The organism is Thauera phenylacetica B4P (assembly GCF_000310225.1).
Lineage (GTDB): Bacteria > Pseudomonadota > Gammaproteobacteria > Burkholderiales > Rhodocyclaceae > Thauera > Thauera phenylacetica.
Window position 1 is genome coordinate 1 of the sequence record NZ_AMXF01000009.1, and the last position, 44,547, is coordinate 44,547.

47 protein-coding genes and 1 pseudogene are annotated in these 44,547 nt (G+C 63.0%); 39 read left to right on the plus strand and 9 right to left on the minus strand.

From position 1 onward, the window contains the following. Positions 1-368: 368 nt before the first annotated feature. The 11 genes from cobC to C667_RS02995 all read left to right on the plus strand — a co-directional run bounded on the left by cobC (position 369) and on the right by C667_RS02995 (position 9,439). Positions 369-965 carry an alpha-ribazole phosphatase family protein gene (cobC, locus tag C667_RS02945; RefSeq protein ID WP_004356758.1) on the plus strand — a complete coding sequence of 199 codons (597 nt, stop codon included), beginning with the start codon at positions 369-371 and terminating at the stop codon, positions 963-965. 147 nt (positions 966-1,112) lie between these two features. After that, positions 1,113-2,228 carry an ATP-binding protein gene (locus C667_RS02950; RefSeq protein WP_245538416.1) on the plus strand — a complete coding sequence of 372 codons (1,116 nt, stop codon included), beginning with the start codon at positions 1,113-1,115 and terminating at the stop codon, positions 2,226-2,228. 14 nt (positions 2,229-2,242) lie between these two features. Further along, complete coding sequence (locus C667_RS02955; protein WP_004356762.1) at positions 2,243-3,145, plus strand: mitochondrial fission ELM1 family protein; 903 nt, start codon at positions 2,243-2,245, stop codon at positions 3,143-3,145. 213 nt (positions 3,146-3,358) lie between these two features. Beyond that, positions 3,359-3,952: a Uma2 family endonuclease gene (locus C667_RS02960; RefSeq protein ID WP_004356764.1), complete on the plus strand. Its 594-nt coding sequence runs from the start codon at positions 3,359-3,361 to the stop codon at positions 3,950-3,952. Positions 3,953-4,039: 87 nt separating this feature from the next. Continuing rightward, positions 4,040-4,312 carry a type II toxin-antitoxin system RelB/DinJ family antitoxin gene (locus C667_RS02965; RefSeq protein WP_157302147.1) on the plus strand — a complete coding sequence of 91 codons (273 nt, stop codon included), beginning with the start codon at positions 4,040-4,042 and terminating at the stop codon, positions 4,310-4,312. Next, positions 4,290-4,610, plus strand: a complete 321-nt coding sequence (locus C667_RS02970; protein WP_004356768.1) for a type II toxin-antitoxin system YafQ family toxin — start codon at positions 4,290-4,292, stop codon at positions 4,608-4,610. Before C667_RS02965 ends, C667_RS02970 begins: the two co-directional genes overlap by 23 nt. Before the next feature lie 7 nt (positions 4,611-4,617). Further along, positions 4,618-5,742, plus strand: a complete 1,125-nt coding sequence (locus tag C667_RS02975) for a glycosyltransferase family 4 protein (RefSeq protein ID WP_004356770.1) — start codon at positions 4,618-4,620, stop codon at positions 5,740-5,742. Then, positions 5,739-6,563, plus strand: coding sequence for a polysaccharide deacetylase family protein (locus tag C667_RS02980; RefSeq protein WP_004356771.1), 825 nt, complete (start codon positions 5,739-5,741; stop codon positions 6,561-6,563). The genes C667_RS02975 and C667_RS02980 overlap by 4 nt, the downstream gene beginning before the upstream one ends. Continuing rightward, a complete protein-coding gene (locus C667_RS02985) occupies positions 6,551-7,549 on the plus strand; it encodes an ELM1/GtrOC1 family putative glycosyltransferase (RefSeq protein WP_157302149.1) in 999 nt (332 codons plus the stop codon). Before C667_RS02980 ends, C667_RS02985 begins: the two co-directional genes overlap by 13 nt. Then, positions 7,546-8,622, plus strand: coding sequence for a glycosyltransferase (locus C667_RS02990; protein WP_004356775.1), 1,077 nt, complete (start codon positions 7,546-7,548; stop codon positions 8,620-8,622). Before C667_RS02985 ends, C667_RS02990 begins: the two co-directional genes overlap by 4 nt. Positions 8,623-8,638: 16 nt before the next feature. After that, a complete protein-coding gene (locus C667_RS02995) occupies positions 8,639-9,439 on the plus strand; it encodes a glycosyltransferase family 2 protein (RefSeq protein WP_004356777.1) in 801 nt (266 codons plus the stop codon). On the opposite strand, the gene C667_RS03000 is transcribed toward C667_RS02995, so the two are convergent. The 5 genes from C667_RS03000 to C667_RS24280 form a co-directional block, all read right to left on the minus strand. Then, complete coding sequence (locus C667_RS03000; RefSeq protein WP_004356779.1) at positions 9,368-10,609, minus strand: O-antigen ligase family protein; 1,242 nt, start codon at positions 10,607-10,609, stop codon at positions 9,368-9,370. The two genes, C667_RS02995 and C667_RS03000, sit on opposite strands and share 72 nt — an antisense overlap. A 14-nt stretch (positions 10,610-10,623) precedes the next feature. After that, positions 10,624-11,682: a glycosyltransferase family 4 protein gene (locus tag C667_RS03005; RefSeq protein ID WP_004356780.1), complete on the minus strand. Its 1,059-nt coding sequence runs from the start codon at positions 11,680-11,682 to the stop codon at positions 10,624-10,626. After that, positions 11,679-12,749 (minus strand): glycosyltransferase family 4 protein, encoded by a 1,071-nt coding sequence (locus C667_RS03010; protein WP_157302151.1) that lies wholly within the window; start codon positions 12,747-12,749, stop codon positions 11,679-11,681. Before C667_RS03010 ends, C667_RS03005 begins: the two co-directional genes overlap by 4 nt. Before the next feature lie 270 nt (positions 12,750-13,019). After that, positions 13,020-13,397, minus strand: coding sequence for a hypothetical protein (locus tag C667_RS24275; RefSeq protein WP_157302153.1), 378 nt, complete (start codon positions 13,395-13,397; stop codon positions 13,020-13,022). Positions 13,398-13,406: 9 nt separating this feature from the next. Next, positions 13,407-13,757, minus strand: coding sequence for a glycosyltransferase family 2 protein (locus C667_RS24280; RefSeq protein WP_004356786.1), 351 nt, complete (start codon positions 13,755-13,757; stop codon positions 13,407-13,409). Between the two features lie 193 nt (positions 13,758-13,950). Between C667_RS24280 and C667_RS03020 the strand changes: the two genes are divergently transcribed. The 3 genes from C667_RS03020 to C667_RS03030 all read left to right on the plus strand — a co-directional run bounded on the left by C667_RS03020 (position 13,951) and on the right by C667_RS03030 (position 15,642). Continuing rightward, the gene (locus C667_RS03020; RefSeq protein WP_004356788.1) at positions 13,951-14,202 is read left to right on the plus strand and encodes an antitoxin; all 252 of its coding nucleotides are present in this window, start codon (positions 13,951-13,953) and stop codon (positions 14,200-14,202) included. A 17-nt stretch (positions 14,203-14,219) separates the two neighbouring features. Then, positions 14,220-14,627 carry a type II toxin-antitoxin system VapC family toxin gene (locus tag C667_RS03025; RefSeq protein ID WP_004356789.1) on the plus strand — a complete coding sequence of 136 codons (408 nt, stop codon included), beginning with the start codon at positions 14,220-14,222 and terminating at the stop codon, positions 14,625-14,627. Positions 14,628-14,697: 70 nt separating this feature from the next. Next, the gene (locus C667_RS03030; RefSeq protein WP_157302155.1) at positions 14,698-15,642 is read left to right on the plus strand and encodes a type II toxin-antitoxin system HipA family toxin; all 945 of its coding nucleotides are present in this window, start codon (positions 14,698-14,700) and stop codon (positions 15,640-15,642) included. A gap of 38 nt (positions 15,643-15,680) precedes the next feature. Here C667_RS03030 and C667_RS03035 read toward each other — a convergent pair whose 3' ends face one another. From C667_RS03035 to C667_RS03045, 3 genes are all read right to left on the minus strand, one after another. After that, complete coding sequence (locus C667_RS03035; protein ID WP_004356796.1) at positions 15,681-16,187, minus strand: GNAT family N-acetyltransferase; 507 nt, start codon at positions 16,185-16,187, stop codon at positions 15,681-15,683. Then, positions 16,184-16,462 (minus strand): type II toxin-antitoxin system TacA family antitoxin, encoded by a 279-nt coding sequence (locus C667_RS03040; RefSeq protein WP_004356799.1) that lies wholly within the window; start codon positions 16,460-16,462, stop codon positions 16,184-16,186. The genes C667_RS03035 and C667_RS03040 overlap by 4 nt, the downstream gene beginning before the upstream one ends. 140 nt (positions 16,463-16,602) lie before the next feature. Continuing rightward, positions 16,603-17,796: an ATP-binding protein gene (locus C667_RS03045; protein ID WP_004356801.1), complete on the minus strand. Its 1,194-nt coding sequence runs from the start codon at positions 17,794-17,796 to the stop codon at positions 16,603-16,605. 285 nt (positions 17,797-18,081) lie between these two features. On the opposite strand from C667_RS03045, the gene C667_RS03050 reads away from it, so the two are divergent. The 21 genes and pseudogenes from C667_RS03050 to C667_RS03110 all read left to right on the plus strand — a co-directional run bounded on the left by C667_RS03050 (position 18,082) and on the right by C667_RS03110 (position 39,100). Further along, entirely contained in the window at positions 18,082-19,272 is a 1,191-nt protein-coding gene (locus C667_RS03050; RefSeq protein ID WP_004356803.1) for a Wzz/FepE/Etk N-terminal domain-containing protein, read from the plus strand. A 200-nt stretch (positions 19,273-19,472) separates the two neighbouring features. Then, the gene (locus tag C667_RS03055) at positions 19,473-20,960 is read left to right on the plus strand and encodes an AlbA family DNA-binding domain-containing protein (RefSeq protein ID WP_004356808.1); all 1,488 of its coding nucleotides are present in this window, start codon (positions 19,473-19,475) and stop codon (positions 20,958-20,960) included. Positions 20,961-21,033: 73 nt separating this feature from the next. Then, positions 21,034-22,368 (plus strand): annotated as a pseudogene (gene glmS, locus C667_RS03060) (glutamine--fructose-6-phosphate transaminase (isomerizing)); the annotation flags it as partial. Between the two features lie 106 nt (positions 22,369-22,474). Beyond that, positions 22,475-23,746: an oligosaccharide flippase family protein gene (locus C667_RS24680; protein WP_004356813.1), complete on the plus strand. Its 1,272-nt coding sequence runs from the start codon at positions 22,475-22,477 to the stop codon at positions 23,744-23,746. A 51-nt stretch (positions 23,747-23,797) separates the two neighbouring features. Further along, complete coding sequence (locus C667_RS24685; RefSeq protein ID WP_083881260.1) at positions 23,798-24,658, plus strand: glycosyltransferase family 2 protein; 861 nt, start codon at positions 23,798-23,800, stop codon at positions 24,656-24,658. 24 nt (positions 24,659-24,682) lie between these two features. Then, positions 24,683-26,092, plus strand: a complete 1,410-nt coding sequence (locus C667_RS24690; protein ID WP_083881261.1) for an O-antigen polymerase — start codon at positions 24,683-24,685, stop codon at positions 26,090-26,092. Beyond that, on the plus strand, positions 26,079-27,095 hold the full coding sequence (locus C667_RS24695; RefSeq protein WP_004356817.1) for a glycosyltransferase family 4 protein: 1,017 nt from the start codon (positions 26,079-26,081) through the stop codon (positions 27,093-27,095). The genes C667_RS24690 and C667_RS24695 overlap by 14 nt, the downstream gene beginning before the upstream one ends. Next, the gene (gmd, locus tag C667_RS03065; protein ID WP_004356818.1) at positions 27,092-28,210 is read left to right on the plus strand and encodes a GDP-mannose 4,6-dehydratase; all 1,119 of its coding nucleotides are present in this window, start codon (positions 27,092-27,094) and stop codon (positions 28,208-28,210) included. The genes C667_RS24695 and gmd overlap by 4 nt, the downstream gene beginning before the upstream one ends. Before the next feature lie 5 nt (positions 28,211-28,215). Continuing rightward, positions 28,216-29,187, plus strand: coding sequence for a GDP-L-fucose synthase (fcl, locus tag C667_RS03070; protein ID WP_004356821.1), 972 nt, complete (start codon positions 28,216-28,218; stop codon positions 29,185-29,187). 18 nt (positions 29,188-29,205) lie between these two features. Next, complete coding sequence (locus C667_RS03075; RefSeq protein WP_004356823.1) at positions 29,206-30,615, plus strand: mannose-1-phosphate guanylyltransferase/mannose-6-phosphate isomerase; 1,410 nt, start codon at positions 29,206-29,208, stop codon at positions 30,613-30,615. Between the two features lie 13 nt (positions 30,616-30,628). Then, on the plus strand, positions 30,629-32,077 hold the full coding sequence (locus C667_RS03080) for a phosphomannomutase (RefSeq protein ID WP_245538417.1): 1,449 nt from the start codon (positions 30,629-30,631) through the stop codon (positions 32,075-32,077). A gap of 55 nt (positions 32,078-32,132) precedes the next feature. Further along, positions 32,133-32,381: an NUDIX domain-containing protein gene (locus tag C667_RS26795; protein ID WP_370701703.1), complete on the plus strand. Its 249-nt coding sequence runs from the start codon at positions 32,133-32,135 to the stop codon at positions 32,379-32,381. A gap of 270 nt (positions 32,382-32,651) precedes the next feature. Continuing rightward, on the plus strand, positions 32,652-33,398 hold the full coding sequence (locus tag C667_RS24705) for a glycosyltransferase family 2 protein (RefSeq protein WP_004356827.1): 747 nt from the start codon (positions 32,652-32,654) through the stop codon (positions 33,396-33,398). A gap of 36 nt (positions 33,399-33,434) precedes the next feature. Beyond that, positions 33,435-34,376 carry a UDP-glucose 4-epimerase family protein gene (locus C667_RS24710; protein WP_004356830.1) on the plus strand — a complete coding sequence of 314 codons (942 nt, stop codon included), beginning with the start codon at positions 33,435-33,437 and terminating at the stop codon, positions 34,374-34,376. 104 nt (positions 34,377-34,480) lie between these two features. Further along, positions 34,481-35,416: an MraY family glycosyltransferase gene (locus tag C667_RS03085; protein WP_245538418.1), complete on the plus strand. Its 936-nt coding sequence runs from the start codon at positions 34,481-34,483 to the stop codon at positions 35,414-35,416. Then, positions 35,413-35,988: a PglD-related sugar-binding protein gene (locus tag C667_RS03090; RefSeq protein WP_004356834.1), complete on the plus strand. Its 576-nt coding sequence runs from the start codon at positions 35,413-35,415 to the stop codon at positions 35,986-35,988. Before C667_RS03085 ends, C667_RS03090 begins: the two co-directional genes overlap by 4 nt. Positions 35,989-36,043: 55 nt before the next feature. Next, positions 36,044-37,879 carry a polysaccharide biosynthesis protein gene (locus C667_RS03095; RefSeq protein WP_039920665.1) on the plus strand — a complete coding sequence of 612 codons (1,836 nt, stop codon included), beginning with the start codon at positions 36,044-36,046 and terminating at the stop codon, positions 37,877-37,879. Between the two features lie 156 nt (positions 37,880-38,035). Next, positions 38,036-38,194 (plus strand): DUF4160 domain-containing protein, encoded by a 159-nt coding sequence (locus C667_RS26800; protein ID WP_211207654.1) that lies wholly within the window; start codon positions 38,036-38,038, stop codon positions 38,192-38,194. Next, positions 38,175-38,429, plus strand: coding sequence for a DUF2442 domain-containing protein (locus C667_RS03100; protein ID WP_004356838.1), 255 nt, complete (start codon positions 38,175-38,177; stop codon positions 38,427-38,429). Before C667_RS26800 ends, C667_RS03100 begins: the two co-directional genes overlap by 20 nt. 138 nt (positions 38,430-38,567) lie before the next feature. Continuing rightward, entirely contained in the window at positions 38,568-38,822 is a 255-nt protein-coding gene (locus tag C667_RS03105; protein WP_004356840.1) for a type II toxin-antitoxin system CcdA family antitoxin, read from the plus strand. Then, a complete protein-coding gene (locus tag C667_RS03110; RefSeq protein WP_039920666.1) occupies positions 38,810-39,100 on the plus strand; it encodes a CcdB family protein in 291 nt (96 codons plus the stop codon). Before C667_RS03105 ends, C667_RS03110 begins: the two co-directional genes overlap by 13 nt. 125 nt (positions 39,101-39,225) lie before the next feature. On the opposite strand, the gene C667_RS03115 is transcribed toward C667_RS03110, so the two are convergent. Next, positions 39,226-39,795: a Uma2 family endonuclease gene (locus C667_RS03115; protein ID WP_004356845.1), complete on the minus strand. Its 570-nt coding sequence runs from the start codon at positions 39,793-39,795 to the stop codon at positions 39,226-39,228. A gap of 183 nt (positions 39,796-39,978) precedes the next feature. Here C667_RS03115 and C667_RS03120 point away from each other — a divergent pair, with 183 nt between their 5' ends. The 4 genes from C667_RS03120 to rfbC all read left to right on the plus strand — a co-directional run bounded on the left by C667_RS03120 (position 39,979) and on the right by rfbC (position 44,095). After that, a complete protein-coding gene (locus tag C667_RS03120; RefSeq protein ID WP_004356847.1) occupies positions 39,979-40,542 on the plus strand; it encodes a Uma2 family endonuclease in 564 nt (187 codons plus the stop codon). Positions 40,543-40,954: 412 nt separating this feature from the next. Beyond that, a complete protein-coding gene (locus tag C667_RS03125) occupies positions 40,955-42,379 on the plus strand; it encodes a phosphomannomutase (RefSeq protein WP_004356849.1) in 1,425 nt (474 codons plus the stop codon). Between the two features lie 304 nt (positions 42,380-42,683). Continuing rightward, positions 42,684-43,562, plus strand: coding sequence for a glucose-1-phosphate thymidylyltransferase RfbA (rfbA, locus tag C667_RS03130; RefSeq protein ID WP_004356851.1), 879 nt, complete (start codon positions 42,684-42,686; stop codon positions 43,560-43,562). Further along, positions 43,559-44,095, plus strand: coding sequence for a dTDP-4-dehydrorhamnose 3,5-epimerase (gene rfbC / locus C667_RS03135; protein WP_004356853.1), 537 nt, complete (start codon positions 43,559-43,561; stop codon positions 44,093-44,095). The genes rfbA and rfbC overlap by 4 nt, the downstream gene beginning before the upstream one ends. Positions 44,096-44,547 lie beyond the last annotated feature (452 nt).

Below are 44,547 nucleotides of genomic sequence, written 5' to 3' on the forward strand. Positions count from 1 at the left end.
CGAACACGGCGGCGCGGCGTTCGGCGCATTGGCACGATCCGACGGCTGCATTCGCGCCTGCCGGCGCTCCTACACAAACCGCCACGCACCCGCAGCCCCTTTAGCAACGGCGGCAGCCGCGAACACGGCGGCGCGGCGTTCGGCGCATTGGCACGATCCGACGGCTGCATTCGCGCCTGCCGGCGCTCCTACACAAACCGCCAAGCACCCGCAGCCCCTGTAGGAGCGGCGGCAGCCGCGAACACGGCGGCGCGGCGTTCGGCGCATTGGCACGATCCGACGGCTGCATTCGCGCCTGCGGTACGCCAGGTCGCGGCGTGGCATCATCGGGGCACGGCCTGATCTCTCCGCCTGCTGCCTTCAAAGCCATGGAACTGCACCTCATCCGCCACCCCCGTCCCGACGTCGCGCCCGGCATCTGCTACGGCCAGACGGACGTCGGCCTGGCCGAATGCCCCGCCACGGTGGCAGACCGCCTGCGGCCGCTGCTGCCGGAATCGTTCGCCCTGCACGCCAGCCCTCTCTCGCGCGCGCGCCTGCTCGCCGAGGCACTGGGCAAGCCGCGCCTCGACGACAGACTCAAGGAGATCCACTTCGGCGACTGGGAGGGGCGCAGCTTCGACGACATCGGCGCCGCCATCGACGACTGGGCTGCCGATCCGCTGGGGTTCCGGGCGCCGGGCGGCGAATCGCCGCGCGAGATGGCGGCACGCGTGCTGGCGTGGCTCGCGGAGCAGGGAAATAGGGGACAGACCCCGATTTCATCTGAAATTGGGGTCTGTCCCCTATTTCGCCACCCGGAGCACCTCGTCGTCGTCGCCCACGGCGGCCCGCTGCGCGCCATCGCCGGCCACCTCCTCGGCATGCCGCCGGAGCGCTGGCTGGGGCTGGACTTCGGCTGCGGGCAGGTGACGCGGATCGACGTGGAGAGCTGGGGGGTGGTGCTGAAGTGGTTCAACCGCTGAAGCGTCGCTCGCAGCGAGGCGGCACTTCCAGCTTGCGACATTCGCACACAACACCTATCTTACAAATCTAAACTTTAACTTTAAATTTGCAAGATGATCCCACGATCGGCGCTCTCGACCCTGCAACGCCTGGCCCGTGGCTTCCCCGTGATCGCCATTACCGGCCCACGGCAGGCCGGCAAGACCACGCTCGCCCAGCAAACCTTTGCCGACAAAGCTTATGTCTCGCTCGAGAACCCCGAAGAACGTGAATTCGCCGAATCCGACCCCAGGCGCTTTCTCGCTCGCTTCGAGGACGGCGCCATTCTCGATGAGGTCCAGCGCTCCCCCCAGCTCTTGTCGTGGCTGCAGGGCATCGTCGACGCACGCAAGCGCATGGGCGACTTCGTGCTCACCGGCTCACAGCAATTCGAACGGGTCTCGGGCATGACACAATCGCTCGCGGGCCGGGTGGGCCGGGTCGAGTTGCTCGCGCTCTCCACGCAGGAGCTGGCTGCGGCAGATCGTATGCCCGCGCGCCTCGACGACATGTTGTTCCAGGGGGGCTACCCCGCCCTGTACGACCGAGACCGGAACCCGGAGGACTGGTTCGCCAACTACGTCGCCACCTATCTTGAGCGCGACGTCCGCCAACTGATCGCGGTGCGAGATCTCACCCAGTTCCAGCGCTTCGTCCGCATGTGTGCCGCGCGCTCCGGCCAGCTGCTGAATCTGAGCGCGCTCGGCGCCGACTGCGGCATCACTTCGGTCACTGCCCGCGAGTGGCTGTCCGTGCTCGAGGCCAGCTATCTCGTGGTCCGCATCCCGCCCTATTTCGAGAACTTCGGCAAACGCCTGGTCAAGACACCCAAGCTCTACTTCCTCGACGTCGGCCTGATGTGCTGGCTGCTCGGCATCCGCGACGCCGAGACGATCGCCACCCACGCCATGCGCGGCGCGCTGTTCGAGACATGGGTCGTCTCCGAATTCGTCAAGCAACAGCTCAATGCTGGCCGCCCCGCCGACCTCTATTTCTGGCGCGACAACGTGGGGCATGAGGTCGACCTTCTGCTCGAGACGCGCGATGGCTTGCAGGCGGTCGAGATCAAGTCGGGCCACACCTTCGCCAGCGACTGGCCGGCTTCCGCCTTGAAGTGGCAGAAGCTGAGCGGCAGCCCGCTGGCACCGTGGATCATCTACGGGGGCGAGGGGGAATATGAACGCCAGGCCTGTCTCGCCCTCGGCTGGCAGGCATTCGCTGGCCGACCGGCACCCAACCGATGACAGGCGCCTCGCCCATGACCACCCTCTGGCTCATCACCGACAACAAGCCCGGCCACCGCAGCCAGCTGCAGGGGCTGGCGCAGGCGCTGGCAGCGCGCACGACGGTCGAGACGCACTGGATCGACACGCCGGCCGGCCTGGCGGCCTTCGGGCACTGGCTTACTGGCCGCTTCCCGCCCGGCGCCGCGCTGCCGGATCCGGACCTGATCCTCGTCGCCGGCCATCGCACCCATCTGGCTGGCCTCGCCACACGACGCGCGCGCGGCGGCAAGCTCATCGCGCTGATGCGGCCCAGCCTGCCGCTGGGCTGGTTCGACCTGTGCGTGATCCCGCAGCACGACAATCCACCCGTCCGACCAAACGTCGTCGCCACCCGCGGCGTGCTCAACACCGCCCGCCCCAGCGCCGAGCGCGAGGCCGGCAAGGGCCTGTTCCTGATCGGCGGCCCATCGAAGCACCACGGCTGGGACAGGCCCGCCCTGCTCGCCCAGATCGACGCCATCCTCACCGCCACGCCCGCGATGCGATGGACGCTGACCACCTCGCGCCGCACCCCGGCCGACACCGAATCGGCGCTGCTGGCCCTGCGCGAACGCGGCGTCGACGTGCGCCCGGTACGCGACACCGCGCCCGGCTGGGCGATGGAACAGGTGGCGCGCAGTGCGCAGGCCTGGGTGACCGAGGACAGCGTGTCGATGGTCTACGAGAGCCTCACCGCCGGCGCCGCCACCGGCCTGCTCGCCGTGCCGCGCCTGGGCGAGACGCGCATCACCGCCGGCGTGGCCGAGCTGCAGCGCGAGGGCTTCGTCACCCCGTTCGCCGATTGGCAGCGCACCGGCCGCCTGAGCACGCCCCCCGAGCGCCTGGCCGAAGCCGACCGCGTGGCCGAGGCGGTGCTGGCGCAGTTCGGAGCGTGAGCACAATTTCGAGTCCCATGCACCGCGACGGTTTCCTGTAGGAGCGCCGGCAGGCGCGAAAGCCGCCTTGCGGTGCACGGCGCGGGGGAAGAAGCCCGACTGCCGCATTCGCGCCTGCCGGCGCTCCTACAGAAACCCATCGCCTCTCCAGGGCTCCGGGCCCGCCGCCGACCTACAATACCGCCATCCCCCGAACCGGATCGGAGCACCGCCATGGGTGTCGCACTGCGCAAGGAAAAGCACTACACCTACGCCGACTATCTGACTTGGCCGGACGACGCGCGCTACGAGCTGATCGACGGCGAAGCCTTTCTCATGCCACCGGCGCCGCTGGTCGAGCATCAGGAGGTCGCCGGCGAGGTGTTTCGCCAGCTCGCCGACCAGCTCGACGGCCAGCCCTGCCGCCCCTACATCGCGCCGGTCGACGTCCGCCTGCCGCGCACGGACGAAGCCGACGCCGCCATCGACACCGTGGTCCAGCCCGATGTCCTCGTGGTATGCGACCCCGGCAAGGTCGACCGCCGCGGCGTGCGCGGCGCGCCCGACTGGGTGCTCGAGGTGCTCTCGCCCAGCACCGCCGCCCACGACCAGATCGCCAAGCGCCGCACCTACGAGCGCGCCGGGGTGCGCGAGTACTGGCTGGTGCATCCTGGCGACCGCACGCTTACGGTCTACGTGCTCGAAAACGGCCAGTACGGTCGCCCGGAGATCTACGAACTGAAGGACGAAACCCCGATCGGCGTGCTGCCAGGCGTGTCGATCGCCTGGGACGCGCTCGTGACTCGTCTGCCGAAGCCGGAGTACTGATCCAGCGCAGCCTCCCGGTACGGAACCCTGCGGCTTGATCGCATCTCATATGCGATACATAATCCGCGCTCAGCAAGCGAGGAAGCCATGGCACAGAGTTCAATGCTCCACATCCGCGTCGACGACGAAACCAAGACCCAGGCCACCGAGGCGCTGGCCGCCATGGGCCTGTCGATGTCGGACGCCGTGCGCATCTTCCTCAAGCGCGTCGTCAACGACCAGGCCTTCCCGCTCGAGCTCAAGGTCCCCAACGCCGAAACGCGCGCCGCCATGGAAGAGGCGCGCGCCATGATGAAGGCGCGCCAGGCACGCTTCGAATCGGCCGACGCCCTGCTCGATGCGCTCGAAAAAACCCGCTGAGGCCAAGCGGGCAGCGCTGCCGCGCGCCGCGGATTTCAGCAAGGGCTTCCACAAGGACTGGGAACGCCTGAGCCGTTCCGGCCGCTTCGACCTGAAGCGGCTCAAGGAAGTCATGCTGCTGCTCATCGCCAACGACGCCCCGCTCGGCCCGGAGTGGTTCGACCACGCGCTCAAGGGCGAGTGGGCCGATCACCGCGAATGCCACGTCGGCGGCGATTTTCTGCTCATCTACAGCGCCGACGACCGACAGATTACCTTCGTCCGGGCGGGCACCCATGCGGATCTCTTCGAGGGATGAGGCACGAATGAAAGCCCTCAAGGTCCTGCAACTCCTCCCCGCGCTAGACGGCGGCGGCGTCGAGCGCGGCACGCTCGAGATCGCGCGCGCGCTGGTCGCGGCCGGGCACGAATCGGTGGTGCTGTCCAAGGGCGGGCGCATGGTCGAGCAGTTGCAGCACGAAGGCTCGCGCCACCTCGCGCGCGACCTCGGACGCAAGTCGCCGACCACCTTCCTGCAATATCGCGCGCTGCGCACGCTCTTCGAGGCCGAGCGCTTCGATATCATCCATGCCCGCTCCCGACTGCCCGCCTGGGTGGCCTGGCTCGCCTGGCGCGGCATGCCGGCCCACGCCCGGCCGCACTTCGTCACCACCGTGCACGGCATGCACTCGGTGAGCCGCTACAGCGCCATCATGTGCGCCGGCGAGCGCGTGATCGCGGTCAGCGACACGGTGCGCGACTACCTCCGCACGCACTACCCGCCGGGGCGCTGGCCGCACCTGGCGGACGAGCGCATCACGGTGATCCCGCGCGGCATCGACCCGGCGGAGTTTCCGCGCGACTATCAACCGTCGGATGAGTGGCTGGCGCGCTTCCATGCCGAGTTTCCGCAGATCGCCGAGCGCAAGGTGCTGACGCTGCCGGGGCGGCTGACGCGGCTCAAGGGGCATCACGACTTCATCAGCCTCGTTGCCCGGCTGGTTGGCGAAGGGCTGGACGTGGCGGGGCTGATCGTCGGCGGCGAAGACCCCAAGCGGCCGGGCTACGCGAAGGAGATCCGTGAGCGCGTGCAGGCGGAAGGGCTGGGCGAGCGCATCGTGTTTACCGGGCATCGCAGTGACGTGCGCGAGATCTATGCGGTGTCGGATTGCGTGCTGAGCCTGTCGAGCACGCCGGAGTCGTTCGGGCGTACCGTGCTGGAACCGCTGGCGATGGGGCGGCCGGTGGTGGGGTATGCGCACGGGGGGGTGGCGGAGATTCTGGGGGAGCTGTTTCCGCATGGGGCGGTGGGGAAGGGGGATGTCGCAGCGGCCACGGAGCGGGCGCAGGACGTGATCGCCGGGCGGACGCCTGTGGTGGAGTTCAACACGCGCTTCCTGCTCGAACGCATGCAGGCGCAGACGCTGGCGGTGTACGGAGTGCTCGCATGACCCTGTGGCTCGTCCTCGGCGCAGTGCTCATCGCCGGCTGGTTCTCCAACCGCTACGCCTGGTGGCGGCGGCAGGTCGACCCGCGCCATCCGCGCGTGCTGATGTACCACATGGTCAGTCCGCACCGCCCGGGCGCGAAGTTCAACGGCCTGCGCGTGACGCCCGAACATTTCGAAGCCCAACTCGCCTGGCTGCAGCGGGAGGGCTGGCAGTTCTTCACCGTCAGCGAGCTGTGGGAGCAGTGGGACACCCTGCCCGCGAAGAGCGTCGCCCTCACCTTCGACGACGGCTACGCCGACAACCTGCACAACGCCCTGCCGCTGCTGGAGAAATACGACGCCAGGGCCACGATCTACATGGTCGTCGACCGCCACGAGCGCGACTGGTCCACCGCCAAGAAGGCGCATCACAACACCGGGGAGCTTGCACGCGAACCCAAGCTCAGCGATGAGGAACTGCAGCGCCTGGTCGCCAGCGGCCGCATCGAGATCGGCTCGCACACGCTCACCCACATCAACCTGCGCACCACGGCCACGGACGACAAGCGCCGCGAGTTGGCCGAATCCCGCCGCCTGCTGCAGGCGCAGACCGGGCAGGCGGTGACGAGCTTCGCCTACCCCTTCGGCATCTACGGCGAAGAGGACGTCGCGCTCGCGCGCGAGGCCGGCTACACGACCGCGGTGACGACCCTCGACGGCATCGACACGCGCACGCCGTGCCCCGATCCGCTGCAGCTCAAGCGCATCAAGGTCAGCGGCAAGGACAACATGCTGGCCTTTGTGATGCGGATGCGCGGGGGGAAGCGGGGGTGGAAGAAGTGAAGCCGCTCACCGTCTGGCTGCTCAGCGACGGCGCGCCCGGCCACCTCAGTCAGAGCCGCGGCATCATCGACTCACTCGCCACCCGGCGCCCCGTGGAGGTCAGCACGGTCGAGCTGAAGATCCGCAGCACGCTGTGGAAGCGCCTCGGCCGGCTCGCGCTGCCGCACATCCGCGACGCGGCGGGCTGGTTCCGGCGCATCTACGGCGCCGCCCCGCCGCCGGGCCAGCCCGCGCTGATCGTCTCCTCCGGGGCCAACACCCTGCTCGCCAACGCCCTGCTCGCCCGGCTGCACCGCGTGGCGAACGTCTACAGCGGCACCCTCAAGGGCTACGACCCGGCCGCCTTCGACCGCGTGTTCACCGTGGTGCCGCTCGACGTGGCCTGCAACCACGTGCTGCCGTTGCCGCCGGTGCCGGGCGAGCTCGCCCGGCCGCTGCCGCTGCCGCCGGAAGGAGAGAAGCGCATCGCCGTGCTGGTCGGCGGCGACGGCGCCGGCTACGTCTTCAAGGAAGCCGACTGGCGCGCCTTCGGCGCGGGGCTGGCCGCACTCGCCCGGCGCGAGGGCGGCCGCCTGCTGCTCACCACCTCGCGCCGCACCGGCGCCACCGCCGAAGCCTGGCTGCGCGACAGCCTCCCCGCCGAGCTGATCGCCGACGCGGTGTGGTGGTCGCAGGCGCCCCGCAAGGTCATGCGCGACTTCCTCGGCGCGGCGCAGGCCATCGTCGTGACCGAGGACAGCCTCAGCATGGTTGCCGAGAGCCTCTACTCCGGCCGGCCGGTGGTATCGGTCTCGCCTGCCCTCGCCCAGCCCAATGCCAACGACGGCGCCGCGCTGCAGGCCTACGCGCAACGCGGCCTGCTGCTGCGCCAGCCGATCGCGGGCCTCGCCGATGTCGCGCTCCCCGCCCGCCGCGCGGCCGTGCCCGACGTGCAGGGCGAGATCGCCGACGTCGTCCTCGCGCTGCTGGAGCCGAAAGCCCCATGAAGAAGGTGCTGATCTGGGGCCGCTACGGCAACTACGGCCCCGACTACCCGCGCAACCGCGTCATCGAATCGGTGCTGCGCGAGCTCGGCTGCGAAGTCGACCGCTTCCTGCCCACGCTGTCGGCCACCGCCGACCTCGAGTACGCGCTACGCCGCGGCGCCCGCCCCGACCTCGTCTGGGTACCCTGCTTCCGCCAGCGCGACCTCGCCGCTGCCGCGCGCTACGCACGCCGCCAGCGCCTGCCGCTGGTCTTCGACCCGCTGATCAGCGCCTACGACAAACAGGTGAACGAGAAGCACAAGTTCGCCGCCGGCAGCGCCCAGGCGCACAAGCTGCTCGCCTGGGAGTCGCGCCTCTTCAAGCTGCCCGACTGGCTGATCGCCGACACCGAAGGCCACGCCGACTACTTCCACGCCACCCACGGCGTGCCGCGCGAACGCATCCGCGTGATCCCGGTCGGCGCTGAAGAAGCGCTCTTCACCCCCCAGCCCTGGCCGCAGAAGCCCGCTGACGCACCGCTCGAGCTCGCCTTCTTCGGTACCTTCATCGGCCTGCAGGGCGTCGACGTGCTGGCCCGCGCCATCCTGCAGTACGACGGGCCACCCACCCACTGGCGCCTGATCGGCGAAGGCCCGATGAAGGCCGAATGCGAACGCCTGCTCGCCCGGCTCGTCGGCGCCAGCGGCCCCAGCCGCGTCAGCTTCGAAGGCTGGGGCCCGCTGCCCGAACTCCCCGGCCGGCTCGCCAGCGCCGACGCCATCCTCGGCATCTTCGGCACCAGCGACAAGGCGCTGCGGGTGATCCCGAACAAGGTGTACCAGGGACTGGCCATCGGGCGCGCGGTGCTCACCTCAGCGACGCCGGCCTTTCTGCCGGCCTTGCGGGCGGATGAAGCGCAGGGGCTGGTGTGGGCGCGGCCGGGGGAGGCGGAGAGCATCTGCGCGGCGGTCGCCCGGCTGCATCGGCGGCACGAGCAGTTGCCCACACTCGGCCAGGCTGCACGCGCCAGCTACGAAACCCATTACTCGAACCGCGCCATCGCCACCGTGCTGCGCGACCTGCTCGACCTCTGACCAAGCACGCCACGCCATGCAACCGCTCGTCTCGATCATCATCACCAACTACAACTACGGACGCTTCCTCGGCGAGGCCATCGAGTCCGCGCTGGCGCAGACGTGGCAAGACCGCGAGATCCTCTTCATCGACGACGGCTCGACCGACGACAGCCTCGACATCGCCAGCCGCTACCCGATCACCCTCCTCACCCAGAAGAACTCGGGCGTCTGCATCGCACGCAACAATGCGCTAAGCCTCGCGCGCGGCGAGTTCGTGATGTTCCTCGACGCGGACGACCGCCTTGTGCCCACCGCCTTGGAGCACATGCTCGCCCGGCTGCGCGCAGCGCCGCCCGAGGTCGGCTACGTCTACGGCCAGATGCAGTACTTTGGCGTCAAGACCGGCCTCTTCGCCTCAAGCCCCTTCGATGCACGCAAGCTCGCCAAGGCGAACTTCGTCTGCGCCACCACACTGCTGCGCAAGCGGGTCATCATCGATGCCGGCGGCTACGACGACGGCTTCCGCATGCTGCGCGAGGACTGGGAGCTCTACCTGCGCCTGTGGTCGCGCGGCTTTCGTGGCGAGTTCCTGCCCGAGGTCATCCTGGAGTACCGCAAGCACAAGGGGCCGACCGTCGGCACCTCGCCCACCAAGGCGCTGACGATCGCGATGCTGATCAAGCTCTATCCCCGCCTGATGTGGCGGCATCTGCTACGGCACCCTTGGCGGTATGGGTCGAAGGTGTTGTTCGGTGGGCTCGATTCACGTATCCGTCGATACGGCCCGCATCCCGACGAATCCGGACTGTGCCTGCTCGGAGCAACAGCCTCGTGAATCGGCTCGAGCCATGAATGCGGCGGCGATCATGAAGACGCCGAGCGGCTGCAGATCGATCAGCTTCATGTCGGTGAGCCCTTTCCCGGCCATGTACACCGCACCCAGAAAGCCCAGCATCGCCAACGGGTCGCTCAGGACGGCGGTACGACTGCAGTGACGGAAGACGCCGAAGAGCATCACCATGAAGACGGCCATCCCCACAAGACCAAAAGAGAACAGGGCTTCCAGGTAGATTTGGTGCGGATACAGGAAAGCCGTGCCATCGATGGCCGCCTGAGGCAGGCCCTTGAAATTGTTCATGCCATACCCGAACCACGGCTGCTGGCCGATCAATTCGAGCACGCGGGCATTGATCACCGAGCGGATCTCGAAACCGCCCAACCGGATCCCCAGCGCAGCCTGGACTGCATCGGGCCAGAGCATCTGCACGACATAGCCGCCCACCCCAAGCACCAGGCCCGCCACGGCAAACGCACGCACCACACCACCGTAGCGCACGGCAGCCCAGCCGAGCGCGCACAGAGCAAAAGCCAGCAGCGTTCCTTCCGATTTCAGGACCCACTGGAACCACAAGGCGAACAACAACAGCGCACCGCAGACAAGACGCTGCAACCACCCCCGCTCGAGCATCAGAATCACTACCAGGCACAGCACCGACAGCGCGGAAACGTTGATCAGGTTGTGGACGTTGCCGAAATGCACGTCAGCCCAGCGGTAGATCTCGTACATGACCGAGCGCTGACTGAAATACCAGAAATACAGAGCCCCGCTCGCCAGCGTCGCCATTACCGCAAACGCCTTCATCCAGCCGAGTACCTGCCTGCGCTCCACCTGCATCACGAGCAGCACCGCGGGGATCATCAGCGACATGCTACGCAGCAACTCGTAACCGCCCGACAGGGCACGCCCAGACACACGGGCGGCAATCGCGTTGATGACGATCAGCGCAAGCATCGCCCATACGGCCATCCGATACTGGTTGAAGAATGGGCGCCATCCGCCCAAGTTAAGCGCGAGGCCAACACTGAGCAGCCAAGCGACAGGGACACCATACGCACCCGGCGCGGGAATCATGAAGAAGCAGAACAGCACGCCCGCGGCCAGCAGGTGCATCTGCCAGGTGCGGAGCCGGGAGGTCACTGCCACAGTGGCGACAGGCACGGACATCGAAGCGCTCGCACTCATCCCCGATGCCCCCCGCGTTCAGCCACCAACTCCCGGATGCGCGTATCCAGCATCTCCGCCACCACCTCGTCCGCGTAGCAGAGCACTGCCTGCTCCCGCGCATTCCGGCCCAGACGAGCTCGCATGTCCGCATCCCTGCTCAAACGTTCCAGCGCATCCGCCAACTGCTCGGGATCGCCTACGCGAGTCACCAACGCAGTCTCCTCATTCACGTAACAGCTAGAGCCGCCGAGGACGTCGGTGCCGACAAGGGCCTTGCCCCAGCCGAAGGCCTCGAGCACGGTCAGAGGCTGCACGTCGCGACCCGAGGTATAGCAGACGACGTCCACACTACGGTAGAACGCAGCCTTCCCGGCCTCGTCCAGCCAGCCCGGGACTTCAACGCGATCCGCAAGTAGCGCTTCCTCGACTAGCCTCTCCAGCGCCGGGCGCAATTCACCATCCCCGGCAATCGTCGCCCTGAAATCGATGCCGCGCCGGGCGAGCAAGGCGAGCGCGGCAACCAGCGTGTCGAGCCCCTTTCCTTCCACCAGCCGGGATATCGCCCCGATCGAGAACCTGCCATCTCCTTCACGCCGCAGCTCCGACTCCGCCGGAACGCTCACCGCATTGCTGATCACATGGGCCGGCTTCGTCCCGCCGGTCGCTGCATCGACGATCTGTTTCATGTAAGGCGTGATGCAGAAGAAGGCGTCGGCCTTCAGCGTGCGCTTGATGTTGTGGCTGTGGTTGAAGGCGATCACCGGCACCTGCGCTGGCGCAGCACGTTTCAGCAGATGCACGGCGCGGCCGCTGTGGGCGATCACCGCATCCACGGCACGCTGCCGCAGCAGACGCGCCGCCTTGACGCTCGCGAGCAGGTCGTAATGCCCGGAATTGCGCAGGGTGACGACCTCGATGCGCTCCGCGCCGAAGTCGGGCACCTTGTCCTGATCGCAGGGATCGATCAGCAGGATCACCTCATGGCCGCGGCCCGCCAGCAGGCGGGCGGTCTTGATGGTGGCCGCCCAGCGTCCGCCCGTCGAGTCCCCGTAAACCGCATTGACGATCCTCAAGCGCCCCTCCTTGCCTCGCCCCCGCGAGCGCGGGCTACCAGATCGGAAACATGGGAATCCAGCAACTCGGCGATCACCTCGTCAGCATATGCCCCACGCGCTTGCCGTCGCGCGTTTGTCGCAAGCGTACTCCGCAGCACCGGGTCATCATGCAGCCGCCGCAGCGCCACGGCCAGCGCAAAAGGATCATTCGGCGGAACGACCAGTGCCGTCTTGGCATCTTCGTAACAGCTAGACGGCCCATCGATGTCGGTGCCGATCAACGCTCTGCCCCACGCAAAAGACTCGAGGATCACCAGCGGCTGAACGTCCCATTCGGAGGTGAAACAGATCACGTCCGCATCACGGAAGAACGCCTGCTTCTGCTCCGCCCGAAGCCAGCCCGGAAAACTCACCCTGTCCTGCAGCCCCAACTCTGCGACACGCGCCTCCAGCTGCGCCCGCACCTCACCGTCGCCAGCAATGACGGCACGGAACGCGACCCCCTCGCGACTCAACAGCCCCAGTGCCTCGACGAGATCGGAAACCCCCTTGTTCGGCGCCATGCGCGCCATCGCGCCAACGGTGAACACGGGGTTCTCGGGCCGCACAAGCAATTCGTCTGGCGGCACGTTCACCGCATTACTGATCACGTAGGCCGGCTTGGTCGCGCCGGTCGCGGCATCGACGATCTGCTTCATGTAGGGCGTGATGCAGAAGAAAGCGTCGGCCTTCAGCGTGCGCTTGATGTTGTGGCTGTGGTTGAAGGCAATGACCGGCACGCCAGTCGGCACGGCACGCTTGAGCATATGGATGGCACGACCACTGTGTGCGATGACGGCGTCGATCTTCCGCGCGCGGATCAACCGCCGCGCCCTCCAGCTCGCAATCAGGTCGTAGTGGCCGGAATTCCTCAGGGTCACCACGTCGATGTTGGTGCCCGCGTAGTCCGGAACCTTGCCGGCGTCCTCGGGCGCAATCAGCAGGGTCACCCGATGCCCGCGCTGCGTGAGCAACTCCCCGGTCTTCAGCGTGGCGCTCCAGCGTCCGCCCGTCGAGTCACCGTAGACGGAATTCAAGATGTGCACGATCAATGTTCCCTAATTTCAATTGCGGCTCTCTCAGCCACGAGCCTCCGCACGCTTGAACAGACGCCGCACGAGACTTTTGAGATCAACGACCAACATCCGTCGGATCTCGTCCACAACCGCAGCAGGCAAACAAGAACGGGCCTGGATTCGAGACCATAGCCGTCCTTCATGGAAGCTCAGCCGATCCTCGGCATCACGAACACCCGCTTCGATCGCCGCGACCACCTCCGGCGCCGAGTCCACAAACGCGCGATAGTCGGCGAGCCGTTACCGATACACCGCCCGCTTCAGCTCGAGCGAGCGAATCCGGTTCTTCGTCCGGTCAGCCCTCTCGAGCGGCTTCTGCTTTCGGCTCAAACCGGTATCGATCCTGTACCGCACCAGGGGCGACTCGATGTAGGCCAGCTTGCCCAGCAGCCGAGCGCGGAAACCGAGCACCAGATCCTCGTACGCCTCTCGTTCGACGAGCGGCCCGAAGCGCTCGAACACCGCCCGCCGGTACGCCCCGGTCGCGCCGATATGGATACCGAAGCCACCCGCAATCGCCAGGAGATCGTCAGCCTTGCCCGCGATCGGCGGCTGCCAGACGCCAAGCTCGTGACCGTCCCGGTTCAGTTTGACGACATCCGAATGCACCATCATCACCGCGGAATCTCACCGGAAGGCTTCGACGATGCGCACGACTCTCTCCGGCAGAGAAACGTCATCGCCCGCCGCAAGTACGACTATCTCGCCTCGAGCCATTTCGAACAGCGCGTTGACGTGACCGATGAGACCCAGGTTGTGCGGATTCCTGTTCAGTCTGAGCTGGTGCGGCCCTTCATAGTCGTCGACCGCCGCAGCTGCGCACTCGAAGGCCCGGTCAGTCGAGCAGTCGTCCGAGATCAGGATCTCGAGCGGCGAATACGTCTGTGCCAGGGCACCCCCGACGGCACCCTCGATCATCTGCTCCTGGTTGTAGGCCATCAGGGCAAGTGTCACAAGCGGGCGGGAGGGCAGATCCATTGGGGTTGGCTTATTCGTTCCAGAACCGGAGATGGCATGCGCCATCCCTCAATAAACTAGGCAGCCCGTCGAGATTGCACAGGACGAACCGACTGGACAGCGGGCAGAAGTATAGCCGCTCCAGCACGGCAATTTGCCCGACCACAAAGGGAGTGTAATACTGCGCCGTAATATCACAACATGGAGCGCCAACATGAGCACCACGGCACGAATCTTCATGAGCGGGCGAAGCCAGGCTTTGCGCTTACCCGCCAAACTGCGCCTTCAGGCCAAGGCCGTTCGTATCGAGCAGATTGGCAACGATTTATGGGTGCACCCCGAAACGCCCCGTGAGCAGGACATGGGCGCGTGGCTGCAGCAGTTCTATGCGAGTCACGACACGCTGCCGGCAGAGTTCCTCGCAGAACGTCACGACCAGCCCGCCCAAGAACGCGACTGGTCCTGATACGGCGAGCCGCTACCATGTTGCGCACGCTGGACACGAACATCTGCAGTTACATCTTGCGCCGACACCCGGCCAGCATGATCGAGCGCTTCGCCGTCCTGAATCCCGACCAGGTGTGGCTATCGGCGATCGTTGCAGCCGAGTTGCGCTTTGGCGCCATCAAGCTGGCAGCCCCGAGATTTCACGCCGCCATCGAGGCCTGGCTGGCTGGATTCGACGTGCGACCTTGGCCGCTGGACGCAACCCACCACTACGCACAAATCCGTGCAGCCCTGGAGCGCGCAGGGAAGCCCATCGGCGGCATGGACCTGATGATTGCAGCCCATGCCATGGCCGAAGACAGCGTCGTCATCACCAACAATGCCCGCGAGTTCTTGCGCGTGCCGGGGTTGGCGGTGGAAGAATGGGCCATCGACGCGCCCTGATGCGCAAACCTGTGTTCAATACAAGAACCCAAACATCCACAACGGCACCCGCCGCCCCCGCCCGTGCTCGATGTCGTCCAGCGCCAGATACGCGTCGCTGTGCGCCTCGATCTGGCGACCGAACGCATCGACGAAGGTCGGCCCCATCCCCGCGAACCTCGAAGCCATCTTTGTCGACGGCACGGCCTTGGGCGGCGCGCGCCCCAAGGCATCGATCCGCGACGAGGCCGGCGTGGTGTGGCTGGCCAAGTTCGCAAACCACCACGACGCCTTCGACATCCCCGCCATCGAGTGCGCCGCGCTTCACCTGGCCCGCCTTGCCGGGCTGACCACGCCGCCGGCGCGCACCGTCATGCTGGGCGATCGGCGGGTGATGCTCATCCGCCGCTTCGATCGCTACTGGGCAGCACCGGACGCGACACCCGCCCCGGATGCAGATTTGCTTGTGACCGGCCCCGGCAAGGGGTCTGCCGAGCACCGCAAGGGTTTCGTCAGCGGCCTCACCCTGGCGGGCTGCAACGAATCCGAGTCACGCACCAAGTCGTACGCCGACCTCGCGGAAGCCGTGCGCCGCCACTGCCACCCCGCGGTCATCCGCAAGGACACCGTCGAGTTGTTCAAGCGCATGATCTTCAACATCTTCGTGAGCAATGACGATGACCACCTCCGCAACCACGGCTTCCTGTGGGACCCGCGCCTGTCCGGCTGGCGCCTCAGCCCGCTTTACGACGTACTGCCGCGCCCCAGCCACGCCAGCGAACGCTTCCTGCATCTGGGCGTCGGCCCCCAAGGCCGGCTGGCGACGCTCGACAACGCACTTGCCGCGCACGAACGATTCACGCTGTCGCTGGCGGCCGCGTGCAAACTTATCGACGAGGTCTGGCGAGTCGTGCGCCAGTGGCGCGGTCACCTCACCGAGGCCGGCGTGCCAGCGACCGAGCAGGACAAAAGCGCCCCGGCGTTTCGGCACATCGACGATGTCTCCACTTCAGCCTTGCGGAAGCTGCTTCCGTAAGGCGGGTCTGCCCACGCCTGCCGCCACCCTACCGCCCATCACTCCGCCAGCAACGCCTTGAGGTCCTTGACCATCAAGAACAGGTGGTAGGGGTCAGTCGGGCTTGACTCGAACTCCCACGACACGTACCACTGCCGCGCCAGCTCATCCTTGGCGTGCACCAGCAAGCAACGAATGCCGGCAATGTCAGCGGCCTGCGCAGTTCGCAGCAGCGCATCCTTCAGCAGCGCCTTCCCCAGGCCCCTGCCTTGGTGGTCCTTGTCTACGGCGAGTCGCGCCAGGATCATGACCGGCACCGGATGCCGGGCCAGGCCCTTCATGACGCGCGCCGGAGCATCCTCCGGATCAACGCTGCCGACAGCCAGGCTGTAGAAGCCCACCACCTCGCCGCCCCGGCAACACACGTAGGTTTGTGCGCTATTGGCTTTCTGGTTGACGAGCGCATAGCGCTGCAGGAACTGGTTGAGTGCCGGCTGCCCACAATCGAATGCCTCCACCGAATCCCCTGCCGAGAGCTTGCGGACGGGTTCATAGGCTGCACTCAATCCAGAACTCCCTGCTCGCCGAGCAACTTCTTCAGGCGCGGTTTGGCTTGCACGGGACGATCCAGCGCGTGCTGAAAGGCCTGCCACTGGTCATCGTTCAACACAAAGTGACGGCGATCCGCCAAAGCCTGGTTGGCGGCGGTCACCCCGGCATCGAGCAGGAACTCGCTGACGTTCTTGTGGCATGAGCGCGCAGCCTCTTGCAGCAACTGTTTCACGGCGCTGCTGGCGCGGACATCGATGCGTTCGGTTTTGGAGGGGTTCAAGGTGCTCATTACAACTCCTGTCTTCTGAGAGGCGAGCCCGATCATAACGTCCGGATAACGTACTGACAAATCAAGAGCGCGCCAATGTTACTCGTCGAGGCCTTGGCGACAGACGAGCAAGCCATCGACGCACCCTGAAGCCCTGCCCCTCAATACAAAAACCCGAACATCCACAACGGCACCCGCAGCCCCCGCCCATGCTCGATGTCGTCCAGCGCCAGATACGCGTTGTCGTGCTGCTCGACTTGGCGTGCAGTCTTTCCAGGCCCGCCGATCTCGAACAACCAGCGGTCGTCCACAACGAAGTCCCCACCCTCGGCCGGATAGCGCAGCGCGTGCGCATGGGCGAGCTGGCTCGCGAAGAAAGTCTCACGCAAGGTTCCCACCGGCGGCGCAGGGCATAGCGCCCAGGCGTTGTTGGTGTTGGCCAGGTACAGCTTCTCGGGCTTGCTCAACATCGAGGCATTGCGCCCCGCCCCCCAAACGCTGCGCAGGATGTTCGCCTGCTCCAGATAGTGCAGGTAGGCGTACGTCGTGCTGCGCGTGCTGCCGATCGCCGCCGAGAGCTTGCTGATGTTGATCCGGTTCGGCACCGACTGGCAGAGCAGCATCAGCAGCTTCTTCAGCGATACCAGCTTGTCGCGCTCGACCTTGAACAGCAGCGGAATGTCCAGGTCGATGGCCAGCGCGAGCGTCTGTTCGAGCTTGCGGTGGTAGGTCTCGACCGACTCGCGGAAGTACGGAAAGTAGCCGTACTTCAGATAATCGCCAAAGTGCGCCAGCGGCCGGATGCGGCGGTTGATCTCCAGGCTCAAGGTCTCGTGCTCGGCCAGCACCTGCTCCAGCGGCCACACCGCAAAGGGTTCGCCGATCTGCAGTTCCAGATACTCGCGGAACGACAACCCGCTCATCGCATACATCACCGCCCGGCGCGACAAGTCCGCCTTGCTGTGCTCAAGATGCAGCGCCGACGAGCCCGAGAACACCACCTGCAGATCGAGGGCGTCGTGGATGCTCTTCAGCTCGCGCTCGAAATCGGGGTAGTGGTGGATCTCGTCGAGCACCAGCAGTCTGCCACCCTGCTTGCGAAACTGGTCGGCCAGGGCATAGAGCTGGATGCCGCTCGCGTGGATGCTGTCGAGGCTCACATACAGCGTGCTGCGCAGAAAATCGGGCGTCTCACCGATGAGCTGCAGCAGGAAGGTCGTCTTCCCCACCCCGCGCGGGCCCAGCACGCCGGAAAGACGCTCAGCGCGGACGAACTCGCGGTGAAGGTAGCGCCGGTAGGGCTCGTCGAAGCGAGCCATTAGCTGGATGAAGTCGGCGTGGAGGAGATCGAGCATGCGGGCGGCCCGTCGTGTCTTGTTGAGTAAGCAATCAATAACGTTTATTGTATTTTACAATGCACACTCATGCCCGATAACCGTTCTTCCAATCGAACACAAAGAAGCGGACGAATCAGTGCCCTCCCCCTCTCCCCCCCTCTGCCCACGCGGGACAGCCCAGGCCGGGGATGAGCAAATGAAAGACCTGACCCCGTTCGTACCTCCCAAACTATTACCTTTGTCCAGTACTAAAACCCCCACTCAAGTGAGATAATCCGGGTTTCCCCTCATCATCACCGTCCCATGCAGAACACGCAGCCGCCCGCACAAGCCTACGAAGACGACGAGATCGACCTGCGCCAGTTGGTCAGCACCCTTTGGGCACAGAAGGGGCTGATCGCGGGCGTCGGCGTGCTGGGCGCAGCGCTGGGCGTGGGCGGCAGCCTGCTGTCCACCAAGTACGTCACCGAGGGGCTCTTGCTCACGCCGAGCGTGTTGGCCACCGACTACAAACGCTATGAGAGCGTGCTGTCGAGCGGCGCGCGGCTGGAGGAGTTCCTGCGCCTCGGCGCGCAGTCCGACACCGCCGACGGACTGCGGCTACAAAGGCTCGCGCGCACCCCAAACGGCCTGCGCGAAAGCATCAAACCCGAGTTCGCCCTCACCGAGAAAGATCAGAAGGCCTTCGGCATCAAGCCCAACGGCGAGGCCCAGAACGCCCTCGTCGGCATGCAGATCCGCTACGCCGACAAGGACCCGAGCAACGGCACTCCGCTCGCCCTGCTCGCCGAATACGTCCGCGACTCGGTCATCAAGGTCGACCTCGCCGACAGCACCCTCGGCAACTGCAACACCTATGCCACCCGGGCGCAGGAGCTGCGCAACCAGCAGCTGCAAAGCGACTTCACCATCCGCCAGGAAGCCCAGCGCATCACCGACCTGCGCGAGATCATCGCCCGCCACCCTGACGCCGGCGCGGCGGAGAGCCGCCAGATCGTTTCGCTAGAGAGAGGCACGGAGCGCTTCCTCTCGCCCGCCGCACAGCTCGTCGCGGCCGAGATCCAGATCGCCGACCTCAAGCTTGCCGAAGCCCAACGCGAACGCGAGCGTGTGGCGAGCGAGCTCAAGCGCAAGTACTACTGCGACGCAGAAGCCGCGCTCAAGCAACCGATCTCGGGCCGCAAGCTGCTTGCCGAGTTGCAAAACCTCCAGGCCACCGCCTTCCAGGGCCGCGACCGCGCGACCGACATCGTCGAGCAGACCTGGAACGAGCTGGAGCTCGAACGCGAGCGCTGGAACAACACCTATCTGGCGGGCATGCGCTTCGTCGCGCCGCCGGAAGGGACGGAGGTGCGGGAGCGCAAGCCGGGGTTGGCGATGGGCATCGCATTGGGCGGTGTGCTGGGCGGCATGCTCGGGGTGATGATTGCGCTGGTTCGAGCGTGGTGGCGCGGTAGTCGCGAGGGCGAAGCCGGCATTAGCACGAAGGTGTGATCCCCATGTGCGGAATCAACGCCGCCGTCTCGCCTGCCGCCAACATCGTCCCCGTCCTGCTCGAGGGCCTGCGCAAACTCGATTACCAGAAAAAGGAAGAAAATAGGGTCTGACCCCAATTCACCAATTCAGAACCACCAATTCGGCACCAAGGCCTGATTACAGTCTCCTGCGCCTTTTCGACACCCACCCGCCCCTTCATGCCCCACCCAATCGACCACCTCCTGCAGCAGCCCGAAGGTAAGACGCTCGAGTTCAAGCGCGACCTTTCGTCGCCGCGCAACGTGCTCAAGACGCTCGTCGCGTTCGCGAATGCGGCAGGCGGCTGCCTGGTCATCGGGGTGGGTGACGCGCGACAGGTGCTGGGCGTGAGCGATCCGCTGGATGAAGAGGCGCGGATCTGCAACCTGATTGCAGACGGCATCTCGCCGCGCCTGGTGCCCAGTGTCGAACTCGTAAGCGTAGGCGATCGCACGCTGCTGATCGTGGAAGTGTTCCCCAGCAGCGCGCGCCCACACTACCTCAACAGCCTCGGGCCGGAAGCAGGCGTTTACGTGCGCCTGGGCGCCAGCAACCGTCAGGCCGGACCAGACTGGATCGCCGAAACGCACCGCGCCACCGCCGGCCAAGTCTTCGACGAGCAGCCCATGCCCGAGCTCGGCGTGGACGACCTCGATACGACCGCCATGGCACGCGTGTTCGGCCCGACACGGACGCTGGATGAAAAATCCCTACAGACCCTGAAGCTGCTGCGCACCGAACAAGGCCGTTTCGTACCCACACGCGGCGCTGTCCTGCTGTTCGGCAAGGCGCGGGAGCAGCACTTCCCCGACGCCTGGATACAGTGCGGACGCTTCCGGGGACTCGACAAGGTGGACATCTTCGACCAGCACGAAGTGCACGCCCACCTGCCCGACGCCGTGGAAGAGATCGAGCTGTTCCTGAAGAAACACGCCTTCAAGACCGCGCGCTTCGGTGCCATGCGGCGCGAAGACGTCTGGAGTATCCCGCTGACCATGCTGCGCGAGGCCATCATCAACGCCCTCGTTCACAGTGACTATGCCCAGCGCGGCACGCCGATACGCGTGGCCTTCTTCGACGATCGCATCGACATCGAGAGCCCCGGCCTGTTGCTGCCGGGGATGACCATCGACGACATGAAGAGCGGCGTATCCCGCATTCGCAACCCCGTCATCGCCCGCGTGTTCCGCGAACTCGGGCTGATCGAGCAATGGGGCAGCGGCGTGCGGCGCATCTTCGACGAAGCCACCCGGCAAGGTCTGCCTGCTCCGGTCATCGAGGAGATCGCCACTGGCGTGCGACTGCGTATTCGCCTGGCGCAGCAGCATGCGCCGGAGTTGCCCCCGTCAAACACCCGCCAAGAGTCAGACGATGATCGAGCCAGCCTGCCACGGCTAGAGTCACGGCTAGAGTCACGGCTAGAGTCGAAGCTGGCTGCCAAGATCGTCCTGCAACTCGGCACCCAGCCGTCCGGGAAAGCCGAACTGGCGAGAGCACTGGGGCACACCACGGTTTCGGGGGAGTTGCACAAACAGATCCGCCGGCTCCTCGATCTGAGCCTGGTCGAAATGACCATCCCCGACAAACCGCAAAGCCGCCTGCAGCGCTATCGGCTGACGCAGACAGGGCGCCAGCTGTTCGATCCAATTGAAGGCAAGACCACATGAGATGCGCCACCATCCCCACTCGCGGCGGTAGCAAACGCACCCTGTGCGATAGCACAGCCAACACGGAGTGCACCCGCTAATGTGCGGAATTGTCGCTGCCGTCTCGCCGGCCGCCAACATCGTCCCCGTACTGCTCGAAGGCCTGCGCAAGCTCGAATACCGCGGCTATGACTCGGCCGGCATCGCAGTGCTAAATGGCGCCGGCGTGCAGCGCATGCGCACCGCCGACCGCCTGCGCATCGCCGACACCAGCGGCGCACCGGTCGAGCGCCCGGTCGTCGTCTCGCAGCTTTCCGCCGATGCGGTCGAGCTGGGCCAGTACCGCCACTACATGCAGAAAGAGATCTTCGAGCAGCCCGAGGCCCTGGCCAACACGCTCGAGCTCATCGGCAACGGCGGCCGGCTGCAGCCCGGCATCTTCGGCGCCGAGGCGGCCAGCCTGCTCGACGGCGTGCGCTCGGTGCTGATCCTCGCCTGCGGCACCAGCTACCACTCCGGCGTCACCGCGCGCTACTGGCTCGAATCGCTCGCCGGCATCCCTTGTACGGTCGAGATCGCCAGCGAATACCGCTACCGCAGTTCGGCTGCCGACCCCGACCAGCTCGTCGTCGCCATCTCGCAATCCGGCGAAACCGCCGACACCCTGGCCGCGCTGCGCCACGCCAAGGACCTCGGCCACACCCGCACGCTGGCCATCTGCAACGTGCCGGAATCGGCCATCGTGCGCGAATGCGCGCTGCGTTTCATCACCCGCGCCGGGCCGGAGATCGGCGTCGCCTCCACCAAGGCTTTCACCACCCAGCTCGCGGCGCTGTTCCTGCTGACGCTGGTCGTCGGCAAGCTGCGCGGCCGCATCGACGAACAGGCCGAGCACGACCACCTGGCCTGCCTGCGCCACCTGCCGGTCGCCGTCGCCCGCGTACTCGAACTCGAACCCAGCATCCAGACCTGGGCGCAGAACATCGCCCACCGCCACCACGCCCTCTTCCTCGGCCGCGGCCGGCACTGGCCGATCGCCCTCGAAGGCGCGCTCAAGCTAAAGGAAATCTCGTCCATCCACGCCGAGGCCTACGCCGCCGGCGAACTCAAGCACGGCCCGCTCGCCCTGGTCGACCGCGACATGCCCGTCATCGCCGTCGCACCCAACGACAGCCTGCTCGACAAGCTCAAGTCCAACCTCAAGGAAGTCCAGGCTCGCGGCGGCGAGCTGAATGTGTTCGCGGACGCGGACAGCCACTTCCCCGAGACCGAGCAGATCCACGTTCTGCGGCTGCCGGAGCATTACGGTGACCTGTCGCCGATCCTGCATGTCGTGCCGCTGCAGTTGCTGGCGTATCACACCGCGCTGGCGAAGGGGACGGATGTGGATAAGCCGAGGAATCTGGCGAAGTCGGTTACCGTTGAATAGCGATATTTTTTAGCTTACTCGCTGGAATCAAGAAAGCATTTTCATTGACATGCGCCTACCCTTTGAAACCGCAAATCACAAAATTTTCTGAGAGCAAGTCCGGAACATGCAAATAGCCGAGCGAACTCAAAGAATACTCAGAAATATCGCTTGGCTGCTACTTGAGCGAGGAGGAATTGTTCTCTCCTCTCTATTGATTAGCGCATTGCTTGCTCGCAATTTAGGCGTAGAGAACTTCGGCAAGTTTCAATACGCGTTAGCCGTCTTCAACACGTTCCTCGCAGCCACCTACATCTGCGGGGCCGAAGTTGTTGTACCAGCGCTTGTGGGCGCGTCCAATGACCGTAAGCATGCCATCTTGAAAAGTGCGTTTGCTCTCAGGTTATTTTCAGCTTGCGTTGCGTTTTCCCTCTTGCTGTTTTTCGCCTTTGGCACCTCTCTCTCCGACACAAGAGCACTGCTAATAACGCTCGGCTTAATGCTATTCCTAAAGGAACCTGCTGGAGTAGTAATTGCATTATTGCAATCCGAGACAAATAACAAAGCAGCGTCAATCATCCAGCTATTTGCAAGTGGCGCAAAGCTACTCGTTGTATTTGGCCTTTTTTTATTTGGCATAGGCACCTTAAGCACGTACGCAATACCATGGCTAATCGAATCCCTTATCGTCGCAACAGGCCTTTATCTCTTGTACCGCAAGAGAGCTCCAAATCACACTGAAAGTATCAAGATTGGCGACGCTATCGCCCTCTTAAAAATAGGCGCACCTTTTTGGCTTGGCCTAATCATGATGAACGTCTTTCAGAAAATGGATCGTCTTCTGCTAGAACACCTTTCCACACCATCTGAGCTCGGGCTCTATTCGGCCGCAATCCAGGTGACCGAGAATATAAATCTCATTGCAAGCATCCTAGTAATCTCCATTGCTCCATCTTTCATCTACTCAGAGACGTCACATTCTACAGTACGCGCTCGCACACTGAGGCTGACGCTGGCAATGCTCGCCGTCGGAGCAATAACAGCACTTACCTTGGCGCTCTGCTCTGAATTGATTATTTCAATTCTATACGGCAACTCATTTTTAGAGGCGACCCCCTTACTACGAGCTTGCGCAGGAATATCTATACTTTTCTTCATTGACGCATCCTTAAACACATACCTCGTTAAGTTTAAACTTGGCTCTAAAGTAATCAAGAAATGGGCAATCGCCTTAGTCGCTGCCCTGGGAATAGGCCTTGCCGTGATACCCCAGTTCGGAAGCGCCGGCGCGCTGCTTGGACTCGGCTCCGGATATACTATCGGCATACTATATGCCCTCTCTATCGTTCTACGTCACGACGCATCAAGCGTGTCAGCGCCCCCACGTGCGCACAAGTAGCTAGCCTAAAAAACGTGACTAAAGCTCCTATTTCAGTTCAAAAAAGACGGCATGACCCTCAAATCCAAAAAATTTATATTGATTGGCACAAGCCAAGGCGGGCGTAACGAACTCGTTGCACGCCTCTTGGAGAGCGTAGCGAATGCCACTTACCGGAACATCGAGGTCATCTTCGTAGACCAAACGGGAGGAAGTGAACTAGATAGGCTTTTTGATGCCTATAAGACTAGGATCAAATACCTCCTTCTTAAAACTAACAAATGCTCACTCTCAGTTGCACGCAATCTTGCACTAAGCTACGCCAACGGCGACATACTAGGGTTTTGCGACGACGATGCATTTTATCCTCGCGATTTCTTCGAGATAATGAACTCACAGATTAAGCTCGGCGCCTTCGAAATTGTGTCGGTCCCGGTAATTGATCCATCCTCAGGTGACCCATATGGAGGAAGATCCTTCCCTCTTGATTCTGTATCGCTACATTACGGCGATGTTTTCCGGCACTCTTTGAGCGTAGGCACGTTCGTATCGTGCAGTAATTACTTCCCATATAGGTTTAATGAAAAACTAGGCGCCGGAGCGCAATACGGAGGATCAGAGGAAACCGACTTCTTCCTGAGTTTAAAGTCAGCCGGCTTCGATACTCGGTTTTTTGCGGGCACTCATGTCCTTCATGACAATGACCCCCCCCAAACCGAACCACGCGAACTAGCCCGCAAGTATTATTCATACGCAATCGGATATGGTGCCGTGTTAAGGAAGTATATAGCCCACTCAAAACTTCACTTATCGATTGAATTATTATCCATCACATCCAGATCTATCGCGGGCTGCATATTATCTCGGAACAGGCCCCTCTATTTTGGTCGACTGAAAGGTTTGATAAAAGGCTTCCTGAGGACCACGATTTAAAGGAGGCATCACCTGAGCGCAATCATGACCTCTTCTGTGAATACCACCGAGATCGCCTCATTAGTTCATTATCGATCCACGCCGACAGCGTCTTGTACATTCTTATTTCTCGCGCTCTTGGTTTTTACTCTTTCAAGATTGAATCTTGATGCGGCGAACTACTTATTTCCAATCAACGTTATTTTACACATATGGGTGTTATATCGACTATATAAGAGAAGGCTTTTATGCCACTTTGACTCAATATTCGTCTGCCTATTTCCGTTTTATTATCTATTTAGCTTCCTGCTTTCATTTCACTTCTCTATCGCAGTACTACCTGAAGCCCTTTCGTCAAGCAGGGAAGTTTTCCTGTATTGCTTTTCCATGTGGCTAATGTCCGTAGCTTTTTTCTTCCTGCGCCCAAAACGCAACTGGAGGAACATTAGACGCGACGCTCAGAATCTTCAAGCTAGGCTAGCAGAAGAAAGGACCTCACTCTTTACTCTTTATGCCTTAGCGCTCGCTATATCCATTTTTTTTCTTGGCAAGATCCAATTCTTGTCAATGGACCAATTAGCAACCCTTAGCAGGGTTGAATTGACGAGCCTAGTCAGTCAAACCGGCTGGTTCTTGAAATACGTGATCATTGCCTATAGCTGGTATATTGGATCTTTAATTCTCTTGCAGCATCGTCGCTCCTACACAAAAGCCGCTATTTTACTGCTTCCAGTACTAGTTTATTGGCTTTCATTGATTTCCATAGGCTCCCGTCGAGAAATTTTTTTCACGGTGAGCGCCTTTGCCGTATTATTTTTTGTTCGATCGGACGGCCGTCTTTCATTTAAGGTCTTTTTGTTCGGCACCGTTGCGGTGATCGTCCTTCTGCTCTTAGGTGTCTTTCGGTCGCTCGACGGCACCAACACCATAACGTTCATAACCAACGGACTTGGGGAGTTTCTTTTCCCAATATCGACTTTGGCGTATTATTTTGAGCATTTACAGCACTCAAGCTTTGGCGAGAGCTTTGTGCAGGCTTTTTACAATTTTGTACCCAAAGATCTTATCGCCGAGAAACCAATTCCATTAGCAAGCCGAATTGCCATCGAGATTGCGGGAAACAGCGACGGCCCCATTATGGGCTATGCTTTCACGCCCGCAACGGAGGCCTATTTCAATTTTGGCACTATTGGAGTATTCATTTATCCAGCGTTATTATCTTTATTTTCCTTCTTTGCGGAGGAGCTCGCAAAAGGTAGATTCTTGCTGACCATGGCCATTTTGGCGCAGACGATAAATTTTCAGCGGTCAGACTTTCCGTCCTTTATTTTTGAAGCAACCGCAGTATCGGGCAGTCTCTTCATATGCATCTTCATAGCCCGGCTTGAGTACTTGATCGTCTGCAAACCTTCTAAATTGAAAAGTGCGAACAGGGAAGAGGATGTTAGTATTTGATGGAATAATCTTCTCTCTCCAGAGATCTGGGGGGATATCGGTTCTATTCTTGGAGCTGTTCCAGAGGCTTCATAAGGATCTTTTTCAGGTCATCAATTTTAATCGAGAGCTCGATTACGGCATTTATAGAAAACCCCGCATATTGGAACGGTTTAGGGACTTTAAACTTGAATCACCCTGCGCGCTTTTTCATTCAACGTATTACCGATTGCCAGAAGCCTTCAAAGGCCCGGTGGTGACAACGGTTCACGATTACACATACGAGAGATACTTCGGGCCAGTGAGAAAGTTTGTGCACTCTTGGCAAAAGAACCGTGCGATTTTCGGATCTGAGAAGATTATCTGTGTTTCTGAAAGCACTCGCGCGGACTTACTATATTACACGGGAGAGAAATACGAATCACGATGCGTCGTTATTCCGAACGGCGTCTCTACCGAATATCACCGTCTTGCCTCTTTCACTCCGACTTCTCAGGTCCTTTTTGTTGGGGCTCGAGCCGGATACAAAAATTTCAAAGCGCTTGTATTGGCCCTTTCGACCCTTCCAGACTTACGCCTAGCGGTCGTGGGCGGAGGGGCTTTCACTTCCAAGGAGAGGGGTTTCTTGGAGGCGCACCTGAGCAATAGATACGCTCATCTTGGCTACCTTTCCAATAGAGAGCTTAACGTCGAATACAATAGATCTTTTTGTTTGGTGTACCCATCTCTTTACGAAGGATTTGGTATTCCAATATTGGAAGCGATGCGTGCGGGCTGCCCCGTGATAGCAGTGCGGTCGTCATCGATTCCAGAGGTAGCCGGGGACGCGGCATACCTGATGGAACGTGGAGATCCTTGCGAAATCCGAGCCGCGCTCGACTTTCTTAACTCCTCGCCTAACAGAGCGGAATTCATACGCAAAGGTCTAGAGCGATCCGCCCAATTTAGCTGGGACAGAACTTTCGATAGAACGTTGGCCGTCTACGAGCAACTTCTCGGACATCAATTAATGGAGAGAGAATGAAAACAGCCCTCATCACCGGCATCACCGGCCAGGACGGCTCCTACCTCGCCGAACTCCTGCTCGCCAAAGGCTACGAAGTCCACGGCATCAAGCGCCGCGCCTCGAGCTTCAACACCCAGCGCATCGACCATATCTACCAGGACCCACACACCCCCAACCCGCGCATGGTCCTGCACTACGGCGACCTCACCGACTCATCCAATCTCACCCGCATCCTGCAGCAGGTGCAGCCCGACGAGGTCTATAACCTCGGCGCGCAGTCGCACGTGGCGGTGAGCTTCGAGTCGCCCGAATACACCGCCGATGTGGACGCCATGGGCACGCTGCGCCTGCTCGAGGCCATCCGCCTGCTCGGCCTGGACAAGAAAACGCGCTTCTACCAGGCCTCCACCTCCGAGCTCTACGGCCTGGTGCAGGAGATTCCGCAGAAGGAGACCACCCCCTTCTACCCGCGCAGCCCCTATGCGGTGGCCAAGCTCTACGCCTACTGGATCACGGTGAACTACCGCGAGGCCTACGGCATGTACGCGTGCAACGGCATCCTCTTCAACCACGAGAGCCCGCGCCGCGGCGAGACCTTCGTCACCCGCAAGATCACCCGCGGCCTGGCCAACATCGCACAGGGGCTGGAAGAGTGCCTGTACATGGGCAACATGGACGCACTGCGCGACTGGGGCCATGCCAAGGACTACGTGCGCATGCAGTGGATGATGCTGCAGCAGGATCAGCCGGAGGACTTCGTGATCGCCACCGGGGTGCAGTATTCAGTGCGCGAGTTCATCCGCTGGTCGGCTGCGGAGCTGGGCATCACGCTGCGCTTCGAGGCGAAGGGCGTGGAAGAGCATGCGGTCGTCGAACGCATCGAGGGTGACAAGGCGCCGGCCCTGAAAGCCGGCGATGTCATCGTGCGAGTCGACCCGCGCTACTTCCGCCCTGCCGAAGTCGAGACTCTGCTCGGCGATCCGACCAAGGCCAAGGAGAAGCTCGGCTGGACGCCGGAGATCACTGTGCAGGAGATGTGCGCCGAGATGGTCGCGGAAGACCTCAAGGTGGCGCAGCGACATGCGTTCCTGAAGGCGCACGGGCACGACGTGCCTGTGGCCACGGAGAACTGAACCCCATGAACCACACCGACACCATTTTCGTCGCCGGCCATCGCGGCATGGTCGGGTCGGCCATCGTGCGCCGGCTGCAGGCGCTGGGCTGCGCCAACATCCTCACAGCCGGCCGCGACGAACTCGACCTCATCGACCAGCATGCGGTCAATGCCTTCTTCACCGCCCACCGGGTCGATCAAGTCTATCTGGCCGCAGCCAAGGTCGGCGGCATCCATGCCAATAACACCTATCCGGCCGAGTTCATCCACCAGAACCTGATGATCGAGGCCAACATCATCCACGCCGCCCACACAAATGGCGTGCACAAGCTAATGTTCCTCGGCTCGTCCTGCATCTACCCCAAGTTCGCCGAGCAGCCGATGAAGGAAGAGGCGTTGCTCACCGGCCTGCTCGAGCCCACCAACGAGCCCTACGCCATCGCCAAGATCGCCGGCATCAAGCTGTGCGAGAGCTACAACCGCCAGTACGGCTGCGACTACCGCAGCGCCATGCCCACCAACCTCTATGGCCCGGGCGACAACTTCCATCCCGAGAACAGCCACGTCATTCCCGCGCTGATGCGACGCATCCACGAAGCCAAGCAGGCCAAAGCGCCCGAGGTGGTGATCTGGGGGAGCGGCACACCGATGCGCGAGTTCCTGCATGTGGATGACCTGGCCGAGGCGGTCGTGCATCTGCAGAACATCCCGCAGGAACGCTACGCTGGCGAGACCGAGCCAATGCGCTCGCACATCAACGTCGGCACGGGGACGGATGTGACGATTCGCGAACTGGCCGAGACGCTGGTGAAGGTCATAGGCTATGAGGGCAAGTTGGTGTTCGACACCACCAAGCCGGACGGCGCGCCGCGCAAGCTCATGGATGTGAGCCGACTGGCACGGCTTGGATGGCGGGCGCAGATCAGCCTCGAAAGCGGTTTGCATAATGCCTATGGATGGTATGTGGATAACATCGAACATACGCGCAAGGCTTGACGGAGCCGAAACCTGAATATGCTTACACCAATCATCATGGCCGGCGGGTCGGGCTCCCGCCTGTGGCCACTGTCGCGCCAGCAATATCCCAAGCAGTTCCTCGCCTTGGGCGACGAAACGCTCTCGATGCTGCAAGCCACCATCGAACGACTGAACGGTGTGAAGACCAATGCCCCTGTTCTGATCTGCAACGAAGAACACCGATTCCTTGCGGCGGAGCAACTTCGCCGGCTAGCCATGGACGAAACCAACATCCTGCTAGAGCCGATGGGACGCAACACTGCGCCGGCGATCGCTCTTGCGGCCCTGCAGGCCGTTCAGGATGGGGAAGATCCTGTCCTGCTGGTGCTAGCCGCCGATCACATGATTGAGGACGTAGGCACTTTCCACTCGGCCATCGGAGTGGCGCTGCCGCTGGCGAACGACGGCAAGCTGGTGACCTTCGGCATCGTACCCAGCCATGCTGAAACTGGTTACGGCTACATCGAACAGGGGGAAACTACCGGCCAAGGTGGATTCGCTGTCGCCCGCTTCGTCGAGAAGCCCGACCTCGCCACGGCCCAAAACTACGTGTCGAGCGGTCGCTTCTTCTGGAACAGCGGCATGTTCATGTTCCGCGCCAGCCGATACCTGGAAGAACTTGAGTGCTTCCGGCCAGACATCCTCGCCGCCTGTCGGGAGGCACTCGATGGCGGCTCGCAGGACATGCACTTCACCCGCGTCGACGCCGACACCTTTGCGGCCTGTCCGGAGGACTCCATCGACTACGCGGTGATGGAGAAAACCGCCGACGCCGTGATGGTGCCGCTGAACGCAGGCTGGAGCGACGTCGGCTCGTGGTCGGCGCTGTGGGAGGTGAGCGCCAAGGACGGGAACGGCAATGTATTCAAGGGCGACGTGCTCGGCCAAGCCACACGCAATACCTTCGTGCATGCCGACAGCCGCATGGTGGCCACTGTGGGCGTGGAAGACTTGGTAGTGGTCGAGACCCCGGACGCCGTGCTGGTGGCGCACAAGGACAAGGTTCAAGACGTTAAGAGGATCGTCGAGCGCCTCAAGGCCGAGGGGCGGCAGGAGCACATCAGCCACCGCGAGGTGCATCGCCCCTGGGGCATGTACGACTCGATCGACAACGGCCACCGTTATCAGGTAAAGCGGATCACTGTGAAGCCCGGTGCCAAACTTTCGGTCCAGATGCACCACCACCGCGCCGAGCACTGGATCGTGGTCAGTGGCACAGCCAAGGTTACCAACGGGGAGAAGACCTACCTGGTCACGGAGAACCAGTCGACTTACATCCCGATCGGGCAAGTACACGCGCTGGAGAACCCGGGGGTGATCCCGCTGGAGTTGATCGAGGTGCAGTCGGGCTCCTATCTGGGCGAGGACGACATCGTGCGCTTTGAGGACAAATACGGGCGTGCATGAAATGAGCCAGCCGATGAGACACCTCGCCGCCGCCCAGAGCGTGCCCTTCGGCACCAGCGGCCTGCGCGGTTTGGTCACCGACCTTACCGACCGAGTCTGTTACGCCTATACGCAGGCTTTCCTGAGCACAGTGGCGGCTGACAGTTCCAGCGTCGTCGTCGGTCACGACCTGCGCCCAAGCAGCCCACGAATTGCGGCTGCTTGCATCCAGGCGATCCGCGACGCCGGCCGTGATGCGGTGTTCGTTGGTGCCGTGCCGACGCCTGCGCTTGCGTATTACTGCGCGCTGCGTCACAGCCCGGGCATCGTCGTCACAGGCAGCCACATTCCATTCGACCGGAACGGCATAAAGTTTTACCGGGCCGACGGCGAGATCGACAAGGCGGACGAACAGGCGATCCTGGATGCGGAGGTCGCGGTGCCCGACACGCTGTCTCCGGCAGCGCTGCCAGCAGTGGATACCACAGCGCTGGACGCCTACATCGCGCGCTACACAGGCTTTTTCGGCCAAGGAGCCTTGGCGGGTTTGCGCATCGCGCTGTACGAGCATTCGAGCGTAGCGCGCGACGTGCTGCGAAGCGTACTTGAGTGCTTGGGTGCAGAGGTCTTGTCGCTCGGGCGTACAGACACGTTCGTGCCGATCGACACCGAGGCGGTGCGCGCCGAAGACGTCGCGCAGGCGCGCGCGTGGGCGAATGTGCATCGTTTCGACGCCATCCTGTCTACCGACGGCGATGCCGACCGACCGCTGATCGGGGATGAGACGGGCACCTGGCTGCGTGGTGACGTAGTGGGCATCCTCTGCGCGCAGTATCTAAAGGCCGACGTGGTAGTGACACCCGTAAGCAGCAATACGGCGGTGGAGAAGTGCAACTCGTTCCGTCAGGTAGTACGCACGCGGATCGGCTCGCCCTACGTGATCGGCGGCATGGAGGCGCATCGGGGCACCGGGCTTATCGTGGGCTACGAAGCCAACGGCGGATTCCTCCTGGGGGGCGACATTGAGAGCGGCAGTCTTACACTGAAGGCTCTACCGACCCGTGACTCCGTGCTGCCAATGCTCGCACTCCTCGCGATGGCACGAGATAAAGGTTATCGGCTATCACAACTAGGTCAGACGTTGCCCCGCCGCTTTACTGCAAGCAACCGGATTCAGAATATCCCCCTCAATGTTAGTCGTACCCTCATCGATACACTCGAGAAAGACATAGAGAACGCCGCTGCGACGATGGCACCCAATTCGGGCGATGTAACAGGCCGAGACACGACAGACGGATTGCGCTTGACTTTCTCATCGGACGAGATCGTCCATCTCCGCCCTTCAGGTAACGCACCGGAATTGCGGTGTTATGCCGAAGCCGACGACGAAGAGCGCGCAGGAGGGCTTTGTAACGCTTGCCTTCAACGGATTTCCGAAAAGACTCTGGGAGCGCAAATAGATGACCCAGTGGCTCACCACTGAATCATTCTCTGAAGCCTGCGCCGCCTTGCCTTTGGTCTCCATTGATCTGTTGGTAATGCGCAGCGGACCAGCCGGACCTGAACTACTCCTGGGACTGCGAAACAATAGCCCAGCGAAAGGATGGTGGTTCACTCCAGGGGGCCGAATTCGCAAGAACGAGCCACTCTACGATGCACAATGCCGAGTTGCCAAGGACGAAATTGGGCTTAAAGCGCTTTCCTGGAACGCTGTACCCTTATTGGTGTTTTCGATCACTTTTACCCAGACAGTGCGTTTGACTCCGCAACCTCAACCCACTATGTAAACCTTCCTTATTTATTGCCACTCAACCGCGATGAAGCCACTTCATTGAAGCCTCCATCAGGAATCAATGCGCAACACGCCAACTGGAAATGGCTGAGCTTTTCTGAAGCCACGTTAGATCCCTTGGTCCACGAAAATGTGAAGATCACCTTGGAGGCAGCTAACACCAAGCTCTCCGAATCAAGGCACGCCAATCAGAATGCGATGCGGCATAAACGATCATTCCCAGGACTAGGCACCAGCCTCGCAACTCAAACGCCCATCCAAAAAAATGCTTAAAGTATCAATTATCACCGTTTGCTATAACAGTGCAGACACGATCAGAGACACAATTGAATCTGTAATCAACCAAACCTACCAAAATATTGAATACATAGTCATAGACGGCGCATCGAAGGACAAGACTCTCGATATCGTTCGAGAGTACGAGGGTCAGATCGCGATCATCCGAAGCGAACCCGACAAAGGCATCTATGACGCCATGAATAAAGGAATAAACTTCGCTAGTGGAGACATCGTAGGCATCCTCAACTCTGACGATATTTTTGCATCGAATGATGTGATCGAAAAAATCGCGTCAGCCTTTGACGACTCGACAGATGGAATCTTTGCGGACCTTGTTTACGTCGAGCGAGAAAATATCGACAAGACCACGCGCACGTACAAGTCGGATAGCTTTTCTCCTTGGAAGATTCGATTTGGAATGACTCTTCCTCATCCGACTTTTTACATTCGACGATCTTTTTATACAAAATTCGGACTCTATAAACTCACCTATCGAGTTGCCGCAGACTTTGAGCTCATCGCTCGATTCATCAAGAAGGGATTGCGAATCAAGTATCTTCCAATGACCCTTGTAAAGATGCGCGAGGGCGGCATTAGTTCGAGCGAACTAAAGTGGAGAATTCACCAGAACTTTGAGATTGTTAGAGCTTGCAGAGAAAACAAGATCTACACAAACATACTCTTTGTTGCATTGAAGATACCATTCAAGTTGCTTAGCTACGTCAAGAATTGAGCAAACAAAACCAGCGCTTTATGCGCGCCAAATTTTATGACTTTTAACAAAGCAAGAGTTCTTTTGACGGGCTCGAGTGGTTTTGTCGGCCGCAGCACCATGGGGCGACTCCTCGCCGAGGGTGCTATCGTCCGCGGGGCAACAAGGAAGCCCTCTGACCCGAGGACAGATATACAGTCGCCTTCCCTCGCAGAACATGCAGATTGGGGACTCCTGCTTCAACAGACCGACGTTGTGATCCATGCGGCGGCAAGAGCGCACGTCCTGAATGAGAGCGCCGGTGACCCCATCAAGCTATTCCGGGAAGTGAACATGGCGGGAACGCTGCGACTAGCGCGACAAGCGGCCGAAGTTGGGGTTAAGCGCTTCCTCTTCCTCAGTTCAATCGGCGTCAACGGCACGCAAAGTATCAAACCTTTCACCGAGTCGGATGTGCCCCATCCGGTTGAACCCTACGCCGTTTCCAAGCTGGAAGCTGAACAAGGTTTGATGGAGTTATCGAGGGAAACGGGGATGGAAGTGGTGATCATTCGACCGCCTCTCGTTTATGGACCAAGCGCACCAGGAAATTTCGGAAAGCTCGCCAACGCCGTTAGACGCGGGATTCCACTGCCGCTCGGGGCGGTAACCCAAAACCGACGGACGCTCGTTGGGCTGGATAATCTGGTGGACTTGATCGTGACATGTGCGTATCACCCTGCGGCAGCCAACCAGGCATTCCTCGCGGGCGATGACGAAGACCTATCGACGGCGGATCTTCTGCGAAGAATGGCGAAAGCCTTTGGCGTGAGTCCGCGCCTGTTGCCTGTCCCGGTCCCCGTGCTAAAGGCGATGGCGCGTGCGGCCGGCAAGAGCGGAATGGTCGAGCGCCTGTGTGGCTCGCTTCAGGTGGATATCACCAAGGCACGGGAAGTGTTGGGCTGGAAGCCGCCATTGACGGTGGACGAAGGATTGGCACGTGTGGCAGCGGGCTTTTAGAGAGATGGTGAGATATGAGTAGGTGGTTGCTGGTAGCGGGCGTTGCAGTTGCAGCCTTGCTACTTACATACGCACTTCGCCGGTACGCCTTGGCGAGAAGCCTGATGGACATCCCCAATGCGCGCAGTTCGCACTCGGTGCCGACGCCGCGCGGTGGCGGGGTTGCCATCGTCGTGAGCTTTCTGGTTGCACTTGGAATCATTGCGGCAACGGGTGGCCTTGATTGGTCCACGAGTCTTGCGCTGCTTGGCGCAGGCGGATTCGTCGCCTTGGTCGGTTTTCTGGATGACCACGGCCACATCGCGGCACGCTGGCGTTTGCTCGCGCACTTCGTCGCGGCCTTCTGGGCGCTTGGCTGGCTGGGCGGCGCCCCGGCATTGCTGCTTTTCGGGGTGCAGTTCGATCTCGGCTGGCTGAGTATCGCCTTGGTGGCGGTGTACCTGGTCTGGCTGCTCAACCTCTACAACTTCATGGACGGCATCGACGGCATCGCCAGCGTGGAGGCGATCTGTGTGTGCGTGGGCGGTGCGCTGCTCTATGTGCTGCTGGGCAAGCCGGACCTGGCGTTGCTGCCGCTGATGCTTGCCGCGGCAGTGGCCGGATTTCTGTTCTGGAACTTTCCGCCGGCGCGGATATTCATGGGCGACGCGGGAAGCGGCTTCCTTGGCATCGTGCTGGGCATCATGTCGATCCAGGCGGGCTGGGTGGATCCTGCGCTGTTCTGGAGTTGGGTGATTCTGCTCGGGGTGTTCGTGGTGGATGCGACTTTCACCCTGGTGCGGCGCCTCTTGCGCGGAGACAAGGTGTACGAGGCGCATCGCAGCCACGCGTATCAGTACGCGTCGCGCCAGTACGGTCGGCATCTGCCGGTGACGCTGGCTGTCGGCGTGATCAACATGGCATGGCTGCTGCCGATTGCGCTGCTCGTTGGCACGGGCCGGGTCGACGGGGTGATTGGGGTCGTGGTGGCCTATGCGCCGCTGGTGCTCCTGGCGATCAAGTTCCACGCGGGAGAACTGGAAGTGAGGCAGACGGCATGAGCAAGCGCGTCATCGTGATTGGGGCGGGCGGCCATGGGCGCTCCGTGGCGGAGGCGATTCTACTGGTCGGGCGGGATGAACTCATCGGCTTTGTCGATGACGGCGCGGATGCGAACGCGAAGGTGTGGACGTATCCGATCCTCGGCAGGACGGACTCGCTTCACACCTTGTGCGAGTATGCCGATGCAGTTGTAGTCGCGATCGGCAACAATGCCGTCCGCGAAAAGCTGCATGCGCGGGTGCGCGAAGCTGGCTTCGAGCTGCTGAGCGTGATCCATCCCACTGCCTTCGTCTCGCCGACCGCCGCATTGGGCCCTGGATGCGCGGTGATGGCGGGCGCGGTGGTGGGAACGGAAGCCCAGCTTGGCGAGGGCGTGATCGTCAATTGCGGCGCCACCGTCGACCACCATTGCAGGGTCGATGCCTTCGGGCACCTCGGCGTCAATGCCTGTATGGCAGGTGGATCGGTGTTGGGGCAGCGTGCCTGGATGCAGGCCGGAAGCGCGCTCGGCTATGGCGTGCAGGTGAAAGACGACGCAGTGCTTGCACCCGGCGAGGCGCGCTCGAGCTGAGCCCAAACTCTTTCTTAGGTCGCCCATCGGGGCGGCGCTGGATGCATGGCTGGTTATGAATAATTCAATCCGTTCCGTTCTTGTCTTCCTGTTCGACCTGCTTGCGGTAGTAATCGCCTGGGTCGGGGGGATGTGGATTCGCTTCAACTTCGAGTGGTCCAGCACCTATTCTCAAAAGCTGTTGCTTGGCCTTGCCGTGCTGCTCGTGGTCCACGCGCTCGCCTGCCGCTGGGCCGGCCTGTACCGGGGGATGTGGATCTTCGCGAGCCTTCCGGATCTGAAGCGCGTTCTGCGCGCGGTGGGCGTCTCGGCCCTGGCGCTGGTCGCGCTGCTGGCGGTCGATCGCACACCCGGCCCCGAAATCCCCCGCTCCATGCTCGTCCTCTACCCCCTGCTGCTACTCATCGTCATGGGCGGCGGCCGCGCCGCTTGGCGCATGTGGCGCGAGCATCGTCTCTTCGGCGATCTGGTCGCCGCCGGCAAACCGGTGGTGATCGTCGGCGCGGGCAGTGGTGGAGCAATGTTGGTGCGCGAGCTCGAGCGCAGTCCGGACTGGCGGGTGGTCGCCCTGGTCGATGACAACCCGACGAAGTGGGGCCTGGAACTCTACGGCCACCCGGTCGTCGGCAAGATCGAACTGCTGCCGCAGGTGCTCGCGGACTACAAGGCGAATCATGTGATCCTGGCCATGCCCTCGGCAGCTGGCGACACGCTCAAGCATGCGGCGGACACCGCGGTGCGCGCCGGCGCGCACGTCTTCACCGTGCCCGGCATCGAAGACCTGATGAGCGGCAAGGTGGCGATCAACGCGATGCGCCCGGTGGACATCGAGGACCTGCTCGGCCGCGAGCCGGTAAAGATCGACTCGGCGTATGTCCAGGCCATGATCACCGGCAAGACCGTGCTGATCACCGGCGCGGGCGGTTCGATCGGCAGCGAGCTTTGTCGCCAGCTCGCGCGCTTCGCCCCGGCCCGGCTGGTGCTGTTCGAGGCCAGCGAGTTCGCGCTGTACAACATCGAGCAGTGGTTTCGCGTGCACAAGCCCGAGACGCAGATCGTGCCGCTGGCCGGCGACGTGAAGGATGCGCCGCGCCTGGAGGAGGTGTTTGCCGAGTGGAAGCCGCAGCTCGTCTTCCACGCCGCCGCCTACAAGCACGTGCCGCTGATGGAGGTGGGCAACGCCTGGCAGGCGGTGCGCAACAACGTGCTCGGCACGCTGATGGTGGCGGCGCATGCGCAGCGCGTGCGTGCCGAACGCTTCGTGCTGATTTCCACGGACAAGGCGGTGAACCCGACCAACGTGATGGGCGCGACCAAGCGCCTGGCCGAGATGGCCTGCGAGGCGCTGAGCCAGTTCCGCGCCGAAGGCACGCAGCTCGAGATGGTACGCTTCGGCAACGTGCTGGGCAGCACGGGCAGCGTGATCCCCAAGTTCGCCGAGCAGATCGCACGCGGCGGGCCGGTGACGGTGACGCACCCCGAGATCAACCGCTACTTCATGTCCATCCCCGAGGCGGCGCAGTTGGTGCTGCAGGCTGCAGCGATGGGCAACGGCGGCGAGGTCTTCGTGCTCGACATGGGCGAGCCGGTGAAGATCGTGGATCTGGCACGCAACATGATTCGGCTGTCGGGCTACACGGAGGACGAGATCCGCATCGAGTTTTCCGGGCTGCGACCGGGCGAGAAGCTGTACGAGGAGCTGCTTGCGGATGCCGAGGAGACGCGCGAGACGCCGCATCCCAAGCTGCGCATCGCACGCTCGCGGCCGGTGCCGGAGACCTTCCTCGACGAGCTGACGCAGTGGCTGTCGCAGCCTGGGCCGGTGAGCGACGGCGAGGTGCGAGCGGGACTGAAGCGCTGGGTGCCGGAGTATGAGCCGGCGAAGCATTGATTCGAATAGCGTGCAGCAGCCGGGATACACTTCGTGCGCACAGCAATAGCAGCGAACAATGCTGATTGAGGAGACAGGGTGCCGACGATCTTGAGGGTTGAGGGTTATCGACTGTAGTTCTACAGCCACGAACCCGGAGAGCCTCCTCATGTCCATATCGACAAAGGGTCTGCAACTGCGAAGGTCTGGCTGCACGATGCGTCGGTTGCGAGAAGCTCAGGTTTCACGGCCCAGGAGTTGGGCAAACTGCAGCGCCTGGTGCGCAGTGAACAAGTCGTGTTGAAAGGAGCATGGGATGCATTCTTTGGCACATGACACCGACGTTCGGGTGATGAACGTGAGGGTGGATGAAACTCGGCTAGAGGTCGACCTCATGGACGGTCGCACGATCGCGGTACCGCTGGCGTGGTACCCACGGCTTGCGAACGCAACGGCCGACCAGCGCAGCCACTGGGAATTGGCCGGAGGCGGGTACGGCATCCACTGGCCGATGATCGATGAGGATTTGAGCACGGAAGGCTTGCTGCGCGGCGCACGGGCGCCGCAATAGTTGTAGCGATCTCTACCGGGCCAGAAAAAATCGAGTTCTGACCCCTATTTCCCGCTCTGACCTCGATTTCTCCGCCACATCTCGTAGACTCGCGATCTTGCGGTATATTGGTGCGGTATTTCGAGTAGGAGCCTAGCCATGGTATCTGCCATCAAACGCAAGACGTCCCTGACGCTGGACGCCGAGGTGCTTGACTCCGCCAAGGCACTGGAGATTAACGTATCGGCCGTGGCCGAAGCGGCGCTCAAGAGGGCGGTGGCCGAAGCCCGTCGCAAGCAGTGGCTGACTGAAAATGCAGACAACTTTGCTGCACAAGCTGCGTGGCACGAGCGCAATGGGCACCCGCTGGCCGACATCATGAGTGCTCCAGGGGCCGCTTCGTGGAACACCTGAACCGCTACAGCGTGGCGGAATACAAGGGCGTGGCGATGGTTGTGGTCGAAAGCGATCTTTTGCCGCCCGACCCTGCGGTGGTTGTGATTCCGTTGCTGCCCGACTATCCCGCCGTCAAGGGCTTGAACCCCGAAATTCTTTATGACGGCAAGCGGTTGATTCTTGCCACCCGACTCATCGCGGCGGTGCGACGAGCCAATGTGCGTTGCGTCGGGAGCGTGGCCGATCAGGGTGACAGCATCAATCGAGCGGTCGATATTCTGATGTCTGGTGTTTAGTGGCGGATGCGCACGAAATCGGGGTATGACCCCGATTTCCCCTTAGACGTAAGCGTGCCGGTTCGTCCTACCTTGGACGGAGGCGCGCCGGTCCATGTAGGAGCGCCGGCAGGCGCGAACGCCGCCTAGAGCTCGACGTCCTCGTACAGTCCATCCAGCGCCAGCGCCGCCCCGACGCTTTCCAGCCTCACCACATCCCCCTCCCCCGCCGGATGCAGCACCCACAGTCCTTCGCTGTTCTTGCGGAAAAGGTCGGCGTGCTTGCGGTCCTGCTCGATCAGCAGATATTCCTGCAGGGTGTCGATCTGCTGGTAGTGCTCGAACTTGCGACCACGGTCGAAGGCGGCGGTGGAGTCGGAGAGGACCTCGATGATCAGCGCCGGGTGCTGCTTGGCCAGGCTGGCCTCGGGCTGGCGGTCGCGCGGGTCGCAGGTGACGAAGACGTCGGGGTAGAAGACGGCGTCGGCGCGGTCGACGCGCAGCTTCATGCCGGAGAGGAAGGCACGGCAGGGCTTGCCGGAAAGTGCGACCTTCAGGCTCGTCGCGGTGTTGAGCAGGATCGTGTAATGCGCATCCGTGCCGCCGGACATGGCGAAGACCTCGCCACCGAGGTACTCGTGGCGTTCGGGCTGATCCTCTTCCCACGCCATGTAGGCGTCGACGTCGAATTCGGGCTTGAGCTTGGGCAAGGCCATCGTGGGAACTCCTTCGTTTGGTCGAGCATAGCGGGTCGATTTGAGAAAGAAAACCGGGGAAAGAAAACCAGAGTCAGGTCTTTCATTTGCTCACGGCCGCGCCGCGGCCCGCGGCGCCCATCGAGCGGCCCGCCCTCACCCTGCTAGACTTCAGCCATCTCACCGATCGGGAGCTCGCCCATCATGGCCCTGCCTCAACCCGCCGAGCGCTTCGAGCGCGCGGATTTCTTCGCCTGGGAGGCCGAACAGCCCATGAAGCACGACTACGTCGCCGGCGAGGTGTTCGCCCAGGCCGGGGCACGGCAGGATCATGTGGTCGTGGCACTCAACATCGCCACCTCGCTGCGCCAGAAGCTGCGCGGCACGCCCTGCCGGGCCTACATCTCCGACATGCAGCTCGAGGTGATGCAGGCCGATGCAGTGTTCTACCCCGACGTGATGGTGAGCTGCCACCCCGAAGACCTCGCCGCCGAGCGCGTGCTGCATCATCCGCGCGTGATCATCGAGGTGTTGAGCGACAGCACCGCCGCCTACGACCGCGGTGCGAAGTTCGCCGCGGTTCGCATGCTCGACAGCCTGCAGGAGTACGCCCTGGTCGATCCCGAGCGACGCAGCGTCGAGATCTTCCGCCGCCTGCCCTCCAACGACTGGCTGCTCGCCACCGGCGACAGCGCGCGCGGCCTGGTGCTGGCGGCGCTGGAGCTGGAGATCGGGCTGGACGAGGTGTTCGAGGACGTCGGCGCCTGAGACGTAACGGGTGCGCTTCCGTTCCGTGTGGGAGTGGCGGAAGGCGGGAAGGCTGTGGTTGCGTTGATGCGGTTATTCGGAGGCTGCATTCGCGCCTGCCGGCGCTCCTACAGGGGCAACGGGTCCGCGGCGGCTTGTGTAGGAGCGCCGGCAGGCGCGAATGCAGCCGTCGGATCGTGCCAATGCGCCGAATGCTGCGCCGCCGTGTTCGCGCCTGCCGGCGCTCCTCATTAGACGGTGCGCTTTCGTTTTGCGCTGGAGCGGCGGAGGGTTGAAAGGCTGCGGTTGCGTTGGGCGACGCGGTTGTTCGGAGGCTGCGTTCGCGCCTGCCGGCGCTCCTACAAAAAAACCTCGCGGGCCCGGGGCGGCGGGCGCGAGATTCGTTCTTTTATCTCTTTGTTCCCTAATCCCAATGAGCACAACACTCCACCACCTCGCCGAGGCCCATAACGCGCGCTTCGGCACCAGCGGCGTACGCGGCCTCGTCTCCGACCTGACGGACGCAGTCTGCTACGCCTACGCCCAGGCCTTCCTGCGCAGCGCTGCCGCCGGCAGCCCGCGCATCGTCGTCGGCCACGACCTGCGTCCGAGCAGCCCGCGCATCGCCGCGGCCTGCGCCCAGGCGATCCGCGACGCCGGCCGCGAGGCGATTTTCGTCGGCGCCCTGCCCACGCCTGCGCTCGCCTACTGTTGCGCGCTGCACGGCGCCGCGGGCATCGTCGTCACCGGCAGCCATATCCCCTTCGACCGCAACGGCATCAAGTTCTACCGCGCCGACGGCGAGATCGACAAGGCGGACGAGCAGGCCATCCTCGACACCGAGGTGGCCGTACCCGATGCGCTGTCGCCGTCCCCCCTCTCCGCGGTCGACACCGCCGCGCTGGACGCCTACGTCGCGCGCTACACCGACTTCTTCGGCATCGGCGCGCTCGCCGGCACGCGCGTGGCACTGTACGAGCACTCAAGCGTGGCGCGCGACGTGCTGCGCACGGTGTTCGAGCACCTCGGCGCCGAGGTCCTGTCGCTCGGACGCACCGACACCTTCGTTCCGATCGACACCGAGGCCGTGCGCGCCGAGGACATCGCGCAGGCGCACGCGTGGGCGCAGGCGCATCGCTTCGACGCCATCGTGTCGACCGACGGCGACGCCGACCGCCCGCTGATCGGCGACGAGACCGGCACCTGGCTGCGCGGCGACGTGGTCGGCATCCTGTGCGCGCAGTATTTGCAGGCCGACGTGGTGGTCACGCCGGTGAGCAGCAACACCGCGGTGGAAAAGTGCGGCGCGTTCCGCCAGGTGGTGAGGACGCGGATCGGCTCGCCCTATGTCATCGCCGGCATGGATGCGCAGCGTGGCGCAGGGCGTGTGGTGGGCTACGAGGCGAACGGCGGCTTCCTGCTCGGCAGCGATGTGGAACGCGGAGGGGCGAGGCTGAAGGCCCTGCCGACGCGCGACTCCCTGCTGCCGATGCTGGCCCTGCTGGCCATGGCGCGCGCCCATGGCTGCCGCGTGTCGCAACTGGCCGATGCCCTGCCGCGCCGCTTCACCGCCAGCGACCGCATCCAGAACGTGCCGACGGAGTTCAGCCGCGCCCTGATCGCGCGCCTGCAGCAGGCTCCTGGCGAAGCCGCCGCGCTGATGGCGCCCGACGCCGGCGCCGTGACGGCGATCGATACGACCGACGGCCTGCGCGTCCACTTCGCCACCGGCGCGATCGTGCACCTGCGCCCCTCCGGCAACGCCCCCGAGCTGCGCTGCTACGCCGAAGCCGACGACGAGTCCCGCGCCCGCGCCCTGTGCGACGCCTGCCTCGCACGCATCGCCGCCACCTTGTAGGAGCACCGGCAGGCGCGAACGGCGGCGGTGCGGGTGGCACGCGCATCGATTGCCAGGAGGCTGCGGTTCGCGGCTGCCGCCGCTCCTACATAAGCCGCAAGCGCGCCCGTCGCCGAGTGCCCCTGTAGGAGCGCCGGCAGGCGCGAAAGCAGCCTCGAACACCGGCACGCGGCTCGATGCCGGCAAGCCTGATCGCGCCGGGCGCAGCTTGGCGTAAGCTATCGCGACTCCGCGCGCCGCAGGCCACAAGCTTTCCACCTCCTCGGCCAACCAACTCCTCCCCCTCCTCCCGGACTTTCGCACCATGAAAGGCATCATCCTCGCCGGTGGCTCCGGCACCCGGCTGCATCCGATCACGCGCGGCGTCTCCAAGCAGCTGCTGCCGATCTACGACAAGCCGATGATCTATTACCCGCTGTCAGTGCTCATGCTCGCCGGCATCCGCGAGATCCTGGTCATCTCGACCCCGGACGACCTGCCCAACTTCCGCAAGCTGCTGGGCGACGGCGCGGACTTCGGCATCGCGCTGAGCTACGCCGAGCAGCCCTCGCCCGACGGCCTGGCGCAGGCCTTCCTGATCGGGGAGGACTTCATCGGCGACGACAACGTGTGCCTGATCCTGGGCGACAACATCTTCTACGGCTACGGCTTCAGCGCCATGCTGCGCGAAGCGGCCAGCCGCGCGCATGGGGCGACCATCTTCGGCTACCACGTCTCCGACCCCGAGCGCTTCGGGGTGGTGGAGTTCGACGCCGGCGGCAAGGCGGTCTCGATCGAGGAGAAGCCCAAGGCGCCCAAGTCCAACTATGCGGTCACCGGGCTGTACTTCTACGACAACTCGGTGGTGGAGATCGCAAAGCGGGTGAAGCCCTCGGCGCGCGGCGAGCTCGAGATCACCGACGTCAACAACGCCTACCTGCAGCGCGGCGACCTGCATGTGAGCCTGCTCGGGCGCGGCTTCGCGTGGCTGGACACCGGCACGCACGACTCGCTGATGGAGGCGAGCCACTTCGTGCAGACCATCGAGGCACGCCAGGGGCTGAAGGTGGCCTGCCTGGAGGAGATCGCCTACCACCAGGGCTGGCTGTCAGCCGCGCAACTGGCGCGCCAGGCCGAGGCGCTGAGCAAGACCGGCTACGGCCAGTACCTCCAACGCCTGCTGCGCCAGGAGGTGGTCCGGTGAAAGTCGTCGAGACCGCGCTGCCCGGCGTGCTGATCATCGAGCCGAAGGCCTTCGGCGACCACCGCGGATTCTTCCTCGAGACCTTCCAGGTCGAGCGCTACCGCGAGGCGGGCATCACCCTGCCCTTCGTGCAGGACAACCACTCGCGCTCGCAGCGCGGCGTGCTGCGCGGGCTGCATTTCCAGAGGACGCGCCCGCAGGGCAAGCTGGTGAGCGTGAGCCGCGGGGCGGTGTATGACGTCGCGGTGGACATCGACCCGGCCTCGGCGACTTACGGGCAGTTCGTCGGAGTGGAGCTCAACGACGACAACCACCGCCAGATGTGGATCCCGCCCGGGTATGCGCATGGGTTCTGCGTGCTGAGCGAGGTGGCGGATTTCCAGTACAAGTGCACCGATTTCTACTTTCCGGCGGACGAGGGTGGCCTGCTCTGGAACGACCCGGACGTGGGGATCCCGTGGCCGATCACCGAGCCGCAGCTATCGGCAAAGGACATCGACAACCCCCGCCTGCGCGACCTGAAACCGACGTAGCCCCCCGTAGGAGCGGCGGCAGCCGCGATGGCTGCGGGTCCATTGGGTGCTGCGCTTGGTCAATGGCCGACTTCGCGCCTGCCGGCGCTCGTGCAGGGGCACGGAGACGGGTGCGCTCGCGGAGAATGTAGGAGCGGCGGCAGCCGCGATGGCTGCGGGTCGGTTGGGTGCTGCGCTTGGTCAATGGCCGACTTCGCGCCTGCCGGCGCTCCTACAGGGGCACGGAGACGGGTGCGCTCGCGGTGAATGTAGGAGCGGCGGCAGCCGCGATGGTTGCGGGTCCATTGGGTGCTGCGCTTGTTCAATGGCCGACTTCGCGCCTGCCGGCGCTCCTACAGGGGCACGGAGACGGGTGTGCTCGCGGTGAGTGTAGGAGCGGCGGCAGCCGCGATGGCTGCGGGTCGGTTGGGTGCTGCGCTTGGTCAATGGCCGACTTCGCGCCTGCCGGCGCT

Excerpts from the sequence above, each read along its gene's own strand:
- C667_RS02970 (WP_004356768.1), top strand. The coding sequence starts at position 4,290 with ATGCGCTCGAAAAAACCCGCTGAGGCCAAGCGGGCAGCGCTGCCGCGC.
- C667_RS24680 (WP_004356813.1), top strand. The coding sequence starts at position 22,475 with ATGCAAATAGCCGAGCGAACTCAAAGAATACTCAGAAATATCGCTTGG.
- C667_RS02995 (WP_004356777.1), top strand. The coding sequence starts at position 8,639 with ATGCAACCGCTCGTCTCGATCATCATCACCAACTACAACTACGGACGC.
- C667_RS03090 (WP_004356834.1), top strand. The coding sequence starts at position 35,413 with ATGAGCAAGCGCGTCATCGTGATTGGGGCGGGCGGCCATGGGCGCTCC.
- C667_RS24695 (WP_004356817.1), top strand. The coding sequence starts at position 26,079 with ATGTTAGTATTTGATGGAATAATCTTCTCTCTCCAGAGATCTGGGGGG.
- C667_RS03020 (WP_004356788.1), top strand. The coding sequence starts at position 13,951 with ATGAGCACCACGGCACGAATCTTCATGAGCGGGCGAAGCCAGGCTTTG.
- cobC (WP_004356758.1), top strand. The coding sequence starts at position 369 with ATGGAACTGCACCTCATCCGCCACCCCCGTCCCGACGTCGCGCCCGGC.
- C667_RS03120 (WP_004356847.1), top strand. The coding sequence starts at position 39,979 with ATGGCCCTGCCTCAACCCGCCGAGCGCTTCGAGCGCGCGGATTTCTTC.
- C667_RS26795 (WP_370701703.1), top strand. The coding sequence starts at position 32,133 with ATGCGCAGCGGACCAGCCGGACCTGAACTACTCCTGGGACTGCGAAAC.
- C667_RS03030 (WP_157302155.1), top strand. The coding sequence starts at position 14,698 with ATGTCGTCCAGCGCCAGATACGCGTCGCTGTGCGCCTCGATCTGGCGA.
- C667_RS03115 (WP_004356845.1), bottom strand. The coding sequence starts at position 39,795 with ATGGCCTTGCCCAAGCTCAAGCCCGAATTCGACGTCGACGCCTACATG.
- C667_RS24685 (WP_083881260.1), top strand. The coding sequence starts at position 23,798 with ATGACCCTCAAATCCAAAAAATTTATATTGATTGGCACAAGCCAAGGC.
- fcl (WP_004356821.1), top strand. The coding sequence starts at position 28,216 with ATGAACCACACCGACACCATTTTCGTCGCCGGCCATCGCGGCATGGTC.
- C667_RS02955 (WP_004356762.1), top strand. The coding sequence starts at position 2,243 with ATGACCACCCTCTGGCTCATCACCGACAACAAGCCCGGCCACCGCAGC.
- C667_RS03045 (WP_004356801.1), bottom strand. The coding sequence starts at position 17,796 with ATGCTCGATCTCCTCCACGCCGACTTCATCCAGCTAATGGCTCGCTTC.
- C667_RS03025 (WP_004356789.1), top strand. The coding sequence starts at position 14,220 with ATGTTGCGCACGCTGGACACGAACATCTGCAGTTACATCTTGCGCCGA.
- C667_RS02965 (WP_157302147.1), top strand. The coding sequence starts at position 4,040 with ATGGCACAGAGTTCAATGCTCCACATCCGCGTCGACGACGAAACCAAG.
- C667_RS03000 (WP_004356779.1), bottom strand. The coding sequence starts at position 10,609 with ATGTCCGTGCCTGTCGCCACTGTGGCAGTGACCTCCCGGCTCCGCACC.
- C667_RS02975 (WP_004356770.1), top strand. The coding sequence starts at position 4,618 with ATGAAAGCCCTCAAGGTCCTGCAACTCCTCCCCGCGCTAGACGGCGGC.
- C667_RS03085 (WP_245538418.1), top strand. The coding sequence starts at position 34,481 with ATGGACATCCCCAATGCGCGCAGTTCGCACTCGGTGCCGACGCCGCGC.
- C667_RS02980 (WP_004356771.1), top strand. The coding sequence starts at position 5,739 with ATGACCCTGTGGCTCGTCCTCGGCGCAGTGCTCATCGCCGGCTGGTTC.
- C667_RS03100 (WP_004356838.1), top strand. The coding sequence starts at position 38,175 with ATGCATTCTTTGGCACATGACACCGACGTTCGGGTGATGAACGTGAGG.
- C667_RS02960 (WP_004356764.1), top strand. The coding sequence starts at position 3,359 with ATGGGTGTCGCACTGCGCAAGGAAAAGCACTACACCTACGCCGACTAT.
- C667_RS03095 (WP_039920665.1), top strand. The coding sequence starts at position 36,044 with ATGAATAATTCAATCCGTTCCGTTCTTGTCTTCCTGTTCGACCTGCTT.
- C667_RS03080 (WP_245538417.1), top strand. The coding sequence starts at position 30,629 with ATGAGACACCTCGCCGCCGCCCAGAGCGTGCCCTTCGGCACCAGCGGC.
- C667_RS03075 (WP_004356823.1), top strand. The coding sequence starts at position 29,206 with ATGCTTACACCAATCATCATGGCCGGCGGGTCGGGCTCCCGCCTGTGG.
- C667_RS24690 (WP_083881261.1), top strand. The coding sequence starts at position 24,683 with ATGACCTCTTCTGTGAATACCACCGAGATCGCCTCATTAGTTCATTAT.
- C667_RS02990 (WP_004356775.1), top strand. The coding sequence starts at position 7,546 with ATGAAGAAGGTGCTGATCTGGGGCCGCTACGGCAACTACGGCCCCGAC.
- C667_RS03040 (WP_004356799.1), bottom strand. The coding sequence starts at position 16,462 with ATGAGCACCTTGAACCCCTCCAAAACCGAACGCATCGATGTCCGCGCC.
- C667_RS03105 (WP_004356840.1), top strand. The coding sequence starts at position 38,568 with ATGGTATCTGCCATCAAACGCAAGACGTCCCTGACGCTGGACGCCGAG.
- C667_RS24705 (WP_004356827.1), top strand. The coding sequence starts at position 32,652 with ATGCTTAAAGTATCAATTATCACCGTTTGCTATAACAGTGCAGACACG.
- C667_RS24710 (WP_004356830.1), top strand. The coding sequence starts at position 33,435 with ATGACTTTTAACAAAGCAAGAGTTCTTTTGACGGGCTCGAGTGGTTTT.
- gmd (WP_004356818.1), top strand. The coding sequence starts at position 27,092 with ATGAAAACAGCCCTCATCACCGGCATCACCGGCCAGGACGGCTCCTAC.
- C667_RS24280 (WP_004356786.1), bottom strand. The coding sequence starts at position 13,757 with ATGGATCTGCCCTCCCGCCCGCTTGTGACACTTGCCCTGATGGCCTAC.
- C667_RS03050 (WP_004356803.1), top strand. The coding sequence starts at position 18,082 with ATGCAGAACACGCAGCCGCCCGCACAAGCCTACGAAGACGACGAGATC.
- rfbA (WP_004356851.1), top strand. The coding sequence starts at position 42,684 with ATGAAAGGCATCATCCTCGCCGGTGGCTCCGGCACCCGGCTGCATCCG.
- C667_RS03125 (WP_004356849.1), top strand. The coding sequence starts at position 40,955 with ATGAGCACAACACTCCACCACCTCGCCGAGGCCCATAACGCGCGCTTC.
- C667_RS03055 (WP_004356808.1), top strand. The coding sequence starts at position 19,473 with ATGCCCCACCCAATCGACCACCTCCTGCAGCAGCCCGAAGGTAAGACG.